This is a genomic window from Bradyrhizobium sp. CCBAU 051011, assembly GCF_009930815.1.
In the GTDB taxonomy this organism is placed as follows: Bacteria; Pseudomonadota; Alphaproteobacteria; order Rhizobiales; family Xanthobacteraceae; genus Bradyrhizobium.
Map to the genome: position 1 here is coordinate 3928571 of NZ_CP022222.1, position 55756 is coordinate 3984326.

Genomic DNA, 55756 nt, shown 5'->3' on the forward strand with positions numbered 1-55756 from the left:
AATTGACGACGTCGGCGGCCGCGGGGCTGTCCAGCCAGCCCAGCCATTTGTTCTCGTCGTCACCGGTCCAGACCGATTTGTCCTTCTGCCACAGCCTTCGGATTTTCGCCGATGCGCGCCAGTCCTCCGTGCTCTTCTCGACAGCCTTCTTGATGCCGTCGCCGAGCGCGAGTTGCTGGTGGTCGATGCCGCCACCGAGTGAAGCGGCGCGCTTGTTCGCGACCGCGCCATAGAGCTTGTCGGCGGCATCCGCGAACAGCTTGACGCCGTCCCTGACCAGCTCGGCGGTGATATCGTCGAGCGAGATGCCGGATTTTTCGAGCTCTTCCAGCACGCGCTGGGCATCTTCGATATTTTCTTCCAGGCTGTCGCGCAGCTTGCCATGGTCGCGGAAGGCATCGAGCGTGGCCGGCGGCACGGTGTTGACGGTGTTGGGACCGATCAACTCCTCGACATACAGCACGTCGCTGTAGTCCTTGTTCTTGGTGCCCGTGGAGGCCCACAACAGCCGCTGCGGCTTGGCGCCCTTGGCGGCAAGCTTCTCCCAGCGCGGACCGGCGAACAGCCGCTTGTAGTCCTGATAGGCGAGCTTGGCGTTGGCGATGGCGACCTTGCCTTTCAGTGCGCTCAGCCGCTCCTTCTCACTGGGATCATTGGCCCTGGCGATCTTGTCGTCGAGCTGTTTGTCGACGGCGGAATCGATGCGGCTGACGAAGAAAGACGCGACACTGGCGACGTGAGAGGGATCGCCACCTTTGGCGACGTAGTTTTCAAGACCCGCGATATAGGCTTCCGCCACCTCGCGATAGACGTCTTGCGAGAACAACAGCGTGATGTTGATGCTGATGCCTTCGCCGATCAGATGCTTGATCGCGGGCAGGCCCTCCGGCGTCGCCGGCACCTTGACCATCAAATTCTGCCGCTTGACGTCCTTCCAGAGCCGCTCGGCCTCGGCAATCGTTCCCCTGGTATCCATCGCCAGATAGGGCGAGACCTCGAGGCTGACAAAACCGTCACCGCCGTTCAAACTGTCATAAACCGGTCGCAGCACGTCGGCGGCGTTCTGGATGTCCTCGATCGCCACCGCCTCGAACAGCTCGGCGACCGGGCGGTCGCCCGCCTTGAGGGCGTGGCCGATCGCGCCGTCATATTCGTCCGAACTGCCGATCGCCTTCTCGAAGATCGAGGGGTTCGACGTCACGCCCTTGACGCCGTCGGTATCGATCAGCGCCTTGAGGTCGCCCTTGGCGACGAAGCCGCGGGCGAGGAAGTCCAGCCAGACCGCCTGGCCATGGTTTTCGAGTGCTTTGACGGGATTCATGGTGCCTGTTCTGTTCGATCGGTCGATTTCTGGGTTTCCGGCAGCTTTCGGGGGCAGGACCGGAAAGTCAATATTTGGTTGGGCTTGCGGCCGGATAGGAGAGGCTTCCCCGCGATATTAACGCCATTGGCACCGGTTCGATCCCGCAAAATGGCCGCTCTTGATACTGGCTGGCCGGTCGAACCTGTTTTCAGAATGGCGACACCAACGGGCACAAGCACGAAGTTGTGAAGGAGCCTGTCATGAGCCGTAGTTTTTCGTTTCCGGCCTGCCTCGTGCTTTTGTCTGGCCTGCTCGCCCTCGGCCCGGGCGCGGCGGAAGCCGCCGGCGTCGGCGTGAATTTGAGGGTTCATGCGCAAAACATTCCGCGGGCGGTTGCAGGGGGACACAGCCCGCATGTCGGCGTGGGAGCGGGCGCGCAGGCGCCATCGCGAGTGTATCCGAACACACGAGGCACTCAGCTCGATGGAGCGGGCGAAAGTGCGGCGACCAGACCGCTCAAATGAGCGGTCGATGTGAAACATTCACGTCAATCGGCAACGCCTCACGGTCGCAGATAAAGATAGCCTAGCGACTGCAACTCGGCGATCCGCACCGGCAAGATGATTCTAGATGTTGCCCAGCACGAAGCTCACCTTGTCGAGATCGTTGAGGTGATAAACCACCTTCAATTTTGTCGAAGACGCTTCGGCAGCGGCGTTTGCGCGAGAGGCGGCAAAGACTGCAGTGAGCGCCGAAACCGCGCCCCACAGCATATTGCGTCGATGCATAACGTCCTTCCAGCCCAACATGACGTCGTTCCAGCCTAAGCGGTGTGGTTCACAAACCTAAGTAGGTGGTTCACCAACTTATGTAGAGTGGCTCACTTGTGCCTGAGTGCCGCAAGTTCTTTCCGATCGGTCACCAAGTCGGAGCATTCGTGCAGATCGGCGCGATCAACGCGGAAAATCTTGTCGTCGGAGCCGGCAACCAGATCGTCGCTGGCGTCTTCGTCGGCCTTGTTGCGCTCCCAGATCCTGATCCGCTCCAGCCGGATCAGCGCGGATCGCGCGTCTTTCATCGCCACCTCGATGCCGCCGCCTTCGCAATCGACGCCGCAGCCGAGACGAACTTCGCCGCCGCTGCTTTCGGCGACAATGTGACTGCAAGAGCCGCTGGAATCGAAATTGCCGGCGCGGTGGCGATACTTGAAGCCGAGGCGGAAGGAATAGTTGACGATCTTGTCCTCCGGCGCCTCTTCGGCTGTCACCAGCAGCTTCATCGCGCTGACTTTCTGCTTGGGGTGCTGCGCCAGATGGCTGGCGTCATAACGACGCACGAAGCAGGCATAGCTCTTGTGGCTGAGCGGTCCGCTGAACATCTTGATGTCGAAGGTGGCGGCTTTCGCCTTGTCGACCGCCTCCTGGGCGTGACAGACATTGGCTCCGACGAGAGAGGCAACGACGGCGACGAACCAGACGAATTTCATGGCAGACTCGGATTAAACGCGCGGCACCGTACTTTAGTTGCAGGTGGCACGGGGCGCGTTCAGCGCCTGACCCGCGAAATGAACGGGTGTTAATCTTGCCCCTTTGGCGACCGGTCGGCCTGCCGAAGGTGGCAAAAGGCCACCGTTCTCGCACCTTTGGGCCGCCCGGAATCCGGATTTTCTCCGCTTTGCTGCTTCAGACTGCCAAAGCCGTCGCCGAATCGAGCAGTGCAGTGGGCAGAATCGTTAAAAAACCCTTACCGCCCGCTCGGTATTAGCCCGGTGCAAAATGTTGCCGCGCGGATACAACGGGAGCGAAATGGCACCGTATCTTTACGAGGCTAAGCCGCTTAGCACGACTATTGCATTGCATTGTGATCTGGCTCGCGTGTCCAATCAGTGCAGGTGCTTATTGTGATTCGCGACGGAAGCTACGACGCTCCGGCACTGGAACCCGACGGTGCGTCCGGCATTTACAGGTGACCATGGAGAGACGGATCATGTACAACGATTCTCTGTTCAATGCTTTCGCCCGGTCCTTCGAAGCTAGAAGCCAGACCGATATGTCGATGGCGGAATATCTGGAGTCGTGTCGAAACGATCCGATGCGATATGCCAACGCTGCAGAGCGACTACTAGCTGCGATCGGCGAGCCTCAGATGATTGACACGGCCAAGGACCCTCGCCTTGGCCGTATCTTTTTGAATCGCACGATGCGGCTCTATCCGGCCTTCGCGGGCTTCTACGGCATGGAAGACACGATCGAGCGCATCGTCGGATTCTTCCGCCACGCAGCTCAAGGTCTCGAAGAGCGCAAGCAGATCCTCTATCTGCTCGGTCCCGTCGGCGGCGGAAAGTCGTCGCTCGCCGAGCGCCTCAAGTCGTTGATGGAAGTACATCCCATCTACGTGTTGAAGGCCGGCGATGAACTGAGCCCCGTGTTCGAAAGTCCGCTCGGCTTGTTCGATCCGGAATCGCTCGGGCCGATGCTCGAGGAGAAGTACGGCATTCCACGCCGTCGCCTCACCGGTCTGATGAGCCCGTGGTGCTACAAGCGCCTCGAAGCGTTCGGCGGTGACATCTCGCAATTCCGCGTCGCCAAGATCCAGCCGTCGCGGCTGCGCCAGATCGCGATCGCAAAGACCGAGCCCGGCGACGAAAACAACCAGGATATCTCGTCACTGGTCGGCAAGGTCGACATCCGCAAGCTGGAGACTTACGCCCAGAACGATCCCGACGCCTACAGCTATTCGGGCGGCCTCAATCGCGCCAACCAGGGCATTCTCGAATTCGTCGAAATGTTCAAGGCGCCGATCAAGATGCTGCATCCGCTGCTGACGGCGACGCAGGAAGGTAACTATATCGGCACCGAGAATATCGGCGCGATCCCGTTCACCGGCGTCATTCTCGCCCACTCCAATGAGGCCGAGTGGCAAAGCTTCAAGACCAACAAGAACAACGAAGCTTTCATCGACCGCATCTGCGTCATCAAGGTGCCGTACGTCCTGCGTGTCACCGAGGAGCAGAAGATCTACGAGAAACTGATCCAGGGCTCCGAACTGGCCAACGCACCGTGCGCTCCGGCCACGCTGGAAACGATGGCGCGCTTCTCGGTGATGTCGCGGTTGCGCAGGCACGAGAATTCGACCGTGTTCGCCAAGATGCGGATCTACGACGGTGAGAGCCTGAAGGAATCCGATCCGAAGGCGCGCAGCGTTCAGGAATACAGGGATGCCGCCGGCGTCGATGAAGGCATGGACGGCGTTTCGACCCGCTTCGCGTTCAAGGTCCTCGCCGCGACCTTCAACCACGACACCAACGAGGTCGGCGCCGACGCGGTCCATCTGATGTACACGCTGGAGCAGGCGATCCGGCGCGAGCAGCTTCCCGACGAGGTCGAGAAGCGCTACCTCGAGTTCATCAAGGCCGAACTGGCGCCGCGCTACGCCGAGTTCATCGGGCACGAGATCCAGAAGGCGTATCTCGAATCCTATTCGGACTACGGACAGAACCTGTTCGATCGCTATGTCGACTATGCCGACGCCTGGATCGAGGATCAGGATTTCAAGGATCCCGACACTGGACAACTGCTCGATCGCGAACTGCTCAATCAGGAGCTGACCAAGATTGAGAAGCCGGCGGGTATCGCCAATCCGAAGGACTTCCGCAACGAGGTGGTCAAGTTCTCGCTGCGCTCGCGCGCCCAGAACAGCGGCAAGAACCCGACCTGGACCAGCTACGAGAAGATTCGCGAAGTGATCGAAAAGCGGATATTCTCCCAGGTCGAGGACCTGCTTCCCGTGATCTCGTTCGGCTCGAAGAAGGACGGCGAGACCGAAAAGAAGCATGGCGAGTTCGTCGCGCGCATGGTCGAGCGAGGCTATACCGAGCGGCAAGTCCGCAGGTTGGTCGAGTGGTACATGCGCGTAAAACAGGCAGGCTGAGGCGGATGAGACCGTGGCCATTCACATCGTCGACCGGCGCCTGAATCCGGGTAGCAAGAGTCTGGAGAATCGCCAGCGCTTTCTGCGTCGAGCGAAGGCGCTGGTTCAAGGGGCGGTGAAGAAGTCGTCGCAGGAACGGGACATCAAGGATGTCCTGGAAGGCGGCGAGGTCAGCGTCCCGATCGATGGCATGGACGAGCCGCGCTTCCGCCGCGAGGGCGGCACGCGCGACATGGTGCTGCCTGGAAACAAGAAGTTCGTCGAAGGCGACATGCTGCCGCGGCCGAACCAGAGCGGCGGCAAGGGCAGGGGTGCGGGCGAGGGCGACAGCGAGGATACGTTCCGCTTCGTTCTCAGCCGCGACGAGTTTGTCGACCTGTTCCTCGATGACCTCGAATTGCCCGATCTCGCCAAGCGAAAGCTGGCCGAGGTCGAGTGCGAGGGCATTCGCCGGGCGGGTTACTCCACATCCGGGTCGCCCGCCAATATTTCGGTCAGCCGAACGGTAAGCCGTGCTTTGGCGCGTCGCGTCGCCCTGCGGCGGCCGCGGCCGGAGGAGCTGGCGGCCCTTGAAGCGGAGCTTGAGGATTGCAGCGAGGCGCGCCGCGCCGAGCTTTTGGCTGAGATCGAGGCCCTGAAGGCAAAGATCAAACGCATCCCGTTCATCGATCCGATCGACATCCGCTACCGCCGTTTCGAGACGGTGCCGAAACCGGTGGCCCAGGCCGTGATGTTCTGCCTGATGGACGTCTCCGGTTCGATGACCGAGCACATGAAGGATCTCGCCAAGCGCTTCTACATGCTGCTCTATGTGTTCCTGAAGCGGCGTTATCGCCATGTCGAGATCGTTTTCATCCGGCACACCGACCGGGCCGAAGAGGTCGACGAGCAGACGTTCTTTTACGGGCCGGCCTCCGGCGGCACGCTGGTGTCGAGCGCATTGCAGGCGATGCACGACATCGTGCGGACGCGCTTCCGGCCGGAAGACTGGAACATTTATGCCGCGCAGGCTTCCGACGGCGACAATTCCTACGCGGACGGCGAGGTTGCGAGCCGGCTTCTGACGGACAAGATTCTGCCGGTCAGCCAGTTCTTTGCCTATCTGGAGGTCGGCCAGGAAAACGGCCTGAGCTACGAAATGCCCAATTCGGCGCTCTGGACCCTTTACGAGGGCCTGCGCGCGAATGGCGCACCGCTGTCGATGCGCAAGGTCAACGAGCGCAGCGAGATCTTCCCGGTGTTTCACGATCTCTTCCAGCGCCGTAGCCAGCAGGAAAGGAACGCGTCATGACCGCGGCCGACCAGTTGCTGTTTCAGGGCGCCGACTGGGATTTCCGGACGCTGCAGAAGATCTGCGACGCCTGCGAGCAGGTTGCGTGCAATGAATTGGGGCTCGATGTCTACCCCAACCAGATCGAGGTCATTACCGCCGAGCAGATGCTGGATGCATATTCATCGGTCGGCATGCCGCTGTTCTACAAGCATTGGTCGTTCGGCAAGCATTTTGCCTTTCAGGAAGCATCCTATCGCAAGGGGCTGATGGGGCTGGCCTACGAGATCGTCATCAACTCGTCGCCGTGCATTTCCTACCTGATGGAGGAAAACACCGCGACGATGCAGACGCTCGTCATCGCGCATGCCGCCTTTGGCCACAATCATTTCTTCAAGAACAACTATCTGTTCAAGCAATGGACGGATGCCGACGGCATTCTCGATTATCTCGAATTCGCCAAGCGCTACGTAGCGCATTGCGAGGAACGCCACGGCCGGCAGGCGGTCGAGCACACGCTCGATGCCGCGCACGCCTTGATGTCGCACGGCATCGATCGCTATCCCGGCAAGAAGAGTCTCGATCTACGCGCCGAGGAAAAACGGGCGGGCAGGCGCCGTGCCCATGAGGAGGCCGCATTCAACGATTTGTGGCGCACCGTTCCGGGCGGCAAGGTGAAGAGCGACGCCGTACTGGATGTCGAGCGCCGCCGCCAGATGCTCGGCCTACCGCAGGAAAACCTGCTGTATTTTCTTGAGAAGACCGCGCCACGCCTGCGCCCCTGGCAACGCGAATTGCTGCGGATCGTGCGGCACATCGCGCAATATTTCTATCCGCAGAGCCAGACCAAGGTAATGAACGAGGGCACGGCGACCTACGTTCACTATCGCATCATGAGCCGGCTGCATCAGCAGGGACGGCTGACGGACGGCAATTTCCTCGAATTCCTGCAGTCGCACACCAACGTGGTGTTCCAGCCCGAATTCGACGATCCGCGCTATTCCGGCTTCAACCCGTATGCGCTGGGATTTGCGATGATGCAGGACATCGAACGCATCGTCACCGATCCGGATGCCGAGGATCGCGAGTGGTTCCCGGATATCGCCGGCAAGGGCGATGCCATGGGCGTGCTGCGCGACATCTGGGCCAATTATCGCGATGAAAGCTTCATCAGCCAGTTCATGAGCCCGCGGCTGATGCGGCACTTCCGCCTGTTCCACCTGCATGACGATCCGGAGGAGCGCGCCGGCATCCTGGTCGACGCCATCCACAACGAGCGCGGCTACCGCCGGCTGCGGCGCGAGCTGGCACGGCAGTACGACGTCGGCTTCATCGATCCGAATATCGAAGTCGTCGATGTCGACCTTGCCGGCGATCGTCGGCTGATGTTGCGCCACACCGTGGTGAAGGGCGCCCAGCTCACCGAGACCGATACCAAGCGTGTGCTGCAGCACCTCGCCGATCTCTGGAGCTACGACGTGTCGCTCGTCGAGAGCGACGCGTCCGGCACGGTCCTGAAGGAGTACGTCGCGCACCCGCGGAACATCGCGGCGGCCGCGTAGCTATCCGCGGCAACATAGAGCCCGGTTCTGATCAGAGCCGGGCTCTAGATTTTTGTTTTGACGCGTTTTCTTGACGCGAACCGGGGTCCATGTCGCTCGAAAACGCTAGGACTACCGCAGGCTGGCGTTGATCTTTTCCAGCGCCGTCGTGCCGGGGCACAGGTCTTTGGCTTCCAGCGTATTGAGCGGCGTCTCGACGGTGTCGAGATGGGTGTGCAGGTCTTCCGCATCCGGATCGACATAGAGCAACCCGGTGACCACCTGGCCCTTGGCGGCGTGCTTCTGCAGGAAGGTCATGGCCGCGAGCCGGTCGTTGGCGTCATAGTCGGCGTCGATCTTGCGTAGCGCCAGCCGCGTGCCGTCGTGCTGTTCGACCACCTGCACCGTGCCCGGCGCATATTCGACCGTAATCGGATCGCGGCCGGTAAGCACGTCGAGCCGGTTCACCGCGTCATTGTGCTCGCGGACATAGTCAAAACTCTTGGTCGAGCCGGCGTGGTTGTTGAACGCGATGCAGGGGCTGATGACGTCGATGAAGGCCGCGCCCTTGTGCCGGATCGCGGCTGCGATCAGCGGCACCAACTGGCTCTTGTCGCCAGAGAAGCTGCGCGCCACGAAGCTCGCGCCTAACTGCAGCGCGATCGCCACCAGGTCGATGGCGTTGTCGGTGTTTATCACACCCTTTTTGGACTTGGAGCCGCGGTCGGCGGTCGCCGAGAACTGGCCCTTGGTCAGGCCGTACACGCCGTTGTTCTCGACGATATAGGTCATGTTGACGGCGCGCCGGATCGAATGCGCGAACTGGCCGAAGCCGATCGAGGCACTGTCGCCGTCGCCGGAGACGCCGAGATAGATCAGGTCGCGGTTGGCGAGGTTGGCGCCGGTCAGCACCGACGGCATGCGGCCATGCACCGAGTTGAAGCCGTGCGAATTGCCGAGGAAATAGTCCGGCGTCTTCGACGAGCAGCCGATGCCGGAAATCTTGGCCACCCGGTGCGGTTCGATCGAAAGGTCGTAGCAGGCCTCGATGATCGAGGCGGTGATCGAGTCGTGGCCGCAGCCGGCGCACAGCGTCGAGATTTTGCCCTCGTAGTCGCGGTGCGTATAGCCGAGCGCGTTCTTGGGCAGGCCGGGATGATGAAACTTGGGCTTTGCGATGTAGGTCATGACACGGCCTTGCGGAGAGGGGTCACCTTCAGATGGTCCTGATGGTCGCCGATGGCGTTGGCGATGAAGCGCGCGGTGATCGGCGTGCCGTCATAGTGAAGGATCGGCACCAGCCGGACCGGATCGATGCCGTTCTCGTTGACGATCAACTGCCGCAACTGGGCGTCGCGGTTCTGCTCGACCACGTAAACGAAATCATGATCGGCGATGAAGCTCGCTACGCTGGAGTGGAACGGGAACGCACGGATGCGCATGCGGTCGAGCTGGTGCCCGCGCGCTTCCAATAGCCCGATTGCCTCGTCCATCGCCGGTGCGGTCGAGCCGAAATAGATCACGCCGTATTTGGTCGGCTTGGCGGCATTGGCCTGCAATGGCCGCGGCACCATGTCCTGCGCGGTCTCGAACTTGCGCACCAGCCGCTGCATGTTGTCGGCATAAACAGCGCCTTCCTCCGAATAGCGGGCATAGCGGTCGCGCGAGGTGCCGCGGGTGAAGAACGAGCCCTTGGTCGGATGCGTGCCCGGATAGGTGCGGTAGGGGATGCCGTCGCCGTCGACGTCGAGATAGCGGCCGAAATCGCGGCCCGGTTCGTCGAGCATTTCCGCCGTCATCACCTTGCCGCGATCATACTGCCGGGCGTCGTCCCACTTCAGCGGGCGGCACAGCCGATGGTTCATGCCGATGTCGAGATCAAGCATCAGGAAAATCATGGTCTGCAGCCGGTCAGCGAGATCGAACGACTGCGCCGCGAACTCGAACGCTTCAGCCGGATCTTCCGGAAACAGCAGGACATGCTTGGTATCGCCATGCGAAGCATAGGCGCAGGCGATGATGTCGCATTGCTGGGTGCGCGTCGGCATGCCCGTGGAGGGGCCGGCGCGCTGGATGTTCATGATCACGGCCGGAATTTCCGCAAAATACGACAGGCCGATGAACTCGGTCATCAGGGAAATGCCGGGACCCGAGGTCGCGGTAAAGGCACGTGCGCCGTTCCAGGAGGCGCCGATCACGATGCCGATGGAGGCGAGTTCATCCTCGCCCTGGACGATCGCGTACTTCGCCTTGCCGGTCTCGGAGTCGTGCCGCAGCTTCTTGCAGTGGCTCGTGAAGGCCTCCGCCACTGACGATGACGGCGTGATTGGATACCAGGCGCAGACAGTGGCGCCGCCATAGACGGCGCCGAGCGCGGCCGCGCTGTTGCCCTCGATGAAGATGCGGTCGCCGACTTTGTCTGATTTTTTCACCTGCAGTCCGATCGGGCATTTCAGGTTCTGCAGCGCCCAGTCGCGGCCGAGATGCAGCGCATGGACGTTCGACGACAACAGCTTCTCCTTGCCCTTGTACTGTTCGCCGATAAGTTGCTCGACCAGCTTCGGGTCCATGTCGAGCAGTGCGCAGAGCGCGCCGAGATAGATGATGTTCTTGAACAGCTGGCGCTGGCGCGGATCGGTGTAGGTCGAGTTGGTGATCGCGGTCAGCGGCACGCCGATCACGTTGATGTCGGCACGGAATTTCGACGATGGGATCGGCTTGGTCGAATCGTAGAACAGATAGCCGCCGGGCTCGATCGAGGCGACGTCCTTGTCCCAGGTCTGCGGGTTCATCGCCACCATCAGGTCGACGCCGCCGCGGGCGCCGAGATGGCCGGCTTCGGTGACGCGCACCTCGTACCAGGTCGGCAGGCCCTGGATGTTGGAAGGGAAGATATTGCGCGGAGAGACCGGCACGCCGTGGCGCAGGATCGCGCGCGCGAACAGTTCGTTGGCGCTCGCCGAACCCGAGCCGTTGACGTTGGCGAAGCGGACGACGAAGTCGTTTACGCTGCTGATCGGGCTTTGGTCTGGCATGTTGGTCCCGCGTGAGTCATATCGATGAGGTACTTTTGCATGTCCCAGGCGCCGGTCGGGCAGCGCTCGGCACACAGCCCACAATGCAGGCAGACGTCCTCGTCCTTCACCATGACGCGGCCGGTCTTGAGCCCTTCGGCGACGTAGAGCGCCTGGTCGTGACGCGGCGAGGGGGCTTTCAGCCGCTGCCGCAGGTCCTCTTCCTCGCCATTCTCTGTGAACGTGATGCAGTCCATCGGGCAGATGTCGACGCAGGCGTCGCATTCGATGCAGGCCGGCGCCGAGAATATGGTCTGCACATCGCAGTTCAGGCAGCGCTGCGCCTCGCCGAGCGCGAGCTTGACGTCATAGCCGAGCTCGACCTCGGTCTTGATGTCCTTCAGCGCGATCACCTTGTCGCGATGCGGCACCTTGTAGCGCTTGTCGCCGGAGATGTCGTTGTCGTAGCTCCACTCGTGGATGCCCATCTTCTGCGAAGAGATCTGCACCTCGGGCAGCGGACGCTCGTTGATGTCCTCGCCCGAGATCATCTTGTGGATCGACAGCGCGGCATCATGGCCGTGCGCCACTGCCCAAATGATGTTCTTCGGGCCGAACGCGGCGTCGCCGCCGAAGAACACCTTTGGATTGGTCGACGCAAACGTCTTGGGATCGACCTGCGGCATGTTCCACTTGTCGAACTCGATGCCGCAGTCGCGCTCGATCCAGGGGAAGGCGTTCTCCTGGCCGACCGCGACCAGCACGTCGTCGCAGGGAATGGTCTGGTTCGGTTCGCCCGAGGGCACCAGGTTGCGGCGGCCCTTGGCGTCGTATTCGGCTTTCACCTTCTGGAAGGTGACGCCGATCAGCTTGCCGTTCACATGCTTGAACGCGACCGGCACCATGTAGTTGAGGATCGGAATATCCTCATGAATGGCGTCTTCCTTCTCCCAGGGGCTCGCCTTCATTTCCTCGAAGCCGGAGCGGACGATCACTTTCACGTCCTCGCCGCCGAGCCGGCGCGCGGTGCGGCAGCAATCCATTGCGGTGTTGCCGCCGCCGAGCACGATCACGCGGCGGCCGATCTTCTCGACATGGCCGAACGAGACCGATGCCAGCCATTCGATGCCGATGTGGATGTTGCTAGCCGCTTCCTTGCGGCCGGGGATATCGAGTTCGCGGCCGCGCGGCGCGCCGGAGCCGATGAAGATCGCGTCGTAGTTTTCAGCGAGCAGCTTCTTCAGGCTGTCGACGCGGTGACCGCCCTTGAACTCGACGCCGAGGTTGAGGATGTAGCCGGTCTCTTCGTCGATCACCGTATCGGGCAGACGGAATTTCGGAATCTGGCTCCGCATCATGCCGCCCGCCTTCGGGTCGGAATCGAACACGGTGCAGTGATAGCCGAGCGGCGCCAGGTCGCGCGCCACCGTGAGCGAGGCGGGACCGCAGCCGACCAGCGCGATGCGCTTGCCGTTCTTCGCGACCGGCTTCGGCAAACGGTGCTTGATGTCGTCCTTGAAGTCGGCGGCGACGCGCTTCAGGCGGCAGATCGCGACCGGATTATCCTCGACGCGGCCGCGTCGGCACGCCGGTTCGCATGGACGATCGCAGGTGCGTCCCAGAATTCCAGGAAACACATTCGATTGCCAGTTGATCATATAGGCGTCGCTATAACGCCCCTCGGCAATCAAACGGATATATTCGGGAACCGGTGTGTGTGCGGGGCAGGCCCATTGGCAATCGACCACCTTGTGAAAGTAGTCTGGCGCCGAGATATCAGTCGGTTTCATTCCTACCTTGTCCGCGCCAACAACCGGAACGCGGCCTTATTTTGCTTATGGAACGCTTAGCGGACGTTCTTTCGGTTTTTGAATTGGATCATAGGCTTATCTTATTAGAGCCATTCCAGACGCGGCACAAAGGCAATTTTGCGCGATCTCCCGCCTGCGTTTGCATGGAGACGTGGACTTAGCGTCGCAGTGTTGATGCGGCACTGCAGCATGTGCAGTGCAGCTTTCTTGATTCAATGCCGAATGAACAGGCAGGCGTCAGATCAGCCGCAGCAAGGCACCAGCCACCGCAAGAATAACGACAACGATCCATGGCGGCAGCTTCCACACTGTCAGCAGCAGGAAGCCCGCAAGCGCCACCGCGAAATCGCGCGGGGTGAGCACGGCGCTGGTCCAGACCGGATTGTAGAGCGCGGCGCCGAGGATGCCGACGACGGCGGCATTGGTGCCGCGCATCGCGGCCTGTGCGGTGGGACGCTGGCGCAAGGCGTCCCAGAACGGCAGCATGCCGTAGACCAGCAGCAGCCCCGGTAGCGACAACGCGATCAACGCAATCACCGCGCCGGCGAGGCCATTGGGAGCGGGGCCCGTGACAGCGCCGAGATAGGCCGCAAAGGTGAAGAGTGGTCCGGGCACGGCTTGCGCCATGCCGTAGCCGGCGAGGAAGTCCGCGTTGCTCACCCAGCCCGGCGTCACCACTTCCGCCTGCAGCAGCGGCAGCACGACATGTCCGCCGCCGAACACCAGCGCACCGGAACGATAGAACGCGTCGAACAGGGCAAGACCCTGCGAGCCGGTTTTTGCCGTCACCAGCGGCGTGACCAGGAACAGGACCGCGAACAGCACGAGCGCGGCGACGCCAAGGCCGGGCGATACGGAAAATCCGAGATGGCCGGTTGGCGCGGGTCCTTCTCCACGGCACAGCCACAGTCCGGCCACCGCGCCAAGGGCGATGGCGCCGATCTGGCCAAATGATCCGCCGATGAAGACCACGATTGCGACGGCTGCGAGCGCGATGGCGGCGCGCTCACGGTCCGGCGTGAGACTCCTGGCCATGCCCCAGATCGCCTGCGCGACCACGGCGACCGCAACAAGCTTGAGCCCGTGCAGCACGCCCTCGGCGAACGGGCCGGTGAAGACCGTCGCGCCGAGCGCAAAGGCGAACATGATGACGGCGGAGGGCATGGTAAAGGCGAACCATGCCGCCAATCCGCCGAGCAGGCCGTTGCCGCGAAAGATGCCGAGCGTGAAGCCCACTTGGCTGGACGCGGGCCCCGGCAGGAACTGGCACAGCGCAACGATGTCGGCATAGCTGCTTTCGCTCAGCCATTTCCGCCGCTCGACGAATTCGGTTCTGAAATAACCGAGATGCGCGATCGGCCCGCCGAACGACGTGAGGCCGAGCTTGAGGAAGGCGGCGAAAATCTCGGCGATACTGCGCGCTGGCTTTTCCGCCATGCAATGCAACTCCAGTGTCAGCTGAGGATACCGGGAACCGACAACCTCACCAACCGGCTGGGGCGACCTTTATCAAGGCATTGGAGGACATCTTCATGGAGAACATTAGCGACACAATTGAGAGCGATGTTAGAGACTTCGATGGAAGCTCTTCTCAGGGCCTTCAATCATTAGGCGAGGAGGAATCGAAGCCGCCTGACGCAAGCGCTGGTCGTGTGGACCCGCTCTGAAACGAGCAAGTCTTGCGAGAAGGCTAGTCTCAGGTACTGCTTTACCCGACATCACGTTAACAGCACCTTCACGGTGGTTTGCGCGTTTGGCGGCCCTGTTCGGTTCCCGCTCCGGACGTCGAACAGCCGGTGCAGCGCTGGGTCAGGGCTGCGCCAGCCGGTTCGGATGGCGGCTGCGCGCGAGCGTCGGAAGCTGCGGGGGCGCCTAGCCGATATCGCTCTTCGCCAGATCCCACATCAGCCGGTAGATGCCGTTCGAGATCGTCGGCGGCTTCAATGCGATATTGCCACTGAAGCGCAGCATGGCCGCCGGCAGCGCGCCGACGTCCGTGGCATCGATCAGCACGAACCAGTCGCCGGCGCCGGGATTGGGCGTGGATGGATCATCGGTGATCGGCTTCGACAGCGCCGGATCGCTCTCGATCAAATGCAGCGAAATGATCCCGTCGAGCTGTGCGGGATCGAGCTGCTCGCTCAGCGCGGCGCGCAATTTTTCCTCGCCGCCCGACGGCCTGAGCCTGACGATGCCGAGCGCCGCGCCACGGCCGGTACCACGGCTGACCGTGATGCGCGCGACCGCGCGGATCATGTTCTGGAAACGGGCGATGTTGGCTTTCGACCACGCCGTCTGGTTGGCCAGCGCGGTGCGATAGGCCGGGCTGTCCAGCACCTCAAACGTTTCGGTGGAATAGAGGCTGAGATATTTCGGATTGCCGTCATGGGCGACATAACGGCGCGCTTCGAGAAAACCTTGGATCGCAACGCGCTCCTCGAGATGTTCGCGGTCGTACCAGCGATTGAATTCGGCTTCATCGGCAGCGTCGACGTTCATCGACGTCAGCAGCATGCCTTTCCCCGCCATCGGCATTTTTTGTTTCCTATTTGCTGGTTCGGGACGCCATGTCGGCGATCGCCTTCATCACGGCGTCGCGGACGCCGGGATCGTACAGCGTGTGGCCGGCGCCCTCGACAAAGCGGATTTCGGCCTCGCGCCAGACGGCCGCGAGGGCGTGCGAAGTCGCGGGCGGACACAGCAGGTCGTAGCGGCCCTGCACGATGATGCCGGGGATTCCGGCGAGCCTTTCCACCTCGCGCAACAACTGGTTCGGCTGCATGAAGCAGTCGTTGGCGAAGTAATGCGCTTCCATGAATGGCGTGGCCGGCATGCCCTTTGACGAATTGAGCGCCGTGAAATCGAGGCGGGTGCGGTTTGGCGTGTGTTCGGAAAGGATACGTTCGGTTTCGCCCCAGGCTCGCGCTGCTGGAATATGCACGTCGGGACCGGGATCGAGGATCCTGCGGAAATAGGCCTGCAGCGGTTGTGCGCGTTAGCTTTCCGGCAGCACGCTCAGGAAGTCCTCGTAGAGTCCCGGATGGAACCGCGGCAGCACCTTGAGAAATCCGTTCTCGATTTCCTCTGTTGTGCCGAGGAAGGTGGCGCGCAGTACGATGCCGGTGACGCGGCCGGGATGGGCCTCTGCATAAGCCAGCGCCAGTGTCGCGCCCCAGGAGCCGCCGACGATCATCCAGCGCTCGAAGCCGAATTTTTCGCGGATCGCCTCCATATCCGCAATCAGATGCGGCAACGTATTGGCTTCGCGGCTTCCCTTGGGACGGCTGCGGCCGGCGCCGCGCTGATCGAACAGCACCGCATGAAAGCGTTCGGGATCGAACAGCCGGCGATGATCCGGCTGGCAGCCGCTGCCGGGCCCGCCATGCAGATAGACCGCGGGAATGCCGCTCGCGCAGCCGATGCTTTCGACATAGATGTCGTGACCGTCGCTGACCGCAAGCTGCTCCGACGTCAGCGGTGCAAACGGATCGGCGCGCTTGATGGATTTTCCGGCGTCGGCGTCAGGCGCCATGCTCGCCTTCCGTCTCCAGCGTGCCGCCGGCGAAATTGCGATAGAGGAAGCGGTCCTGATGCGCGGCGGCCTCGCGTTCGGCCTGCTTGAAGATCTGCTCGTGCATCGGCGACAGCGTGCAAGCGGGGTCGGTATTGCCGGCGTCGCCCGTCAGCGCAAACGCCTGGCAGCGGCAGCCGCCGAAATCGATCTCGCGGAATTCGCAGCTCTTGCACGGCTCGGGCATCCAGCCGGTGCCGCGATAGCGATTGAAGGCTTCGGAGTTCTGCCAGATCCAGGCGATCGAATGGTTCGAGCGGACGGATTCGAATTCCAGCCCGGTGATGCTCTCTGCGGCGTGGCAGGGCAGGACCTTGCCCGCCGGCGAAATGTTGAAGAATTGCCGGCCCCAGCCGCCCATGCATTTCTTCGGCCGCAGCGCGTAATAATCCGGCACCACATAGTCGATGGCGAGAATGCCCTTCAGCCGTGTCGCGGCTTCCTCGACGATTCGGCTGGTTTCCTCAATCTGTTCGAGCGTCGGCATCAGCGCAGCGCGGTTCTTCAGGGCCCAGCCGTAATACTGGACGTTGGCGACTTCGAGCCGGTCAGCGTCGAGATCGACCGCCATCTGGATGATGTCGGAGAGCTGGTGCAGGTTCTGGCGGTGCATAACGGCGTTCACTGTCAGCGGCAACTCAAGCTCGCGCGTCCACTTCGCCGCTTCGATCTTCTTCTCATGCGAATTCTTCAATCCGGCGACGCGGTCGGCCACGACGGGCTCGTTGCCCTGGAAGCTGATCTGCACATGGCAGAGCCCGGCATCGGCGAGCGCCGACAGCTTTTCCTTGGTCAGCAGCACCGCCGAGGTGATGAGGTTGCTGTACAGCCCGACATCAGTCGCGTGCTGCACCAGTTCGACGAGGTCCTTGCGCGCGGTCGGCTCGCCGCCGGAGAAATGGATCTGCAGCACGCCGATCTCGGCGAGTTCGCTCAAGACCTTCTTCCATTCCTGGGTGGTCAGTTCGCTATTGCCGCGATCGAGTTCGATCGGATTGGAGCAATAGGGACATTGCAGCGGGCAGCGGTGCGTCAGCTCGGCGAGCACGGCAAGCGGAATGCCGAACGTCTCTGCGGTCGACCGCCTCTGCTCGAGTACCGCGAGCCCGTCACTGGGCGCGGCGCCGGCTGTCTTGCCATCTGCGAGAATGTCGCTCATGACGTCTTCTCACGCGCTTCGGTCAAAAAACCCTTGTCGGCGAGGTCCTGCAGCATCGCGATGACATCGGTCAAAATCGCCTCGCGCGGCGCGGCGTATTTGGCGGCGAGCTGGTCAATCATCTCGGCGACGCTGCGCACGCCGTCGCAAAGCTGCAGCACCTCGACCGCGATCTCGTCCGGCGCCAGCACCCGCTCCGGCGCCAGGATCACCCATACCTGCCGCGTGTCATCGAATTTCAGCTTGGCGTGCCGCGGCAATTTTGGCCGGCTCGCCTCGCTGACACTGATGTTGCGGCTCAAAGCCATCGGTCGCTAGTCTCCCTTGGGCACGAACGCACCGGGCGGTATGTGGCCCTCGACATAGGCATGATACAGCGCATCGAGCTGAACCCATAGCACATTGGTCTTGAAGATCAGCGCGTTGCAGACCAACTCGCGCTCCGCCGGCGTCTTCGCGTGCGCCTTGACATATTCCAGCGCAAAACCGGCATCGCGTGGCGCCTGCGCCAGCCGGCGGCTGAAATAGCTCATGATGTCAGGATTGACGAAATCATAGTGCTGCAGCATTCCGGAGATGCGCTCTTCATGCAGGTTCGGCGCGAACAGTTCCGTCAGCGAGGAGGCGATCGCTTCCAGCGGCGTCTTGTCGCGACAGAAATGCACATAGGCTTCCACGGCAAACCGCGTTGCCGGCAGGATGCCCTCGGTCGATTCCACGTAGGCACTGTCGAGCCCGAGACCCTCCGTCAGCTTCAGCCAGCGCTCGATGCCGCCTTCGCTGCCCACGTCGCCATCGTGATCCTCGATGCGATGGCGCCACTCGACCCGGGTCGCTCGGTCGCGGAACCGGGAGATTACCATCGCATCCTTCAGCGGGATCGTGCTCTGGTAATAATAGCGGTTCAGCGCCCAGGCCTGCACCTGGCCCTTGTTGAGCTTGCCGCCGTGCAACAGCCGATGGAACGGGTGCAGGCTGTGATAGCGCGTCGCGCCGATGTGGCGGAGCGTCGCCTCCAGTTCCTCGGCGCTATTGAGCGTAAGGCCCTTGCCGATCGAGAGCGCAGTCATTCCGCTGGTAGGCACGACATTCACAGCGTGATCTCCGTTCCGTCGGCGGGGATGTGCCAGCCCGCCTGTTCCAGGATTTTGCGTTCGTCCGAGCCGGCGAGCAGAGCAGGATTCGAGTTGTTGATATGCAAGAACACCTTGCGGCCGATGTCGAGGCCGGCGAGGCTCTCGATCGCGCCATGCTCGCCCGACATCGAAATATGGCCCATGCTCTGTCCCGTCTTGGTGCCGAGGCCCTGCACGATCAATTCATCGTCGCGCCACACCGTGCCATCAAAGAGCACCAGCGCGGCGCCCGAAAGGCGCGACTTGAGATCGTCGGTCACGTCAGCGCAGGCGGCCAGGAAATAGAAGTACTTGCCGCTGGCCTTGTCCAGAATCCGCAAGCCCAGCGTATCGCCCGCGCCATCGCCGCCCGCCGGATGCGCCTTGCCTTCGAGATACCACGCGCCCTTGCCGGGAACCGCGAAGGGAAGGATTTCCATGCCTGATGGCGAGCCGTCGGGCAGGGTGGGCTCGAATGGCTTGTCGACCTCAACCGGCCGCCGCTTCACGTTGTTTTCGCCCAGCACGTTAAAGATGCTGTTGGATCGCAAAATCGCAAGCACCCGCTCATGCGCATATAGCGTAAACGGCGAACCCTCGCGCATCGACAATAGCCCCGCTACCGCGTCGATTTCGCCATTGGTCAGGATCACGCCGGCGATCGGGCTGTGCCTCAGCTGTCCGGCCTTGGGATGAAGCTGCGGCGTCGCGATCAATTGCTGGCGCAGGTCGGGGGAAGCGTTGACGAGATACCAGTGCTCGCCGTCGGCGCTGACCGCGATCGAGGCCTGGGTGCTCTGCAATTCCTGATTTTCGTTCCGTGCCTTCGTGCACACCGCACAACCGCAGTTCCACTGCGGAACGCCGCCACCCGCCGCGGCGCCCAGGACGACGACGCGAAGCATGATCCGTCTCCTGGAGATTCAAACTCGAAGATGCGAACTAATACAAACACCACGAGGTGGACTCCGGGCTCAGACACAGCCCCGCGATCGGGGATGCGTCATGCCCGCAAATCCACCTGCGTGAGAAATGATACGCGCTACCGCTTACTTCCGGGTGGCGCACATATACATGTTGATTTCCATGCCGACCGGCACTTCGACGATTTTCGGCGCTTTCCAGGCCATTTAGCCTCTCCTTTTGCTACCGGACGAACACCGCCCATGCTCTTAAGGTAATGCGGACCAAAAAGTTCGCCAGTTAAATCTTTTTCCCGGAACCCCTAATTGTTATGCTGCGCTGCAAAGGGGTTTCACGGGGTTGTGCGGGGCGTTCCGGTCAAATCAACGTGGGATCAAGTGTTTCGCGGTTGTTCGCAGCGCCGCGAATGGCCAATTCTGGAAGAACGGAGCGCTGCCGGCTCCGGACAAGGAACTTGTGAGACAGTGACAGTGTGAGACAGTGGCGGCCTCCGGTGGCGGGGCCTTAACGGAATCAGGTTTCAGCCAATGCCGAGATATTATTTCAACACCCGTATCGGCGATGAGCTGATTTCCGATCCCGACGGCGAAGTGCTTGTCGATCCCGATCGCGCCTGGGAAATGGCGCGAGCCATGATCCGGGAACTGCTCAAGACGGATGGCGCCGAGGGAGCGCTTCTCAGCGCCACCATCGAAGTCACCGACGACGACGGCGAGATCGTGCTGGAGTTTCCGTTCGCGGAAGCGATCCTCGATGCACCCGGCGGCTCCATCACCCGGCACTGACGATCGCGCAACCGACGGGTGCCGGAGCTTGCGCAGCATTCGCTGTGGCGGTGCAACCTCCAAGCGCGAAGTTTTCCGATTGCACACTGGCGGAAAAATATCGGAGAGTGCCGGCCGGTAAAGCCTCCGGCGCCGGCATCAAACGACGCCCGCGCGAAGAGAAGGGCTTTCCGCCAGGGAGAACGCCCATGATGAACTATCTGTCGGTGCCGCGCAGCCTGCTGCTGTCTGGTGCCTTCTTGACTGCATTCACGCTCGGCGCCGCCGCCCAGCAGGCGGCCGACTCGCCCGCTGCTGCGCAGCAGCCCACCGCGCCGCCCGCAGCCGCCCAACAGCCTGCTGCGCCCCCGGCCGCTGCACCATCGACCGCCGCCGCGCCGGCTGCCGCTGCGCCACCTCCGCCCGGCTCGCCGTTGATTGGCCGTCCCGCCGGCAACGAGGCTGCCGCCAAGCTTGCGCCGAATGCGCCGCCGCCCATACCGGCGGCGCCGGACAAGTTGCCGACGGCCAAGCTTAAGGTCCCGGCCGGCTTCAACATCGAGGTTTATGCCGCCGGCATGGCGAACGCCCGCTCGCTCGCGCTCGGCGACAAGGGCACGGTGTTCGTCGGCAGCCGCCTGGTCGACAAGGTCTATGCCATCGTCAACAAGGACGGCAAACGCGAGGTCAAGGTGCTGGCGTCCGGCCTCTACCGTCCGAACGGCATCGCGTTCAAGGATGGCACGCTCTACATCGCCGAACTGTCGAAGGTCTCCAAGATCGAGAAGGTCGAGGACAACCTGGACAACCCGCCGAAGCCGACCGTGATCTTCGACAAGCTGCCCAAGGACGAAGCCCATGGCTGGAAGTTCATCGGCATCGGTCCCGACAACAAGCTCTACGTTCCCGTCGGCCAGCCCGGCAACAACGTGCTGAACAGCGACGAACACGCCCTCATCAGGCGGATGAACCTCGACGGCTCCGGCGCGGAAGTGATCGCCCGCGGCGTCCGCAACACGGTCGGTTTCGACTGGCATCCGGAGACCAAGCAGCTCTACTTCACCGACAATGGGCGCGACTGGATGTCGGAAGACGTGCCCGAGGACGAACTGAACCGTATCACCAAGGTCGGCGAACATTTCGGCACGCCGTACTGCCTGCAGGGCAACATCCTCGACCCCGAATTCGGCTGGGGTAAATCCTGCAGCGACTACACTGCCCCGGTCGGCCTGCTGGGGCCGCATTCCGCAGCGCTCGGCATGCGGTTCTACACCGGCAGCATGTTCCCGAAGACCTACAAGAACGTGGCCATCATCGCCCGGCACGGCTCCTGGAACCGCTCCAGGAAAGTCGGCGGTGATGTCGTCATTGCCAAGCTGAACAAGGACGGCACGATGAAGTCGATGGAGCCGTTCCTCACCGGCTTCCTGGAAGACAACAAATATATCGGCCGCCCGGTCGATGTGCTGCAGATGAAGGACGGCTCGCTGCTGGTCTCCGACGACTGGAACGGCGCCGTCTACCGCATCACCCACGGCAAGCAGAAGGTGGCCGGGAAGTCGTAGTAGATCAGCAACAACCGTCATTGCGAGCGAAGCGAAGCAATCCATTCCGCCACTTGCGGAGACATGGATTGCTTCGTGCTATCGCTCCTCGCAATGACAGGAGTATCCGGAGTCGGCTGATGCAAAAAACAATAACAGCACTTGTGTTTGCGGTGATAGCAACATCTGTGTCCGCCGAAACCATCGAACAGCGCATCGCGCCGTGCCTCGCCTGTCACGGCGAAAAGGGCCAGTCCGAAACCGAAAACACGCCCTCGCTCGGCGGCCAGCAGGCGCCTTACACGCTGATCCAGCTCTTCATGTTTCGCGAGAAGCTGCGCGTCTTCGAGCCGATGAACGAGATGGCAAAGGCGCTGACCGACGACGATCTTCGCCTGTTCTCCGACTTCATCGCCAGGATGCCGAAGCCTGAGCCGCCAGGCGAAAATGGCGATCTGGCGCGGATGCAGCGCGGCCAGGCGCTGGTGCAGCAGCACCGCTGCGACACCTGCCACAACCCTGATCTGTCGGGGAAGGAAAACGTCCCGCGCATCGCCAACCAGCGCGAAGATTATCTCGCCAAGACGGTTGCCGAGTACAAGGACAACAGCCGCCGCGGCTATGATGCGAGCATGGCTGACGTGATGGCGCCGATCGCGGCAGCGCAGATCGCCGATCTCGCCTATTACATCGCCCATATGCGCTAGCTCTGGCACCGCCTTTGCCCTCCCTCGCCCGACCCTTCGCGGGGAGAGGAAGTGCGCGCCCTGCCATTACCTCCCGCTGGCATTGCCCTGCGCTGGGCGGTGATTTTTGATTTGACGCGTTTTCTTGACGCGAACCGGTTTCCACTTCGCTTGAAAACGCTCTAAAAGGGCGGCTATCAAACGGAGTTTTGCATGCAGGATCTATGGCGTCTGTCGGCTGCGGAAATGGCCTCGCTGATCAGGTCGAAGAAAGTGTCGGCCAGGGAAGCGGCGACCGCGGCGCTGTCGCGGCTCGACGCCGTCAATCCCAAAATCAATGCCGTGGTCGACCATAGGCCCGAGGACGTTCTTGCTCAGGCGTCCGCCATCGATGCCGCCATCGACCGCGGCGAAGACACAGGTCCCCTCGGCGGCGTGCCTGTCACGGTAAAGGTCAATATCGATCAGCAGGGCTTTGCCACTACCAACGGGCTGAAACTGCAGCGGGATACCATTGCGAAGAGCAATAGCCCGGTGATCGACAATCTGCGCAAAGCCGGCGCCGTCATTCTGGGACGTACCAATTGCCCGGCATTTTCCTATCGCTGGTTCACCACCAACCTCATCCATGGCGACACCAAGAACCCGCGCGATCCCTCGATCACGCCGGGCGGTTCGTCCGGCGGCGCGGGGGCGGCGGTCGCGGCCGGCATCGGACATATCGCTCACGGCACCGACATCGCGGGCTCGATCCGCTATCCGGCTTACGCCTGCGGCGTGCATGGCCTGCGCCCGACCATGGGGCGCATCGCCGCGTTCAACGCGGCGCTGCCCGACCGTCCCATCGGGCCGCAGATCAGCGCGGTCTCCGGCCCGCTGGCCCGCACCATCGACGATATCAGGATCGCGCTGGCGGCGATGTCGGCGAAGGATTATCGCGATCCCTGGTGGGTGCCGGCGCCGCTGGAGGGGCCGGCGATGCCTAAGCGCGTCGCGATGTGTCTCAATCCGGATGGGCTCGATCCCGTGCCCGAAGTGAAGGCCGCGGTCGCCGACGCCGGCAAGCGGCTCGAGCGCGCGGGCTGGATTGTCGAGGAGATCGCGAACACGCCGCCGCTGCGCGAGCCGGCCGATCTGCAGACAAAGCTCTGGCTCGGCGATGGTTATGAGGCGCAACTGGAAGCGGCCGAACGCGAGGGCGATCCCGGTGCGCTGGCCTGCCTGCGCGGCAACAGGGCGAAAGTGCATCCGTTCGATCTGTCGAAGGCGCTGACACGGCGCGCGACGCTGACGCGGGAATGGCTGGCGTTCTTCGAAAACTATGCCGTGCTGCTGATGCCGGTATCCGGCGAATTGCCGTTCCCCGATCAGCTCGACCGCAAGGACGATGCGTCGTTCGCGCGCGTCTGGCATGCGCAATTGCCGCAGATCGCCATTCCCTTCATGGGGCTTCCCGGGCTAACGGTCTCCACCGGGCTGGTCGGACGCATTCCGGTCGGCGTGCAACTGGTTTCCGGGCGGTATCGCGAAGATCTGTGTCTCGCCGCGGGCGAGGCGGTGGAAGCTGGCGGAACGCCCTCGGCGGCGATCGATCCCGCCGGCTGATAGAGAGGACCATGCCAGGCATTTATGATTTTACGGCGCAGTCGCTCGCCGGCGAAGAGGTTCCGCTGAAGCGGTTTGAGGGGCAGGCGCTCCTGATCGTCAACACCGCGAGCGCCTGCGGATTCACGCCGCAATATAGAGGGCTGGAGCAGCTGCATCGTGAATTCGCGCCGCGTGGCTTTGCGGTGCTCGGCTTTCCCTGCAACCAGTTCGGCGGCCAGGAGCCGGGCGACGCCAAACAGATCGAGGAGTTCTGCACAAGCAAGTATGACGTGACGTTTCCGATGTTCGCCAAGATCGACGTCAACGGCAGCCAGGCGCATCCGTTGTTCAACCATCTGAAGAACGCGAAATCGGGATTGCTGGGTTCGTCGATCAAATGGAATTTCACCAAATTCCTGGTCGACCGGTCGGGTGGGGTGGTCGGGCGTTACGCGCCAACCGCCATCCCCGAGGGATTAAAAAAAGATATCGAGGCACTGCTGTGAGCGAGACCAACAAAGCGATGAACGACCAATTCCCCGACCGTCTCTCGGTCGATCCGAACAGCCCGTATTACAATGCCGAGATCCTCGCGCGCGATGTCGGCATTCGCTTCAAGGGCGTCGAGAAGACCAATGTCGAGGAATACTGCATCAGCGAAGGCTGGGTACGCGTCACCGCCGGCAACGCCAAGGATCGTTACGGCAACCCGCTGACCATCAAGGTGCACGGCCCGGTCGAGCCGTATTTCCGCGACAAGCCGAAGTCCTGATTGGGACGCACTTTTCGCACCACATGTGTCATGCCCCCGGACAATCAAGGAAATCCCGGGCATGACGAATAGATAGACCATTAAACGAAAGCGCCGCGATCTTGGCCAACACGCTTCCCCAACTCTCGCTTGCGAAGGACAAGATCCGGGTCTTGCTCCTTGAAGGTGTCAACGACAGCGCCGTGCAGATGATCGAGGCTGCCGGCTATTCCAACATGACGCGCCTGCCCAAGGCGCTCGAGGGCGATGCGCTGAAGGAGGCCATCAAGGGCGTGCATCTGCTTGGCATCCGCTCGCGCACGCAAATCACCACGGATGTTCTTGACGCCGCGGACCGGCTGATCGCGGTCGGATGTTTCAGTGTCGGCACCAACCAGGTGGACCTCGATGCCGCGCGCCGGAGCGGGATTCCGGTATTCAACGCGCCGTTCTCCAACACGCGGAGCGTGGCAGAACTCGTGATCGGCGAGATCGTCATCCTGCTGCGCCGGATCGTCGCGCGCTCCAACGCCGCCCATGAAGGACGTTGGGACAAGTCGGCCAACGACAGCTACGAGGTGAGGGGCAAGACGCTCGGCATCATCGGTTACGGCAATATCGGCTCGCAGCTCTCCAACCTCGCGGAAGCGATGGGCATGCGGGTGATCTTCTATGATCACACCGACAGGCTTCGTCACGGCAACACTGAGCCGACCGCGAGCCTGCATGAGCTCCTGGCACAAAGCGACGTCGTGAGCCTGCATGTGCCGGAAACTCCCGCCACGCACGGGATGATCGGGCGCGACGAGATTCGCGCGATCAAGCAGGGAGCTTATTTCATCAACAACAGCCGCGGCACCGTCGTGGACCTCGAAGCGCTTGCCGAGGCGCTACGCGAAAACAGGCTTCGCGGCGCCGCAGTCGACGTCTTTCCGGTCGAGCCGCGCTCGAACGTCGAGCGTTTCGTCTCGCCGCTGCAGGGACTGGAGAACGTCATACTGACGCCGCACATCGGCGGCTCGACCGAGGAGGCGCAGGAGCGCATCGGCGCCGAAGTCGCGCGCAAGCTGGTCGAATACAGCGATTCCGGCTCAACCATGGGCGCCGTCAACTTCCCGCAGGTTCAATTGCCGCCGCGGCCGTTAGGCACGCGTTTCATTCAGGTGCAGCGTAACCTGCCGGGTATGCTCGGGCGTTTAAACGAAGTGCTGGCGCGTCATGCCGTCAACATCGCCGCGCAATACTACGAGACCGCCCACGACGTCGGCTACGTGGTGCTTGATGTCGACGCGTCGGCCGCCGACGGCCAGCGCGTGCTCGCGGATATCCGGGCGCTGGAAGGCACCATTCGGGCCCGGTTGCTCTATGAGTACAAGACCTGACACGAATTCCCCTGCCGGCAGCCTGTTACGATCAGTTCTCGGACACCAGCCCCTTGTCGATCGCCGCTTGCCGGTTCCTGAAAATCGCCATTGCGGTCTTCATCCGCAGGAAACCGAATTTTGCGTAGAGCGGCTCGCGGCCGACCACCGAGTAAAGGATGATCTTCGTGTGCCCTTGCGATTTGGCGAGCAGGCGCTCGATGATCTGTTTGCCGAGACCAGTTCCCTGATGGCTCGGCAGGACCGCTACGTCGCAGAGATAGGCGCAGTCGCGTCCGTCAGCCAGGACGCGGCCGGCGCCGACCAGCCGGCCATTGTCGCGGGCAAAGCAGCAGAACATGCTGTTGCCGAACACCACTTCGAGATCGTCCGCATTCTTGTTGCCGAGCGGCGCGGCCCGATAGAGGGCCTCCAGCTCCTGCCAGTCCACGCCCGCCCGGTCGTCGGTCCAGTCTATCGTCATCGCACCGCCTCAATTGGTGAATGCAGCATCGGCTGTCGTACACCATACATCAACGTACGCCACAGCCATTCGACAGGGCCGTACCGATAGCGGCGCAGCCACCACGCGCTGAACAACACCTGTCCGACGTAGACGGCGATGCCGATGGCCAGCGCGCTGGCGGCGCCGAGGCGGCCGAATAGACCGAGGCCGTACCCGTAAAAAATCCAGCCGAAGATTAGGGATTGCGCGAGGTAGCTGGTGAAGGCCATGCGCCCCAGGGGCGCAGCCCAGCCGAGCAACATCTTTCCGCTCTTGAGATTGGCGATGCCGATGATGGCGGCGGCATAACCCAGCGCCAGCAGGATGGTGCCGGAGGCATCACTGAACAAGAGGCCCCTGACATGGCTGAGGATGGTCAGGGTCGCGCCGAGGACAATTCCTACGGCCGCGATCGAGAACATGAGGCCTTGACGCGGAGTTCGCAGGAGGCCTGTGCGCCAGACGTAAGCTCCAAGAAGAAACAGCCCGATCGTGCGCGGAAAAATATAGACATGTAGGGGCAGGATCAGAGGAAGCTCGCGGAGCCGCAAGGCCAGCGCGTCCGCGAATCCGCCGGTTGCATAGACGCGATTTTCCTCGGCGACCGCGCTTGCGATCGTCGCCGTGGCGGGGAACAGTCCCGCCGGCGGGTAGGCCTGCATCAAAAGATACAGCGCCAGGAACGAGAGCGCGCCGCACGCCAGCAGCCAGCGCGGTCCCCACAGAAACGGCAGCACGATTAATCCGGCCAGCGCATATTCTGTCAGGATGTCGCCATACCAGATCAGGCACAGATGAAGCAGGCCGATCGCGAGCAGCACCGCCAGCCGGCGTATGAGAAGGCGCGCGCGTCGCGGACTCGCAGAAAGCCGCTCGAACTGAATGGCAAGGCCCGCGCCGAACAGCATCGAGAACAGCGCGAACGCCTTCATGTCGATGCCAAGAATCAGGATCGTTTCGACGACGCGGTCGACCGGTGATGCAGCGGACTTGGCGGACAGAAACTGCTCAAAGATGGAAACGCGGAATCCCATCACGAGATTGATGGCGAGAACGCCGAACAGGGCAATACCGCGCAAGGCATCGATGGCGTCGATGCGCCGCGCAGGATCGGTCGGCTTCGGCTGCTGTCCCGTGACGCCTTGATCGCTGGCCGGCGTGAGGCCGTCGGAAGCCATGCGTGATGAATTCCAGTTGAGACCGGCGCAGGAAGCGCGCCGGCTACGACAGCCGCATATCCAGCAGCCGCCGCCCCTCGCTCTTGAGCAGTTTCTTCACCGCGCTGGAGGCGGCGATTTCGCCCTGGTTGGCGTAAGCCTCGTGGTTCTTCTCGATGTCCTCGAGCCGGTAGAGGTAGTTGACCATGATGCTGGCGGATTCGCGCAGGCCCTTCGCCGAGAGGTCGCCAAGCCAGTCGATCTTTTCCAGCCGCGCGCCGTTGCCGATGTGGAAGCGGGCGACCGAATCGACCAGCCGGCCTTTTGAGGTGCGGGCTTTGAGGAAATAATGCGCCGCCAAGGGCTCCAGCACGGCGCGCAATTGCGCCGTCAGTTCCGCATCCTCGAACCAGTCCGGCTTGTCGAGGGCCTCCAGCAGCGTCCGCTCCTCGTCGGTGAGCGGAACGTCGTCGCCCTTTTTCAGCCATTGCATGAAGCCCGGCACCGGCGACAGCGTGATGAACGTATCGAGCTTGGGCAATTCGCGCCGCAATTCCTCGGCCACCTGCTTGATCAGGAAGCTGCCGAAGGAAATGCCGCCAAGCCCTTTCTGCGTGTTCGAGATCGAATAGAACACGGCCGTGCGGGCGCGATCGATCGGCACCGGCTGACGCTCGGCTGCGAGTAGCGGCGCAATCGCGGTTGGAATTGTCTCGGTCAGCGCGACCTCGACGAAGATCAGCGGTTCGTCGTTGAGTTGGGGATGGAAGAAGGCGTAGCAGCGGCGGTCGACCGGGTCGATGCGGCGGCGCAGGTCGGCCCAGTCGCGGATTTCGTGCACGGCCTCATAGCGAATGATCTGTTCCAGAATATTGGCCGGCGTCGACCAATCAATCCTGCGCAGCACGAGAAATCCCCTGTTGAACCAAGAAGACAGCAGATGCACCACGTCACGGTCGAGCGCGGCCAGATCCTTGTTGCCCTTCATCAGGGCAAGCAGGTCGGCGCGCATCGCCACCAGGTCGCTGGTGCCGCCGGGCGCACGGTTGAGCCGGCGGATCAATTCCTGCCGCCGCGGCTCGGAAGCAAAGTGAAGGTCGCTGGCATCGCTGTCGTTCGGCTGGCTGCGCCAACTTTCGATCGCCTGCGACAGTTTTTCGCGGTCGGGTCCGAAGTCGCGGGCCAGCGTTTCGAAGAAGGTCAGCCGGCCGGCGGCGTCGAGATCGTGGTAGCGATCGAGCACGTCGCGCGCGAGCGCGGTGGCTGACGCTTCGCCGCGGCCCGACAGCAGCGCCTCGCAGAGTTCAAGCAGTTCGGACGAGTCCTGGCGGGCGACCGACGGCTCGCCCCTGCGCAGCAGCGTTCGGCCACGTTCTGAGATCGTCGCGAGAAGGTCGGAGAAAAAGGCGTTGGCCATGCGGTTAAGTCGAATCCAGTGAGGGTGCCGGAATCTTATACAGAATTTAGGGCGGTGCCGATCACAATCAAGCGCATGGACCGTACGGAAATATGTCATGCCTCCGCAAAGGGATTACTCACTCCTTGCCGGCAAATTCCGTCGGGGTTTTGCCGGTAACCTGCCGGAAGGCATGGGAAAACGCAGGCACGCTGGCGTAGCCCAGATCCGAGGCGAGCTGCTTGACCGAGACCCCGGCCTCCGTCGACAGCCTCTCGATGGCGGCTGCAATCCGGGCACGCTGGCACCAGCTCTTGAAGCTCAATTGGGTTTCTGCTGAGAACAGCCGCGACAGCGTCCGCGCCGAGGTGCCGACCTGGCGCGCCAGCGTTTCGATTTCATGGTCGCCGGTCACGTCCGCGAGCACGATGTCGGCGGCGCGCCGGCAGCGCGGCTCATGTGGCAGCGGGATGAAGGTGGCCGAATCCTCCGCCTGGTCGAGCTCCATCATGACCAGCCGCAACAGAAGCTCGGTCCGTTCGCGGTCGCCGCGATCGTCGAACAAAGCGAGGATGGTCTGGTGCAGGAGCGGCGACACCCGCACCACGAATTCCGCATCGAGACTGTGGCTGCGCACTTCGCGCTGCAGCCAGTCGAGTTCGAAATAAAGTGTCCGCATCTCGATATCGGCCAGCACGTCGATCGCATGTTCCGATAGCGCCGGAACCCACACAGCGCGGTCCGGCGGCACCAGCCAGCGGCCTTTCGGCGTCGTCACCTGCATCGTCCCCTTGGCCGCATAGACGAGCTGCGCCTCGCGGTGCATGTGGGTGTGGATCCGGAAGCCCTTCTTGTAGCTGTTGGCGATCATGTGGATGCCGTCGCCGGTCGAGGTGAGGCGCCCGATAATGGCGGCAATTGGCTTTTCGGCGATATTCATTGGCGACATCCCGTCAGGACATCCCCGTATAACCTATTTCTAAACGTTACGGGATTCGGGAATCGACCATGAACAGCCCCAGCCGGGTCATCACTTTCGTCAATGCCGCCCATTTCATCGACCATTATTCGATGCTCATTTTTGCGGCCGCCGTCATCATCATGGGGCCGGCGCTCGGCATGGCCTATTCGGAGCTGTTGCCGTACGCCACCCCCGGTTTCGTCGCCTTCGGGGCGGGCTCGCTGATCACCGGCTGGCTCGGCGACCGCTGGAGCCGGCGCCACATGATGGTGATCTTCTTTTTGGGGATCGGCGCGTCGATGATCGCCGTCGGCTTCGTGCAAACGCCGCTGCAACTCGGGGCGGCGCTGCTGGCAATCGGCCTGTTCGCCTCGATCTATCATCCGGTCGGTACCGCGATGATCGTCTCCTATGCCGACCGGCTCGGCCGCGAGATGGGCCTGAACGGCGTCTGGGGCAATCTCGGCGTGGCGTCCTCGGCGCTGGTCACCGGCGTGATCGGGCAATATCTCGGCTGGCGCTGGGCCTTCATCGCGCCGGGCATCGTCACCATCCTGATCGGCGTCGTCTTTGCGCAGATGGTGGTGCACGAGAACCGCACCGGCACCAAGCAGGCGGCGGCGCAGGCGAGGGTGGCGAAGCAGGACATGTGGCGGGTGCTGCTGGCGCTGCTGATCGTGGTGATCGCGATATCCACGACCTTCAACGCCATCACGGTGGCGATGCCAAAGCTGTTCGCCGAGCGGCTGGCCGGCATGACCAACAGCCCGGCGCTGCTCGGTGTCATTGCGGCCGGCGTCTACGTGTTCGGCGCGATGACGCAATACACCATCGGCAAGCTGATCGATCATTATTCGCTGAAGACCGTGATGCTGCCGCTGTCGTTTCTGCTGGCGCCGTTCATGTATTTCGCGGCGACGCTGTCGAACCTGCCGCTGATCATCGCTTCCATCGGCATCGTGATGGGTGCCTTCGGACAGGTCACCGTAAACGACGCCATGGTCGGCAAATACACTACCGAGGAATGGCGCTCGCGCGCCTATTCGGTGCGCTATTTCGTCGGCTTCACCGCGGCCGGCGCCTCCGTCGGCCTGGTGGCATGGCTCTATGAAAAAGGCGGATTCTCCACCATGCTGCAGGCGTTCGGCGCGCTGTGCCTATTGGTGATCGTGGCTGCGATCATCCTGCCGCAGGAGATCAAGGTGCCTGCGGCGCAAGCCGCGCCGTAGAGCATGATCCGGACCCGCAGGGCCGCGTTAGCGCAAAAGCGGGAACATATTCATTCGATCGTCGGCAGCACCATCTGCAGGTGATGGTTCGAGACCTGCATCAGGCCCTGGAAGGGGTGGCTGAGATCGACGATCAAGAACAGCGCGCTCGATACCGAGAGAGCGAATACGAGCGTAGATACGACGACGATCAGGCCCGGCTCTGCGAACAGGCTGAAGCTGGAGAAGATCACCACCAGCCAGAACACCAGCACGATGAAGAACGGCAGCGGTATCGCATCGTCGGCTTGCGTGAACACCAGAAGCCGTGTCCGGCCCATATCGGTCGTAAGCTGAATAATACGCGCTTTCAGCGAGGTCTGTTCCGCGTTGGACGGTCTGAGCTCTTCGACCGCGCTAGAACCGCTCGGCGGTCTCGCTGACGACGAAGGTCGCTCCGCCAATGACCGCGCCGATCAGGATCGAGGCGAAGGAAGCCAGAAACGCGGCGGTCGAACTCATGGCGTCATGACCCTGTCATGGTGCAGGCGGCTGGTATAAGGGGATATTGCATATCCGGGCGTACGCGCCTCGGCCACCCGCGACGATTTGCTGCGGCGCAATAGCTCGAGGCAGCGAAGCTAAATCGAACAGAACACTTGACCATCGCCACCCTCCTTGTGTGAGGTGCGCGCATGACCCGAATCCGGCTTTTCCTTTGCATCATTGCGATATCGTTGCCTTCGCTGGCGGCAGCGCAGACCATGAATTTCGAAAAAGCGGGGGCCATGCTGGCCGCAAGCTGCGGCAAGGACATCGATGACAATTGCCGCGGCGTCAATCTCGATGCGACGCGCCTGCGGGAGTGCCTGGGCCGCAACCAGGACGTGGTGTCGGCGAAGTGCAAGGCCGATTATCCCCAGGCCCTCGGCGCCATCCAAGCGCGCATTACCGCGCGTACCTCCCTTGTAAAACTGTGCAATTGGGAGCTGAACCGTTTTTGCGGCGAGGTGCGGCAGGACCCCGTCAAGGGACTGCAATGCCTGTTGGAATCGACCAAGAAGGCGACCCCGAACTGTAACAAGGCGATCAGCGCGGCGGGGTATCACTGATGCAGTCGATAAGAGGAAGGCTGCGCGACATCGGCCTTTTGCTGGGCGTCCTGTCCCTGATGGCCTGGCCGACAGCCGCGGCGCGTGCGCAAACCGTGACGTCGACCGCTGATATCATCGAGAAGCTTGCCGTCGAAGCCGAGTTGGATCTCGATCTGGCTGCGTTGCGCCAGCAGGCTGCCGACCGCATCAAAGCGAGGGCGGATGCCCAGCCGCAGAAGCGGCCGCCGATCGCGCCGCAATTGACGAAACTGCCGCAGCTCCGTTTCGACGTCGTGTTCGACCAGGACTCTTCCCTGATCCGGCCGGCCTCCTATCAGACCATCGGCAGCATCGCCGACGCGCTCACGGACCCGAAGACGCGGCCCTACCGCTATCTGATCGTCGACCACGTCGAGTCGGCCGGAAGGCGCGACCATAATCTGATCCTGAGCCAGCGGCGCGCGGAATCGATCCGCGACGTGCTGGTGAACACCTTCAAGGTGGCGCCGAAGCGATTGCAGGCACTTGGTTTAGGCGAAGAACAGTTGCAGGATGTCAATCGTCCGGCGTCGCCTGCCAATGCGCGCGTGCAGATCATTGTTATCGGCAAGTTCGAAACGGCCGAGCCGGCCAAGCCGGCAAGCCCGGCTGCGGCGACACAAAAAGGCGCCGCCGGGGCAAAGAAAAAGAAACAGTGATCATCCGTGAAAGGATGGGCGGCGCCAGCCGCCAGGGGAGGAGCTCCCGATGTTCAATCAACGTTTGCCGGGAATGGCCGGTCTATTGCTGGGACTGACGGTGATGATGACGATGCCTGCCGCAGCGGATGCCTTGAAGAATGAGATCGCGCCGACGGGGAAGTTGCGAGTGGCGATCGCGATCAGTCCGGCCGGCGGCGCGTTCTGGTCGACCAAGACCGATACCGGTTACGCCGGCGTGCCGGTCGATCTCGGCAAGGCGATGGCGGAGCAACTCGGCGTTCCCGTCGAATATGTCGCGCACAACAATTCCGGGCAGATCGTCGATGCGGCATCGAAAGGCACCTGGGACATCACCTTCCTGCCGAAGGATCCCGAGAGGGAAGGGCGGATGTCGTTCGGCCCGATCTATGAGGTTGCTGACGCGACCTACATCGTCAAGCCGGGTTCGACGGTGACGAATTTTGCGACGCTGGATCAACCCGGCATCAAGGTCGCCGCGGTCAACAACACGACCACCATGCGCGGTGCGATCGCGCATCTGAAGAACGCCAAGGTCACGGGCTACCAGACCTATGACGAGATCTTCGGTCTGCTCAAGGCTGGCGAAATCGACGCGTTCGCGCTGTCGCGCGACCAGCTCAACGCCATGGCGAAGCAGATCCCGGGCACCCGCGTGCTGGAGGAAACCTTCAAGCAAACGGTCACGGCGGTCGCGGTGCCGCTCAATCATCCGCTGTCACTCGCGTTCGCGGTCAAGTTTTTGAACGAAGCGATCGCCAACGGCACGCTGCGCAAGGCCTATGACAATAACGGCCTGAAGGACCGGCCGGTGCGGACACAGACGAAGTAGGCCGTGTATCCATAAACTTGGTGACGTGACCCAACGAAGATCATGTCACGCTTTGCCCCGTGAGCGACCAAGCTCGCGGCGGCGCAATGGGCCGCGAAAGCGGACATGGGCAAACTTTTCGGAAATTGCTCAGTCAAGCCTTAATCACTTTCGACTAACAAGGTGGCTGTTACCATCTTAAAGCGAACCACAATGGACACGTTGACGCGTCCTGCAGCGACCACCGGCATCGTGTTCGGCGTTGTTGCCCTTCTCGCGGTGGGCCTCGGCATCTATTGGCTCTTCAATAAGCAAGCAAGGCTGAAACATTTGGCCGAGCTGCGGAAGAGGCTTGATGACCTCAGGCCTACCGATCCTGAATACGGCGCGGTTAGAGCACTTTACACGTCCATGGTTATAGATGCGCACCGCTGGGGCTTCTTTCATTCCGAGACTGGATCAGGCGACGGTAGCGGGAGCGCCCAGCACAGCGGCGACTATCAGGATAGTTCTGGCGGGGGCGGAGATCACTAATGAGTGTAACCGGACATGAGCACAGAATTACTCTGTCAAGCCATAGCAGCGCGGGAAATGGTGTCGTTCACGCATCGAGGCGAACGGTACAGCGTTGAGCCCTACTCGGTTGGATACGAGGAGCAGGATGAGCGCGGCCGGCCGCTCCTTCTCCGCGCATGGCATGAAGTCGGGTGGCGGGATTTCGAAGTCAAGTTCATGAGCCAAATCGAAATTGACGGACAACATTTTACTGCTGGCAGGCAGGGTCATGAGGGGATGACCATCGTCCTCTGCGATGTCCATGGACGTGGCCGGTACAACCGCCTTCCGTAGATTGACCTTCTGGTATGAAAAAGATCTACCAACTGATGCGGCCGAATGGTGTGACATGAAGATCGGGGATCTGGTTGAAGTAGTAGCGGTGCCGGCATCGCTGCCGTCCGGAATGGGCACTCAGGCGTTGTTCGAAGCTTGCGTAGGTCGCGTCTTTCCCATTGAGGGCATCGAAAACGGGCTTCTGGAGTTGCACGTGGGCGAAGTCGTCGGCGAGAAGAACTACATGCACTCCATCTGGATTGAACCGGAATGCGTTCGTCTGCGCCCCTGATGCGGACAATAAGCCGAGAGCGCACAATCATGACCCATGCACGATAGTCTTGTCGGCTGTGGTTTTTACGGCTTGCTGCCGTCCCGGAGATCATTGGCGCGTCTCATCTCCCGCGCAACGTCATCGAATACCTGTGCCAACGAACGACCGTCGTTGGCTGTCATGGCCTTCCGAACCTGTCGTCCGTGCCACGCGATAGTACCGATTATGATTAGGAACGGAAGCCAGGAGACAATCAAACTTACATACCAAGGCACGTCGTTAGTCATGCTCACAACTCCGCTGGCGACTTTCGTGAAAAACGAGGCGCCTTGTCACTTGTTTCGGATCACGGCAGACGGCGCCGGGTGAAGTTTCCATTCGCCTTGGTACTAGCATTCGCGGTCTACAAGAAAGTTAAGCTCGCGCATCAAGTTTTAAGGGGGCGCAATCACTCGTCCGCGTTGGGTCGTTCGGCCAGGACTATCGGCCTGGCTAATGTCCGCTTGGCCCCGTGAGCGACCAAGCTTGCGCGGTGGCGCAATAACTCGCGAAGGGCCACAGGAGAAAGGAGGTGATGCGCTATGCAGTCTTGCGTGGCGCCGCCGTTTTGGCATCGCCGGTATTTGGCGTTCCGGAAGGTTCGATGAGCAACAGGTGTACTTCCTCGCGGGCAACCGGGCGATGCTCGACGCCCTTTGGCACGATGTACATTTCGCCGGGGCCGATCGTGATTGTTCGGTCGCGCAGCTGGATGTCGAGAACGCCCTTCAGGACGAGAAAAAAATCGTCTGTGTCATCGTGTTTGTGCCAAACGAACTCGTCCTTCACCTTCACGACCATGACGTCATAGTTATTGAGTCGCGCAACGGTTCTTGGCGACCAATACTCATTGAACGTGGCCAGCTTGTCGGTCAGGTTGATCTTGTCTCTCATCGTTGAACCTTCCGATCCTTGAGGCAGGCTGACGGTCGAGGTCTGAGGATAGTCCTTACGTCATTCCGGGGCGATGCAAAGCATCGAACCCGAATCCATTGAGCCTCGAACGTACCGAATCGAATCCGGCCCACGCCGTGCGTGCCGCCTCGGAATGACTGATAAGGGCGGGCTGCGCGGCAGGCGCAACATCTGTGCAACTGCACAAATACAAGGCATCGGCCCCAATCGGGATATCCTGCGATAGGGCCATAACCACGTAAAAATGCGCGCTTTTTTAAGCCTTTGGCTCGATTTCGGGTTGGCACATCGATTGCTTAATCCCGTCTCAGTCAATGACGACTGCCGTCCGTTCGGATTGCCAAGGCCAGCGTTGGCCGAAGGCGTTGGGATCAAGCAGCCTCAAGTGAGGCGCTTCGAGCAGTCTTCGGGACCACCTCACGATAGCTCGCGCATCCCAAGTCCCTGATCGGCGTGACCTGCGTCGTTCCGTGCCGTTCAGAGGCGGCGCGGAATTCGTCGCGCATGAGGACGGTAAGATTTTTCACTCAATCGGTGCACGGCTGCGCAGCATCCGGCGCGCTTCAACGTTGTCTCGAAAAGGGGAACAGGAATGGCCTATCTCGCGCCTTCGGAATTCGTGACCAAGATGGTCGACGCCGGAGAATCCAAAATCTTCATGTCGACGCGCGATACGGTCATCCGCGCCTACATGGCCGGAGCGATCCTCGCGCTTGCCGCCGCGTTTGCGATCACCATCAACGTGCAGACAGGCGTGCCGATCGTCGGCGCCGCGCTGTTCCCGGTCGGCTTCTGCATGCTGTATCTGCTTGGCTTCGACCTGCTCACCGGCGTGTTCGTGCTGGCGCCGTTGGCGCTGATCGACAAGCGCCCGGGCGTGACGATCGGCGGCGTGCTGCGCAACTGGGGCCTCGTCTTCATCGGCAATTTCGCTGGCGCCTTCACGGTCGCCGTTATGATGGCGATCGTCTTTACCTTCGGCTGGTCGCAGCCACCGGACAAGGTCGGCCAGGTGATCGGCACGATCGGCGAGAGCCGCACCGTCGGCTATGCCAATCATGGCGCGGCTGGCATGCTGACGCTGTTCATCCGCGGCGTGCTCTGCAACTGGATGGTTTCCGCCGGCGTCGTCGGCGCGATGATCTCCACGCATGTCAGCGGCAAGGTGATCGCGATGTGGATGCCGATCATGCTGTTCTTCTTCATGACCTTCGAGCATTCCATCGTGAACATGTTCCTATTCCCGTCGGGTCTCCTGCTCGGCGGCAAGTTCACCTGGTGGGACTATCTGTTCTGGAACGAGATCCCGACCGTCGTCGGCAACCTCGTCGGCGGCCTCGCCTTCACCGGACTGACCCTGTACGCGACCCACGTCAGGACCGGCCCGTCACGCAGCGCGTCGGCTGCGGCATCTTCGCGGTCGTCTTCCCGCATTGCCGCTTGATCCCAGGATGAGGATGGGCCTCTCCTCGCAAGGGAGAGGCCCATTGTCGTGAAGGGTGGGAATGCCGCGCGAGCTGAAAATATCGGTCGGACAATTTTCCGATAAGGGAGCCAAGGAAACCAACCAGGATTTCCATGGCATCCTGATCCCGGACGAGCCGCTGCTCAGCCTCAAGGGCATAGCCGTCGTGCTGGCTGACGGCATCAGCACGAGCAAGGTCAGCCGGGTCGCCGCGGAATCGGCGGTCAAGGGGTTTTTGACCGACTATTACTGCACCTCGGAATCCTGGTCGGTGCGTACCTCGGCGCAGCGGGTGCTGGAGGCGACCAATTCCTGGCTGCATTCGCAGACGCGCAGCCAGTATGCCTATGACAAGGATCGCGGTTACGTCTGCACGCTCTCCGCCATGGTCATCAAGTCGACCACGGCGCATCTCTTTCACATCGGCGATTCCCGCATCTATCGTCTCTCCGGCAACACGCTGGAGCAACTGACCAACGATCACCGCATCGTCATCTCCTCGCAGCAGAGCTATCTCGGCCGGGCGCTCGGCGTAAATCCGCAAATCGAGATCGACTACCAGATGTTGCGGATCGAGCCGGGCGACGTCTTTGTGCTCGCAACCGACGGCATCTACGAGCATCTGAGCGCCCGTCGCATGGCAAAGGCGGTGAACGAGGGCGGCGGCGATCTCGACGCGGCCGCGAAGGGGATTGTCGACCAGGCCTTTGAAGCCGGCAGCACCGACAATCTCACCGTCCAGATCGTCCGCGTCGATCAAGTGCCCGACGGTGCCGCGGCCGAAGTGTTCGCGCAGCCGCATGAACTGCCGCTGCCGCCGCTTCTGGAGGCGAGGGCGGTCTTCGACGGCTACCGGATCGTCCGCGAGCTTCACGGCTCCAGCCGAAGCCACATCTATCTCGCCGTCGACATCGAGACCGACGCGGTCGTCACCATCAAGATTCCGTCGATCGATCTGCGCGACGATCCCGCTTACCTGAAGCGGTTCATGATGGAGGAGTGGGTGGCGCGGCGGATCGATAGCCCACATGTGCTGAAACCCTGCCTGCTGCAGCGCAAGCGCAACTTCCTCTATGTCGCGACCGAATACATCGACGGCCAGACGCTGACGCAGTGGATGATCGATAACCCGAAGCCGAGCCTTGAGACCGTGCGCGACATCGTCGAGCAGATCGCCAAGGGTCTGCGCGCCTTCCACCGCAAGGAAATGCTGCACCAGGACATCAGGCCCGACAACATCATGATCGACGCCACGGGAACGGTGAAGATCATCGATTTCGGCTCGACCAAGATCACGGGCGTCGTCGAGGCCGAGCCATCAGGCATGCGCAACGACATCCTCGGCACCCAGCAATATACCGCGCCGGAATATTTTCTCGGCGAGCCGGCGACAACGCGCTCGGACCTGTTTTCGCTCGGTGTCATCACCTACCAGATGATGACGGGAAAACTGCCCTACGGCGCGCAGATCGCGCAGGCGCGAACGCGGTCGCAATTCAACAAGCTGGTCTACCGTCCGGCATCGCATGGCGACCGCGACATACCGCAATGGATTGACGGCACGCTGGAAAAGGCCGTGCATCCCAATCCCCTCAAACGCTACGACAGTTTTTCGGAATTTTTGTTCGACCTGCGCCATCCCAATGCGAACTATCTCTCGACGTCGCGGACGCCGCTGATCGATCGCAATCCGCTGCTGTTCTGGAAAAGCACCACGATCGTGCTGGCGCTCGCCGTGATCGTGCTGCTCGCCATGCAGCACATGCATCGCTAGTTCCTGTCATGGCCCGCTTCAGGCGGGGCATCCAGCACTCCGCGTCGTCAGTTTTCCGCCACAACGCCGGCTGCGGCGTGCTGGATCGCCGATCAAGTCGGGCGATGACGGAAGGCTAATTCGTAGCCCCCGCCGCAATCGGGTCGAGCCCGCTCTTGACGATTTCGCCGCGCGCGGCGGGCGAGGCGAGGAACTTGATCAGCGCCTTGCCGGCGTCGGGCTCCTTGGAGACGCTGGCGATGCCGGCGGAAAACACCGTGATCTTCTGCAATTCGTCCGGCAGCGGGCCGACGATGTCGATGCCTTCCACCGGCTTCAATTCGCTCATCTGCTGGAAGCCGATCTCGGCCTCGCCGCGCGCGACGATCTCGCCGACGGGCGTGGCCGGAATCTTTCTGGCCTTGTCCTTCATTTCGTCGGCAATGCCGAGCTTGCCGAACATCTCGGTCGAGACATAGACGCCGCTGGCGCTGTCGGAATAAGCGACGGTCTTTACCGCCAGCAGCGCGCGCTTGAGTGCGTCGGGCGTGCTGATGTCCGGCTTCGGCGTGCCTGATTTCACGGCGACGCCGATTGGTGATTTGACGAGATCGACGCTGGTCCCGGCGGTCACCTTGCCCTTCTTGGCGAGATCCTCGAGCGCATAGCCGACCATAATGAGGACATCGGCCGGTTCGCCGCGCTCCAGCCGCACCGGAATGGCATTGGTCGTCGTGCCCATCGATGGCCCATAGGCGGTCAGCACCTTGTGGCCCGTGCTGCGTTCGAATTCCGGAACCAGCGCCTTGTAGGCGGCCGACAATCCGCCGGAGATCATCACCCGCACCTCGGCGGCGCCGGCCGTGACGGTCAGCAGGAATACGCTGAGTGTGGCGAGCGCGAATGCGCGAAGATTGGTTGAAAGACGCATGATGGTTTCTCCCCAAGACGACTCTTGAGCGGTCGGCCATGGAGGATGTTAGCGCGCGAAGGCAGAGGCGGCTAGAGCCACCACCTCGTCATTGCGAGGAGCGTAGCGACGAAGCAATCCATGCATCCGCGCGTGCGGAGGGATGGATTGCTTCGCTTCGCTCGCAATGACGGGGAGAGAGCAGCGCAAGAAGCCTTCACGCATTCACATGCACGAAATCGCGCAGCAGCGGATAGATCTCGTTGTTCCAGCGCTTGCCGGAGAACACGCCGTAATGGCCGACGCCGGCCTGCATGTGGTGCACCTTGCGATAGGCGCGCACGCCGGTGCAGAGGTCCTGCGCCGCCAGTGTCTGCCCGATGGAGCAGATGTCGTCCTTTTCGCCCTCGACCGTCATCAGGCCCATGCGCCGGATCGAGGCCGGGTTCACCGGCCGGCCGCGATGCATCAGTTTGCCTTGCGGCAACAGATGCTCCTGAAATACGTCGCGCACGGTTTCGATATAGAATTCGGCGGGCAGATCCATCACGGCGAAATATTCGTCGTAGAAGGTCTTGATGACTGCCGCCTTCTCCTTCTCGCCCTTCGCCAGATGATTGGCGAGGTCGATGTGCTGCTTGATGTGCCGCTCCAGGTTCATCGTGACGAAGGCGGTGAGCTGCACGAAGCCGGGATAGACTTTTCGGAACGCGCCCTTGCACTGCACCGGCACGTAATTGATCAGGTTCTTCTCGAACCAGTTGATCGGCTTGCTCTTGGCGAATTCGTTGACCTTGGTCGGCTGGATCCGCGTATCGATCGGACCGGCCATCAGGGTCAGCGTCGCCGGCCGGGCCGGGTGGTTGTCCTCCGACATCACGGCAGCCGCAGCCAGCGCCGAGACCGACGGCTGGCAGATCGCCACCATGTGCGCGCGCGGGCCGATCTTGTCGAGGAAGGTGATGAGGTGATCGGTGTAATCCTCCAGCCCGAACCGGCCGTGGCCAAGCGGAATGTCGCGCGGATTATGCCAGTCGGTGATGTAGACGTCGTGGTCCTGCAGCAGCGTCTTCACCGTGCTGCGCAGCAGGGTGGCGAAATGGCCGGACATCGGCGCCACCAGCAACAGCCGCGGCTGCTCCGGCGCGTTCTCCTTCTTGAAGTGCAGCAGCGACCCGAACGGCGTGGCATAGGTGACCTCCTCGGTCACCTCCAGTTCCTGGTTGCCGACCAGCACCCGGTCGATACCATAGGCCGGCCGGTGATAGGTGAGGGAGGAGCGCGAGATCAGCTCGAGCGAGGCGGCGAGCCGTCCGAACAATTTGTCCGAGACGCCCTGCGGTACCAGATTGAGGTATTTCAGCGCCGCCGACGCCCCGGTCCGCCATGGCGACGTCAGGTCCATGTGGTTCTGATAGGCTTGGTACATCATTGACATCATTCACGTCAGCCCCTGTCCTGTGGGGCCATGCAATATCGACGCCAGAGCCGGGCCGATCGCCTGCAAAACTGGCACGTGGCTTGCTGCTAATTTGCTCGGCGCACAGGCATTGGGCGGCGGCGCGGCCGGCTGCCGATGCCTGTGCGGGGGTGTTTGAGGGAAAAGGCCAAATGGCGAAGACGACACTGACCATCTCCAGCAAGAACTACTCGTCCTGGTCGCTGCGGGGCTGGCTGCTGGCGAAATTCTCAGGACTTGAGTTCGAGGAGGTGGTCACCGCCCCGGACGATGCCTCGGCGCGGGCCGAAATCCTGCTGCTGTCGTCGTCGATCCTGGTGCCGTGCCTGCGCCATGACGGCGCCACCATCTGGGATACGCTGGCGATCGCGGAATACCTCAACGAGGTCAGGCCGGACGCCGGCCTGCTGCCGGCCGACCGGATCCGGCGGGCGCATTGCCGCTCGATCTGCGGCGAAATCCATTCCGGCTTCACCACGCTGCGCGCCTCGCTGCCGGTCAACCTCAAGGGCCATTTCCCCGGCTTCAAGATCTGGTCGCGCGCGCAGGCCGATATCGACCGGGTTTGCGCCATCTGGCGCGATTGCCTTGCCGAATCCGGCGGGCCGTTCCTGTTCGGCGAGCGCACCATGGCGGACGCCATGTACGCCCCCGTCGTCACCCGCTTCATGACCTATGACGTGAAGCTCGAACCCGCGCTCGCAGCCTACGCCAGCACCATCATGGCAATGCCCGAAATGCAGGAATGGATCGATGCTGCCAAGGCCGAGCCCGCCGATATCGAAGAGCTCGAGGTTGAATATTAGGCAAGGCCGCGAGGCCTTGCCTGTTTGAACGGCTCAGGCAACGCGCAGGCCTTGCCCAAGCCGGTGCCAGCCGCGAACGGCCTGCGCAATAGTCTCCGGCGTTTTGTGCCGGCCGCGGAAACCGAATTCCGTCCTCCACCCAATCGGTTCGCTGCACCGCCGCCATCCTCTCGCCGCAGTGCAGCGCGGCTGGCGCGGATTTCGCATAGCAACATGCAGCCGTGAACGCGACGATGCGAGGCTGCCGAAAATTTGGACGCTCTCCGACTTCGCGCGATCCCGCCAACGCGAACCGTGGAGGCTTCCATGAACCAGCAGGCTGTCGTCAGCAAATTCTCCCACGTCAAACCCGGCGATACCGAATTCAAGGGCGGAGGTCTGCGCGACTTCTTCCTGTATCGCGATCTCGGCATCGCCGATGCCACCGGCGGGCAGGTGATCTGCCATCTGGTCAAGGCCAATCCCGACTTGCCGCCCGAGGAGGGCACCGGCTGGCACAAGCACGAATGCGAATTCCAGATCGTGATCATGACCAAGGGCTGGGCGCGCTTCATGTATGAGGACAAGTCGACGCTGGTGCAGGCCGGCGACGTCGTGCACCAGCGGCCCGGCATCCCGCATTACCTCTACGACTACTCGGAGGACATGGAGTACCTTGAGATTGTCAGCCCCGCCGACTTCAAGACGATCGACGTGCCGCCTGCCGTCGACAAGGTGCCGCCGCCCACCCCGTGGAGCTGATCGCCATGTCGTCCCCGGAGGAATTAACGCTTGTCGTCGGCCGCTGGCTGCGTGCCGGTTGTGATGGTGCTCTATGTTGTACGCTGGCTCGAATGGCGGCCGACATCTAGCCGTGAACAACGGAGTACGACGGCAAATCAGTGATTCGGGCGCGGTTCGTTCCGTCCGCGTTCCCTACGTTAACGCCGCGCGTGTTCCCGTCGCATTCTGGCACAATGCGCCGCTCGTCAGCCTCTGTCCGCGATGTTTTCAGGGCGGGCGCGCGGCAGCCGCCAGCCGACCACCGTGGCCTCGACCATGCCGCCGGTCCTGTCGTTGCGCCATTGACCATCGATCCAGCGGCAGGCGAAGGGCAGTTGATAGGTTCCGCTGTGATCCTCGCAAAGAACTTCTACCGGCTGGTTCGGCGGCGGGTCCCCGTTGCCGTCGAACTGCGCCAGCCGCTTTTCACGCGTTGCCATACACTCAATCTCCACTGCCGCGCCGGTGAACACCGGTTTGACGTTCGCGGCTAAATCCATCCATCGTTAAGGGGATGAAGCACAGCGCCTGAATGAGGTATCAGTATGGTATCTCTGAGGTCGGGGACCTGCTTCGCGCAAATTGCCGTGATAGATGTTCCCTGCGCCAGATGCATTTGGAACGAGGATTTGATGATTGCTCCGAGGATCGCTTTCGCCGCTGTCGCGCTGCTGATGGCCTCAATGCCGGCGACCGTCCGCGCGCAGGACGTTCCCGGTATCGAGATCTGCACCGTCGAAAAAACCATGGAGCGTCGCACCTCCTGCCTGCAGAGCAATGTCGACTTCCTGCAGAAGACGATCACCAAGCTGACGACCGATCATCAGCAGAAATCGGATGCCGCCAACCGGCAGATCGAGGCGCTGAAGGGCGCGGTCGTTAACCTGCAGAAGGTCGTCAGCGATTTGCAGGCGGCACAGAACAAGGCCGCGGAGGATGCGAAGAAGACTGCTGCCCCCGCGGCGAAGGACGCGACGCCTGCTGCAAAGGATGCAGCGCCAGCAAAAGACGGCGCGAAGTAGCGGCTGTCCCGCGGGTCACGCCACGCGGTATTGCTCCATGACGGCCTTGTCGGGTTCATAACCGAGCCCCGACCCTTGCGGCACCTCGACATTGCCATCGGCGTCGACATCGATGCGGCCGCGCCACAAGCATGCGGCGCGTTTCATGGAGAATACTTCGACGAAACTTGTATCGTCGCGTAACGACATCAGGTGCAGCGTCGCCAGGAAGCCCGGCCCGAAATACGGCGAGTGCGGCGCAAGCCTGACGCCGAGTTCGTCGGCCAACGCGACGACATCAAGATATTCGGTGATCCCGCCGACCTTGATGACGGAGGGTTGCGCATGGCTCACCGCGCCCGCCTTCATCATCTGCCTGAACTGGTGCACCGTGCAGGCATTCTCGCCCGCCGCCACATTGAGCCCGCCTTTGCTCCGCACTTCGGCCAACGTGGCAAAATCTTCCGGCGGCCAGACCGGCTCCTCCAGGAACATCGGCGCGGCGTCGCGGCAGGAATGCGCGAACGCGATCGCATCCTCACCATTGAGCGGACAATTCATGTCGACCATCAGCGGAATGCTGGGACCGATCGTTTTGCGCGCGGCATACACGGCTTGTGTCGTGGTCTCATGGAGCTTGATCGCCTTGTAGCTCTGCCGCAGGGCAGTCTCGCATTCGCGTGCAATGAGTTCGGGCTTGCCGATCCGCAGCAGGCTCGCATAGGCGGGAATGTGCGTGCGCCTGGCCTCGCCGATCAGGCGGTGCAGCGGCACGCCCTCGACCTTGGCGGCAAGGTCCCACAGCGCGATATCCAGCGCCGAGATCGCAAACATGGTGATGCCATAGCGGCCGAACAGATGCAGGTTGCGCTGGATCTGTTCCATGAAGGCTGGAATGCCTGCCGCGTCGGGGACTTCCTGTCCATGCGCCTGCGGTGCGATCATTTCCTCGATAGCAGCAAAGCTTGTTCGCGGGCAGACATAGGCAAAGGCATCGCCCCAGCCGGTGATGCCGACGTCGGTGGAAATTTCCACCATGACGATTTCCAGAGCCGATATCGAGGAAGCGCCCTGCTTGAAACTGGCCACCCCCGCGTCATAGGGAATGCGGATATGATGCGCCCGAACCTTCGTGATGAGCATGGAACCGCTCCCAAAGTTTCGCCTACAGTGTCAGTGGAGAGATTGGAGAGCAAGGACTGTCAAACGACGCGCGGCGCCATCGATCATACTGCGGTCGCTTCGCATGAAAGCTGTCAGTCATGAATCCGGCCCAGAAAGCGCTCTGGTACATTGAAAGCCATCTCGCCGAGCCACTGACGCTCGACGACATCGCTCGCGTTGCCGGCGTCTCGCGCTTTCACGTGGTGCGGGCGTTCGCCGCAGCCACCGGATTTTCGGTCATGCGCTATGTGCGTGCCCGCCGACTCAGCAAGGCGGCGCAGGCGCTCGCGGCAGGCGCGCCTGACATTCTGAGCCTCGCGCTGGAGGCGGATTACAGCTCTCACGAAGCTTTCACCCGCGCGTTCCGCGACCATTTCGGCGTCACGCCCGAAGCGGTCCGCGCCGCAACGTGCCTCGATCGTCTCAAGCTTCAGGAGCCCATCGTCATGGATTCAACCCTGCTCGAAAATCTCAAGCCGCCACGTTTCGAAACCTCCAAGCCGCTGCTCATAGCCGGCATCGGCGAACGCTGCACGCATGAAAACGGCGGCGCCGGTATTCCCAACCAGTGGGAGCAGTTTCACCACAAGGTCGACGCCATTCCCGCGCGCATCGGCAAGGTCGCCTATGGCGTCTGCTGCAACGGCGACGACGCTGGTTTCGACTACATCGCCGGCGTCGAGGTCGCCGACTTCTCCGACTTACCGCGCGAGTTCGCGCGCGTGCGGATTCCCGAACAGAAATACGCGGTGTTCACCCACGCAGAGCACATCTCGACCATCCGCCGCACCGTCAACACGATCTGGAATCACTGGCTGCCGGCCTCCGGCATGAAGGCCGCCGACGCGCCGAATTTCGAGCGCTACGACGAAAACTTCGATCCTGCCACGGGCAATGGCGGGCTGGAGATCTGGATCCCGATCCGCGAGTGATTGCCACCGCAATGCTGCCCTGCGCAACGCGAACGGCCGCGGTTGCTTGGCAAGCGATATCGACTTTGCCATAACGAACCCGACACAAAACGTTGCGCGTGGGGGATCGAGCCTGAAAATCCGCCTGCAGCCAAGCAAGCCGGGAGGGTTTCATGGCCGATATCCGCGTTCTCGCCACCGATCTGGAGTTTCCGGAAGGGCCGGTGGTGATGCCCGACGGCTCGGTGGTACTGGTCGAGATTCGCGGCAAGCGGCTGACGCGGGTTTATCCCGACGGGCGGAAAGAGGTGGTCGCGCAGATTCCCGGCGGTCCCAATGGCGCGGCGCTGGGGCCCGACGGCAAAATGTACATCTGCAACAATGGCGGCTTTAGCTGGATTCCGACCGGCAAGATGATCATGCCGGGCCCGCAGGCCGATGATTATCTCGGCGGCTCGATCCAGCGGGTGGACCTGCAGAGCGGCAAGGTCGAAACCGTCGTCGACAAATGCGGCGAGCACGCCCTGCGCGGGCCCAACGACCTGGTGTTCGACAGGCACGGCGGGCTCTGGTTCTCTGATCTCGGCAAGCGCCGCGCCCGCGAGATGGATGTCGGCGCGTTCTACTATCTCAAGCCGGGCATGAAAGAGATTGTCGAGGCCGTGCACGGCGTGCTGCCGGCCAACGGCATCGGCCTGTCGCCGGACGAGAAGACGGTCTACATCGCGGAGACGCCGACGGCGCGGCTGTGGGCCTATGAAATCGCCGAGCCCGGCACCATCAAGCCGCGCGACGTGATTTATCGCGGCGAGCGCGGCAAGCCGATCGCGGGGCTCGGCGGCTACCAGATGTTCGATTCGATGGCGGTGGAGGCTAACGGCAATGTCTGCGTGGCGACGCTGGTCTCGGGATGCATCTCGGTGATCGCGCCCGATGGCACGCTGGTCGAGCAGGTGCCGACCGGCGACCGCGTGACTACCAATATTGCGTTTGGCGGGCCGGAACTGAAGACGGCCTATATCACGCTGTCGGGCAAGGGCGAACTGATCGCGATGGACTGGGCGCGGCCGGGCTTGGCGCTGAATTTCTTGAACAAGTGACGATTGCGCCAAAGCGCAAGCTTCATTCCGGGATGGTCCGAAGGACCAGACCCGGAATCTCGAGATTCCGGGTTCGATGCTTTGCATCGCCCCGGAATGACGGAGGATGGATCGCGGCCGCTTCGCAATGACGCGGCTGGCAGTGGAGAAACTAAATGGCCTTTCTTGAACCGGTTACCCTTCAGGGCGCGCATGCGCGGCTGGAGCCGTTGTCGCATGATCACGTTGACGGGCTGATGGAGGCGGTCAGCGACGGCGAGCTGTGGAAGCTCTGGTACACCTTCATTCCGAGCGCCGAAAACATGAAGCAGGAAATCGACCGCCGACTCGGCCTGTTTGCGGCCGGCACGATGCTGCCGTTCACGGTGTTCGATGCCGATGGGAAGATCGCGGGCATGACGACCTACATGAACGTCGATGCCGCCAACCGCCGCGTCGAGATCGGCTCGACCTGGTACGCCAAGCGCGTGCAGCGCAGCGCGCTTAATACGCAGTGCAAACTGCTGCTGCTGACGCACGCGTTCGAGAAGCTGAACTGCATTGCGGTAGAATTCCGCACGCATTTCTTCAACCATCAGAGCCGGCGCGGCATCGAGCGTCTGGGCGCCAAGCAGGACGGTATCCTGAGAAGCCACCAGATCGCGCCGAACGGCACGTTGCGCGACACCGTGGTTTACAGCATCATCGCCAGCGAATGGCCGACGGTGAAGGCCCATCTCACCTATCAACTCAACGACAAGCCGCGGTAGTTAAGCCGCGCCAGAAAAGAGACGATGGAAACGTTCGATTACGTGATTATCGGTGCGGGCTCCGCAGGCAGCGTGCTCGCCAACCGTCTGGGTGAAGACCCCGCGAGCCGCGTCTGCGTGCTCGAAGCAGGGCCGAGTGACTGGCACCCCTATATCCATTTGCCGGCCGGCTTCATCAAGACGTTCCACATGAAGAGTATCAACTGGGCCTACCAGCAGGAGCCCGGCCCGTGGACCGGCGGGCGCAGCATTTACGCGCCGCGCGGCAAGACGCTCGGCGGCTCATCCTCGATCAACGGCCATATCTACAACCGCGGCCAGCGCCAGGATTTCGATACCTGGGCGCAACTCGGCAATCGCGGCTGGGGCTATCCGGACATCCTGCCCTATTTCAAGCGGATGGAGCGCCGCGTCGGCGAATGCGACGATACCTATCGCGGCCGCGAAGGCAGTCTCACCGTCACCACCATGGACTGGCAGGATCCGCTCTGCGAGGCCTTCATGGAAGGTGCCGTCAGCCTCGGCATTCCGCGCAATCCGGACTACAACGGCGAGATCCAGGAAGGCGTGTCCTACTGTCAGCGCACCATCGAGAAGGGCCTGCGCGTCAGCGCCGCGACGGCATTCCTGCACCCGGCGCGGAGGCGGGGCAATGTCGATGTGCGGACGCATGCGCATGTCACCAACCTCATCTTCGAGGGCAAGCGCGTCGTCGGCGTGCGTTATCTCAAAGGCGGCAAGGGCGGTACGCCCCTCGAGGTGCGCGCCGGCAAGGAAGTCATCCTTTCCGGCGGCGCCTACAACTCGCCGCAGGTATTGCAATTGTCCGGTGTCGGCTCGCCGGAGCTGCTGCAATCGCACGGCATCGAGGTTCGCCACGCGCTGCCCGGCGTCGGCGAGGGCCTGCAGGACCATTACGCACCGCGCTCGGTCGCGCGCGTCAAGAACATCAGGACCATCAACGAACTGCGGCGCGGCGTCAGCCTCTGGGTCGAGGCGCTGAAGTGGGCGACGACGCGGCGCGGCCTGCTCTCGCTGTCGCCGACCATGGTCTATTGCTTTTGGCACTCCGGCGAGACCACCGAAAGCTCCGACCTGCAGCTCACCTTCACGCCCGCAAGCTACAAGGAAGGCGTGCAGGGCCAGCTCGAGGACGAGCCCGGCATGACGGTCGCCTCGTGGCAGCAGCGCCCCGAGAGCCGGGGCTACGTCCGCATCCGCTCTGCGGACCCGTTCGCGCCGCCGATCATCCAGACCAATTATCTGGTGGAAGAGATCGACCGCCGCGTCGTCGTCGCCGGCATGAAGCTGGCGCGCCGGCTGCTCGCATCGAAGCCGCTCGCGCCCTATTACGCCTACGAGGATTTCCCGGGCCCGAAGGTGCAGAGCGACGACGAGTTTCTGGCTGCCGCCACCGAGCGCGGCACCACCACCTTCCATCCCGGCTGCACCTGCCGCATGGGGCCGGCGGATGCCAAATGGGCCGTGGTCGACGACGAGTTGCGCGTGCACGGGCTGCAGGGCCTGCGTGTCGTCGATGCCTCGATCATGCCGCGGATGATCTCGGCCAACCTCAACGCCTCGACCTTGATGATCGCCGACAAGGCCTCCGACATGATCCGCGGCAAGACCGCGCTGGAGGCGGTGAGATTCCCCGTGCCTGCTGCGGTGTGATCACTCTAAATCGAAGTGAGGCGCTCGCAATGACGGAGCTGGATCGATGCACGACGATCGGGCTGACGTTACGTTGATCCGGCCCGTTACGCGATTTTCCAAGCGGCCTCCGGCCGGTACAGCGTATCGATCGTCACCACGCCGATCGCGCGCGACACGCACGGACAGATCTTGCGGTTCTCGCGCTTCTGCTGATCGCTGAAGAACACGTCGCGATGGTCGATCTCGCCATCGACGGCGACGACATCGACGGCGCAGACGCCGCACTCGCCGCGCTGGCAGTCCGATATCACCTCAAAACCGGCGCCATTCAGAGCGTCGAGCATCGAGCTGTTTTGCGGCACGACCAGTTCGGTGCCCGTATCCTTCAACCGCACGCGGAATTCCGCTGTCGGCATCAGGCCGCTGGAGCCGAATGTCTCAAAGCGCAGATCGGCCGGCGCGCGTCCGGCTTCGTTCCAGACGCGCCGCGCGGCCTCCAGCATCCGCATCGGCCCGCAGATGATGGCGATGGCATCATCGGGGAGCGCGTGGAAGGTGGCGTCCAGATTGAGCCGGGCGCCCTGGTCGGAGGCATGCACGGTCAGTCGGTCGCTGAGAAGCGCCGTCAACTCATCGAGGAACGCCGCATCGCTGCGCGACTTCACGGCATAATGCAGCGGCGCGTCGATGTTCCGGCGGCGCAGCGCGGCTGCGATACCTGTGATCGGCGTGATGCCGATGCCGCCGGCGATCAGGCAATAATTCTTCCTGGTCCAGTCGATCTCCAGCAGCGATGCCGGGTTCGAAGTCTCGATCCGCGCGCCAACTCGCAAATTCCACATGCTGCGCGAGCCGCCGCGGCTGTCCGGGGCCAGCCGCACTGCGATCCGGTAGGTGCCGGCATCGCTGTTCTCGACCAGAGAATAGGAACGCCGCGCGGGCTGTCCGTCGATCAGCACGGTGACGCCGATGTGGCTACCGGCCGGGTAGGGCACAACGTGGCCGCTCTCGGGGCGCAGGCGGAATTCGCGGATCGTCGGCGTCACGTCGCAGATGGCGTCGACCGTGCACCAGCTCCATTGTTCGGCAAAACGCATGGGCGATCCTATTCGGCTGACGATTTGAGCAGAGCGAGCGCAGGCATCAGTTCGAGATGCGTGCGGTTGCGGACCGCGAGCCGCAAATTGCGCGCGGCAAGTCGCGAATGCTCGCGCATCACGGCCTCGGCCCGAGCGCCCTCGCGGTTCTCGATGGCGTCGACCACGATGCGGTGATGATCCTGCGCGAGCAGCAGGATCTGATGCGCTTCCGGCAACGCCGACTGCGCCATCACGAAAGCATTTGGGGAGGCGAACGGCAGCGCGGAGACGCGGTCGATTTCGCGGATCAGCGGCGCGCTGGCGGATAGTTCATTGAGCATCGCGTGGAAGCGCGCGTTCATCGTCACGTAGGCGGAAAAGGCTTCGACCGAAATCGGGTCCTGGCGAACCAGTTGGTCGAGATCGGCAAGGCATTCCTTGAGCGGCTCGAGGCTGCGCGCGCTGACGCCGCGCTCGGCGGCGAAGCGGGCGGCGAGGCCCTCGAGCGTGCCGCGCAGCTCGATCGAATCCAGGATGTCGCGCTCGGTGAAGGCTTTCACCATGAAGCCGCCGGAGGGGATCGCCTGCAGCAGGCCTTCATCCTCCAGCCGGACCAGCGCCAGCCGCACCGGCGTCCGCGACACGCCGGTGATATCGACCGCCTGCAATTCGCTGATGCGCTCGCCCGGGCGCAGCCGCCCGGACAGGATCATGTCGCGCAGCGCGAGTTGCGCCCGGACCGTCTGCGAGACGGAACGTTCGGTTTCGCGTTCGCTCACGGCTCACTCCGCGGCTTGCATGGTCTGCGGGCCGGTCTCGCGCGCGACCATGCGGTCGATCACGCGCCGCGCCCACATCGCGCCCGCATCGATGTTGAGGTTGTAGAAAGTGCGGTCCGGATTCTCGTCCATCGCGCGCTGCTGCGCTTCGAGGATGATTTCGTCCTCATGGAAGATGCCGGCAACGCCCTCGCGGATTTCCGTGGTCAGCTTCTGCTCCGTTGTCCGGTAATTGCGGACGAAGGCCCAGAAATAGTGACAGGTGGTGGCGGTCTCCGGCGTCATGGTGTTGAGCACAAAGCCGTTGACGCCCTGCGAGCGGTCGCCCTCGGGGGCGCCGGTGCCGGCGGGCGCCACGCCGACGTCGATATTGACGGTGCCGGGCGCCTGGAAATGGATGATCTGCCAGCGGTCGACCGCACCCGGCTTCTGCAACTGCGCGGCCCAGAACGGCGGCGCGTCGATGCCCTTCATCCAGCGCGTCACGGTCACGGTCTTGTCGCCATGGGTGACATCGAACGGGGCCTCGGCGACGTGGTCGTTGCCGATGCTGGAGCCGTGCACGAAGGTCTCGTGGGTCAGGTCCATCAGATTGTCGACTACGAGACGGTAGTCGCACTTCACATGGATGATCTTGCCGTCGCCGGCCCACGCCGGATCGTCGTTCCAGTGCATGTCCGGAACCAGCGCAGGATCAGCCAGCGCCGGGTCGCCCATCCACAGCCAGATAAAGCGGTGACGCTCGACGACGGGGTAGGAGCGCACGCAGGCGGAGGGGTTGATGGTGTCCTGCGAGGGCATGTAGGTGCAGCGGCCCTGCGCGTTGAACTTCAACCCGTGATAGCCGCAGACGACGGTGTCGCCGTCGAGCCGTCCCTTCGAGAGCGGCACCAGGCGGTGCCAGCAGGCGTCCTCCAGCGCGGAAACCCGTCCGTTGGATTGGCGGTACATCACGACATGCTTGCCGCAGATCGTGCGGGGAAACAGCGCGTGCTTGATATCGACGTCCCAGGCGGCGGCGTACCAGGCATTGAGCGGGAATGAGGACGGCATGGCTGCACTCCTTCTGCTTGAGTGCAATCTGTATACACAAAATGCTGTGGTGTGGCAACGGAGGCAAAGAAATGGTGTTTAAATACCAATTATGTATACATTAGTTTTGTGAGCTATCTCATTTCGTCAGCTCCTTTTTGCCGTCACCCTGATCCCAGGCCGTGCGGGTGCTTCTGCACGCGTCACCAAAGCAAGGGACAGTCGCAAAGAAATGCGGTGATCGGAGGCGCGATGGCATCGCAAGTATCGGCCCTCAGGCTTTTCGATCTCATACAGTCGCACCGCGTGACCGCAGTGATCTACGTGGCCGCCAGACTCGGGCTCGCCGAGCTGTTGAGCTACGGTCCGCAGACGCCTGGCAAGCTCGCAAAGGCAACCGGCGCGGATGAACGGGCGCTTGGACGTCTTCTCACCGCGCTCTCTACAATCGGCATATGCGAAAGGTCCGGCGAAGATAGCTATGCGTTGACTGAAGTGGGTGCTTGCCTCGATAGCTCTGCAAAGCATTCGGTCAAGAGCTGGGCAATCCTTGAGAGTGAACTGCTTTCAAAATCCTGGAGTGGGATGCTTGAATCCGTGATGACCGGCAAGACCTTGGCGGAATTGCAGGGCATTGCCGATAGCTTCGAACTGATGGGACGATCGCCTGATATCGTCGGCAAGTTCAATTTGGCGATGACGGAGCTAACGCGGCTTGTGACACCGGATATCCTTCGCTCCTACGACTTCAGCGGGATATCTCATCTGATGGATGTGGGTGGCGGGTCAGGCGAACTGCTCGGCGCCATCGCGCAGCAAAACCCAAAACTGCGCGGAACCGTTTTCGACCTTCCGCGGTGCGCCGAGGCTGCAGGCAGGCATCTCCAGCAAATCGGCGTCAGCGATCGCGTCAAATTCGTCGCCGGTGATTTCTTCAAGTCCGTTCCGGCTATTGCAGACGCGATTATCCTCAAGAGCATAATCCATGACTGGAATGATACGCGCAGTATCTCAATATTGCGAAATTGTCGCGAGGCGCTCCCGAGCAACGGTAGGCTGCTGCTCGTCGAACGGCTGATGCCGGAAAAACCAACCGCCACAGACGAGGACAAGGCGCACGCGATGAGCGACCTGAACATGATGCGCGGGCCCGGCGGCTGCGAGCGAACCAAGGGACAATACCGCGAACTGCTCGAGCAAAGCGGCTTCGCACTGGCTGCGGTTCATCCGGCCGGTCGCTTCAACGTGATCGAAGCACGTGCCGCTTGATGAATGCCGGGTGAGGGGATGCAACGCTCACCCGGCGTCAGATCTCAGCCGTAAACGAACGCCTTATCCTTCAGGTCGATCGCCGGGAATTCGTCCTTCTCCGCCCAGTAATCCTGGTTGTGCTGCCATTCCGGCTTGTCGCCCCGCTTGGGCAACAGGTGCATGCCGCGCATCATGTAGCCGGGATTGAAGTTCTCCGGATCGATCCAGGGCAGCAGCGGCATGTTGTGGTCTTCGGGGCGGAGCTCCGCCGTCACCTTTTTCGCGCCCGTCTGCTTCATATGATTCAGCAGCCGGCAGACGAAGTCGGCGACGAGATCGACGCGCAGCGTCCAGCTCGCGCGGAAATAGCCGAACACCCAGACGAGGTTCGGCACGCCGGTGAACATCATGCCGCGATAGGTCACGGTATCGGCGAAGTCGAGCGGCTTGCCATCGATAGCAAACTCGATGTCGCCATTGGCGCAGAGGTTGAAGCCCGTCGCGGTCACGATGATATCGGCTTCCAGCTCCTTGCCGGATTTCAGCAGAATCCCTTTTTCCGTGAAGCGGTCGATCTCGTCGGTAACGACGGAGGCCTTGCCGGACTTGATGCCCTGGAACAGATCGCCGTCGGGAATGAAGGCGATGCGCTGCCGCCACGGCCGGTACTTTGGCGTGAAGTGGGTCGCGATGTCGTAGTCCTTGCCGAGATAGGCTTCGACGGCCGACAGCAGGTCCTTCTTGGCCGCTTCCGGCTCTGCAAAGGTCTTGCGGGTGAAGGCGTCCTGGTCGAACAGGATTTTTCGCCGCGTGATCTCGTGGATCCAGTGCTCGTCGACCTGCAGTTTCCGCAGCTCTTCGGCGATCTCGATCGCATTGCGCCCGGTGCGGAAATAAGTCGGCGAACGCTGCAGCATGGTGACATGCGCGCAGTCGTCAGCCATCGCCGGGATCAGCGTCGCGGCCGTCGCACCCGAGCCGATCACGATGACGCGCTTGTTCCTGTAGTCGAGGTCTTCTGGCCATTTCTGCGGATGGACGACCGGGCCCTTGAATTTGGCCATGTCCTTCCACTCCGGCGTATAGCCCTCGGTGTGGCGGTAATAGCCCTGGCACATCCAGAAGAAATTGGTGGTGAAGCGCCGTCTCTCGCCGGTGTCTGTACGCGTGGCCTCGATGGTCCAGAGATTTTCCTCGCTCGACCATTTCGCCGAGGTGATGGTGTGCTGATAGCGGATGTGAGGCGCGAGATCGTTCTCCTCGATCACCTCGCCCATGTATTTCAGGATTTCCTTAGCACTCGCGATCGGTGCCGTGGTCCACGGCTTGAAGCGATAGCCAAAGGTGTGCAGGTCGCTGTCGGAGCGGATGCCGGGATAGCGGTGGGTGGTCCAGGTGCCGCCGAACGTCTTCTGCGCCTCCAGCGCCACGAACGTCGTACCCGGGCACTGCGTGGTGAGGTGATAGGCGGCGCCAACGCCGGAAATGCCGGCGCCGGCGATCAGGACGTCGAAATGCTCTGTGGTGCGCGGCGAAGCCTTGTCGATCTGGGTCTGGACGTTCATCTTCCCTGTTCTTTTTCGTTTGTTGCGTTCTGAAAAGCGAAACGCCAGAACCGTGAGGTTCTGGCGCCGTAGT

At 62.2% G+C, this 55756-nt stretch carries 55 protein-coding genes and 1 pseudogene (1 of these 56 only partly in view); 26 read left to right on the top strand and 30 right to left on the bottom strand.

Annotated elements, in window-relative coordinates:
• The 4 genes from ACH79_RS18475 to ACH79_RS18485 all read right to left on the bottom strand — a co-directional run.
• Positions 1-1321: the 5' end (the start) of a bifunctional transaldolase/phosoglucose isomerase gene (locus tag ACH79_RS18475; protein ID WP_161852270.1), read on the bottom strand. 1526 nt of this gene lie to the left of the window's left edge; the window shows 1321 of its 2847 coding nt (coding positions 1-1321); the start codon lies at positions 1319-1321; its stop codon lies off the left edge, out of view.
• Positions 1318-1674 carry a hypothetical protein gene (locus ACH79_RS18480; RefSeq protein WP_161852271.1) on the bottom strand — a complete coding sequence of 119 codons (357 nt, stop codon included), beginning with the start codon at positions 1672-1674 and terminating at the stop codon, positions 1318-1320. Before ACH79_RS18480 ends, ACH79_RS18475 begins: the two co-directional genes overlap by 4 nt.
• Before the next feature lie 255 nt (positions 1675-1929).
• On the bottom strand, positions 1930-2091 hold the full coding sequence (locus ACH79_RS43005; RefSeq protein ID WP_202639265.1) for a hypothetical protein: 162 nt from the start codon (positions 2089-2091) through the stop codon (positions 1930-1932).
• A 92-nt stretch (positions 2092-2183) separates the two neighbouring features.
• Positions 2184-2789, bottom strand: a complete 606-nt coding sequence (locus ACH79_RS18485; protein ID WP_161852272.1) for a hypothetical protein — start codon at positions 2787-2789, stop codon at positions 2184-2186.
• A gap of 500 nt (positions 2790-3289) precedes the next feature.
• Between ACH79_RS18485 and ACH79_RS18490 the strand changes: the two genes are divergently transcribed.
• Genes ACH79_RS18490 through ACH79_RS18500 form a run of 3 tightly spaced genes read left to right on the top strand, consistent with a single transcriptional unit; the run spans position 3290 to position 8065 of the window.
• Positions 3290-5233 (top strand): PrkA family serine protein kinase, encoded by a 1944-nt coding sequence (locus ACH79_RS18490; protein WP_161852273.1) that lies wholly within the window; start codon positions 3290-3292, stop codon positions 5231-5233.
• A 19-nt stretch (positions 5234-5252) separates the two neighbouring features.
• Positions 5253-6524: a YeaH/YhbH family protein gene (locus ACH79_RS18495; protein ID WP_202639313.1), complete on the top strand. Its 1272-nt coding sequence runs from the start codon at positions 5253-5255 to the stop codon at positions 6522-6524.
• On the top strand, positions 6521-8065 hold the full coding sequence (locus ACH79_RS18500) for a SpoVR family protein (protein WP_161852275.1): 1545 nt from the start codon (positions 6521-6523) through the stop codon (positions 8063-8065). The genes ACH79_RS18495 and ACH79_RS18500 overlap by 4 nt, the downstream gene beginning before the upstream one ends.
• Positions 8066-8176: 111 nt before the next feature.
• Here ACH79_RS18500 and ACH79_RS18505 read toward each other — a convergent pair whose 3' ends face one another.
• The 11 genes and pseudogenes from ACH79_RS18505 to pqqA form a co-directional block, all read right to left on the bottom strand.
• On the bottom strand, positions 8177-9232 hold the full coding sequence (locus tag ACH79_RS18505) for a 2-oxoacid:ferredoxin oxidoreductase subunit beta (protein WP_161852276.1): 1056 nt from the start codon (positions 9230-9232) through the stop codon (positions 8177-8179).
• Positions 9229-11079, bottom strand: coding sequence for a 2-oxoacid:acceptor oxidoreductase subunit alpha (locus ACH79_RS18510; protein WP_161852277.1), 1851 nt, complete (start codon positions 11077-11079; stop codon positions 9229-9231). Before ACH79_RS18510 ends, ACH79_RS18505 begins: the two co-directional genes overlap by 4 nt.
• Positions 11049-12848: an FAD-dependent oxidoreductase gene (locus ACH79_RS18515; RefSeq protein WP_161852278.1), complete on the bottom strand. Its 1800-nt coding sequence runs from the start codon at positions 12846-12848 to the stop codon at positions 11049-11051. Before ACH79_RS18515 ends, ACH79_RS18510 begins: the two co-directional genes overlap by 31 nt.
• Positions 12849-13106: 258 nt before the next feature.
• A complete protein-coding gene (gene chrA, locus ACH79_RS18520; RefSeq protein ID WP_161852279.1) occupies positions 13107-14306 on the bottom strand; it encodes a chromate efflux transporter in 1200 nt (399 codons plus the stop codon).
• Positions 14307-14741: 435 nt separating this feature from the next.
• Complete coding sequence (locus ACH79_RS18525) at positions 14742-15404, bottom strand: DUF4286 family protein (protein WP_161852280.1); 663 nt, start codon at positions 15402-15404, stop codon at positions 14742-14744.
• A gap of 10 nt (positions 15405-15414) precedes the next feature.
• Positions 15415-16401 (bottom strand): annotated as a pseudogene (pip, locus tag ACH79_RS18530) (prolyl aminopeptidase).
• Complete coding sequence (pqqE, locus tag ACH79_RS18535) at positions 16391-17599, bottom strand: pyrroloquinoline quinone biosynthesis protein PqqE (RefSeq protein WP_161852281.1); 1209 nt, start codon at positions 17597-17599, stop codon at positions 16391-16393. The pseudogene pip and the gene pqqE overlap by 11 nt, the downstream one beginning before the upstream one ends.
• On the bottom strand, positions 17596-17907 hold the full coding sequence (pqqD, locus tag ACH79_RS18540) for a pyrroloquinoline quinone biosynthesis peptide chaperone PqqD (protein WP_161852282.1): 312 nt from the start codon (positions 17905-17907) through the stop codon (positions 17596-17598). The genes pqqE and pqqD overlap by 4 nt, the downstream gene beginning before the upstream one ends.
• A 6-nt stretch (positions 17908-17913) precedes the next feature.
• A complete protein-coding gene (gene pqqC / locus ACH79_RS18545; RefSeq protein ID WP_161856434.1) occupies positions 17914-18669 on the bottom strand; it encodes a pyrroloquinoline-quinone synthase PqqC in 756 nt (251 codons plus the stop codon).
• 20 nt (positions 18670-18689) lie between these two features.
• Complete coding sequence (gene pqqB, locus ACH79_RS18550; protein WP_161852283.1) at positions 18690-19619, bottom strand: pyrroloquinoline quinone biosynthesis protein PqqB; 930 nt, start codon at positions 19617-19619, stop codon at positions 18690-18692.
• 144 nt (positions 19620-19763) lie between these two features.
• Complete coding sequence (gene pqqA, locus ACH79_RS18555; RefSeq protein ID WP_057835625.1) at positions 19764-19844, bottom strand: pyrroloquinoline quinone precursor peptide PqqA; 81 nt, start codon at positions 19842-19844, stop codon at positions 19764-19766.
• A 321-nt stretch (positions 19845-20165) separates the two neighbouring features.
• On the opposite strand from pqqA, the gene ACH79_RS18560 reads away from it, so the two are divergent.
• The 7 genes from ACH79_RS18560 to serA all read left to right on the top strand — a co-directional run bounded on the left by ACH79_RS18560 (position 20166) and on the right by serA (position 26352).
• Positions 20166-20423: a hypothetical protein gene (locus ACH79_RS18560; protein WP_065752821.1), complete on the top strand. Its 258-nt coding sequence runs from the start codon at positions 20166-20168 to the stop codon at positions 20421-20423.
• Positions 20424-20611: 188 nt separating this feature from the next.
• Positions 20612-21967 (top strand): sorbosone dehydrogenase family protein, encoded by a 1356-nt coding sequence (locus tag ACH79_RS18565; RefSeq protein ID WP_246738592.1) that lies wholly within the window; start codon positions 20612-20614, stop codon positions 21965-21967.
• A 119-nt stretch (positions 21968-22086) separates the two neighbouring features.
• On the top strand, positions 22087-22653 hold the full coding sequence (locus tag ACH79_RS18570; RefSeq protein WP_161852284.1) for a c-type cytochrome: 567 nt from the start codon (positions 22087-22089) through the stop codon (positions 22651-22653).
• Positions 22654-22845: 192 nt separating this feature from the next.
• Positions 22846-24237, top strand: a complete 1392-nt coding sequence (locus ACH79_RS18575; RefSeq protein ID WP_161852285.1) for an amidase family protein — start codon at positions 22846-22848, stop codon at positions 24235-24237.
• An 11-nt stretch (positions 24238-24248) separates the two neighbouring features.
• Positions 24249-24725 (top strand): glutathione peroxidase, encoded by a 477-nt coding sequence (locus ACH79_RS18580; protein WP_161852286.1) that lies wholly within the window; start codon positions 24249-24251, stop codon positions 24723-24725.
• On the top strand, positions 24722-24991 hold the full coding sequence (locus ACH79_RS18585; RefSeq protein WP_246738593.1) for a DUF3297 family protein: 270 nt from the start codon (positions 24722-24724) through the stop codon (positions 24989-24991). Before ACH79_RS18580 ends, ACH79_RS18585 begins: the two co-directional genes overlap by 4 nt.
• A gap of 101 nt (positions 24992-25092) precedes the next feature.
• Positions 25093-26352 carry a phosphoglycerate dehydrogenase gene (serA, locus tag ACH79_RS18590; protein ID WP_161852287.1) on the top strand — a complete coding sequence of 420 codons (1260 nt, stop codon included), beginning with the start codon at positions 25093-25095 and terminating at the stop codon, positions 26350-26352.
• A 31-nt stretch (positions 26353-26383) separates the two neighbouring features.
• Here serA and ACH79_RS18595 read toward each other — a convergent pair whose 3' ends face one another.
• From ACH79_RS18595 to ACH79_RS18610, 4 genes are all read right to left on the bottom strand, one after another.
• The gene (locus ACH79_RS18595; RefSeq protein WP_161852288.1) at positions 26384-26815 is read right to left on the bottom strand and encodes a GNAT family N-acetyltransferase; all 432 of its coding nucleotides are present in this window, start codon (positions 26813-26815) and stop codon (positions 26384-26386) included.
• A complete protein-coding gene (locus ACH79_RS18600; RefSeq protein ID WP_161852289.1) occupies positions 26812-28014 on the bottom strand; it encodes a DUF418 domain-containing protein in 1203 nt (400 codons plus the stop codon). The genes ACH79_RS18595 and ACH79_RS18600 overlap by 4 nt, the downstream gene beginning before the upstream one ends.
• Before the next feature lie 43 nt (positions 28015-28057).
• Positions 28058-29410 carry a malonyl-CoA decarboxylase gene (locus ACH79_RS18605; protein WP_161852290.1) on the bottom strand — a complete coding sequence of 451 codons (1353 nt, stop codon included), beginning with the start codon at positions 29408-29410 and terminating at the stop codon, positions 28058-28060.
• Positions 29411-29528: 118 nt separating this feature from the next.
• Complete coding sequence (locus ACH79_RS18610) at positions 29529-30329, bottom strand: helix-turn-helix transcriptional regulator (RefSeq protein WP_161852291.1); 801 nt, start codon at positions 30327-30329, stop codon at positions 29529-29531.
• A gap of 68 nt (positions 30330-30397) precedes the next feature.
• Here ACH79_RS18610 and ACH79_RS18615 point away from each other — a divergent pair, with 68 nt between their 5' ends.
• Positions 30398-31579 carry an MFS transporter gene (locus tag ACH79_RS18615; RefSeq protein WP_161852292.1) on the top strand — a complete coding sequence of 394 codons (1182 nt, stop codon included), beginning with the start codon at positions 30398-30400 and terminating at the stop codon, positions 31577-31579.
• 50 nt (positions 31580-31629) lie between these two features.
• Here ACH79_RS18615 and ACH79_RS45135 read toward each other — a convergent pair whose 3' ends face one another.
• Positions 31630-31878, bottom strand: coding sequence for a hypothetical protein (locus ACH79_RS45135; RefSeq protein WP_371419426.1), 249 nt, complete (start codon positions 31876-31878; stop codon positions 31630-31632).
• A gap of 375 nt (positions 31879-32253) precedes the next feature.
• Here ACH79_RS45135 and ACH79_RS18625 point away from each other — a divergent pair, with 375 nt between their 5' ends.
• The 4 genes from ACH79_RS18625 to ACH79_RS18640 all read left to right on the top strand — a co-directional run bounded on the left by ACH79_RS18625 (position 32254) and on the right by ACH79_RS18640 (position 34716).
• Positions 32254-32670: a hypothetical protein gene (locus ACH79_RS18625; protein WP_246738594.1), complete on the top strand. Its 417-nt coding sequence runs from the start codon at positions 32254-32256 to the stop codon at positions 32668-32670.
• On the top strand, positions 32670-33350 hold the full coding sequence (locus ACH79_RS18630; protein ID WP_161852294.1) for an OmpA family protein: 681 nt from the start codon (positions 32670-32672) through the stop codon (positions 33348-33350). The genes ACH79_RS18625 and ACH79_RS18630 overlap by 1 nt, the downstream gene beginning before the upstream one ends.
• A gap of 106 nt (positions 33351-33456) precedes the next feature.
• Complete coding sequence (locus tag ACH79_RS18635) at positions 33457-34203, top strand: transporter substrate-binding domain-containing protein (protein ID WP_371419462.1); 747 nt, start codon at positions 33457-33459, stop codon at positions 34201-34203.
• 192 nt (positions 34204-34395) lie between these two features.
• Positions 34396-34716, top strand: coding sequence for a hypothetical protein (locus ACH79_RS18640; RefSeq protein ID WP_161852296.1), 321 nt, complete (start codon positions 34396-34398; stop codon positions 34714-34716).
• Positions 34717-34743: 27 nt separating this feature from the next.
• Here ACH79_RS18640 and ACH79_RS18645 read toward each other — a convergent pair whose 3' ends face one another.
• Positions 34744-35001, bottom strand: a complete 258-nt coding sequence (locus tag ACH79_RS18645) for a hypothetical protein (protein WP_161852297.1) — start codon at positions 34999-35001, stop codon at positions 34744-34746.
• On the opposite strand from ACH79_RS18645, the gene ACH79_RS18650 reads away from it, so the two are divergent.
• Entirely contained in the window at positions 35000-35305 is a 306-nt protein-coding gene (locus tag ACH79_RS18650) for a hypothetical protein (RefSeq protein WP_246738595.1), read from the top strand. The two genes, ACH79_RS18645 and ACH79_RS18650, sit on opposite strands and share 2 nt — an antisense overlap.
• 561 nt (positions 35306-35866) lie before the next feature.
• On the opposite strand, the gene ACH79_RS18655 is transcribed toward ACH79_RS18650, so the two are convergent.
• Positions 35867-36220 (bottom strand): cupin domain-containing protein, encoded by a 354-nt coding sequence (locus ACH79_RS18655; protein WP_161852298.1) that lies wholly within the window; start codon positions 36218-36220, stop codon positions 35867-35869.
• 613 nt (positions 36221-36833) lie between these two features.
• Between ACH79_RS18655 and ACH79_RS18660 the strand changes: the two genes are divergently transcribed.
• Positions 36834-37685, top strand: a complete 852-nt coding sequence (locus ACH79_RS18660) for a formate/nitrite transporter family protein (protein ID WP_161852299.1) — start codon at positions 36834-36836, stop codon at positions 37683-37685.
• Between the two features lie 61 nt (positions 37686-37746).
• Positions 37747-39480: a bifunctional protein-serine/threonine kinase/phosphatase gene (locus tag ACH79_RS18665; RefSeq protein WP_161852300.1), complete on the top strand. Its 1734-nt coding sequence runs from the start codon at positions 37747-37749 to the stop codon at positions 39478-39480.
• A 115-nt stretch (positions 39481-39595) separates the two neighbouring features.
• Here ACH79_RS18665 and ACH79_RS18670 read toward each other — a convergent pair whose 3' ends face one another.
• The gene (locus tag ACH79_RS18670; protein ID WP_161852301.1) at positions 39596-40390 is read right to left on the bottom strand and encodes an extracellular solute-binding protein; all 795 of its coding nucleotides are present in this window, start codon (positions 40388-40390) and stop codon (positions 39596-39598) included.
• 196 nt (positions 40391-40586) lie between these two features.
• Positions 40587-41810: a polyhydroxyalkanoate depolymerase gene (locus ACH79_RS18675; RefSeq protein ID WP_202639267.1), complete on the bottom strand. Its 1224-nt coding sequence runs from the start codon at positions 41808-41810 to the stop codon at positions 40587-40589.
• Positions 41811-41980: 170 nt separating this feature from the next.
• Here ACH79_RS18675 and ACH79_RS18680 point away from each other — a divergent pair, with 170 nt between their 5' ends.
• Together ACH79_RS18680 and ACH79_RS18685 are read left to right on the top strand one after the other, a co-directional pair.
• On the top strand, positions 41981-42634 hold the full coding sequence (locus ACH79_RS18680) for a glutathione S-transferase family protein (protein WP_161852302.1): 654 nt from the start codon (positions 41981-41983) through the stop codon (positions 42632-42634).
• 306 nt (positions 42635-42940) lie between these two features.
• On the top strand, positions 42941-43375 hold the full coding sequence (locus ACH79_RS18685; protein WP_161852303.1) for a cupin domain-containing protein: 435 nt from the start codon (positions 42941-42943) through the stop codon (positions 43373-43375).
• A gap of 227 nt (positions 43376-43602) precedes the next feature.
• On the opposite strand, the gene ACH79_RS18690 is transcribed toward ACH79_RS18685, so the two are convergent.
• On the bottom strand, positions 43603-43836 hold the full coding sequence (locus tag ACH79_RS18690) for a hypothetical protein (RefSeq protein ID WP_161856439.1): 234 nt from the start codon (positions 43834-43836) through the stop codon (positions 43603-43605).
• A 192-nt stretch (positions 43837-44028) separates the two neighbouring features.
• Between ACH79_RS18690 and ACH79_RS18695 the strand changes: the two genes are divergently transcribed.
• Positions 44029-44418 (top strand): hypothetical protein, encoded by a 390-nt coding sequence (locus ACH79_RS18695; protein WP_161852304.1) that lies wholly within the window; start codon positions 44029-44031, stop codon positions 44416-44418.
• A 15-nt stretch (positions 44419-44433) separates the two neighbouring features.
• On the opposite strand, the gene ACH79_RS18700 is transcribed toward ACH79_RS18695, so the two are convergent.
• A complete protein-coding gene (locus ACH79_RS18700; protein ID WP_161852305.1) occupies positions 44434-45540 on the bottom strand; it encodes a mandelate racemase/muconate lactonizing enzyme family protein in 1107 nt (368 codons plus the stop codon).
• Positions 45541-45659: 119 nt separating this feature from the next.
• Here ACH79_RS18700 and ACH79_RS18705 point away from each other — a divergent pair, with 119 nt between their 5' ends.
• From ACH79_RS18705 to ACH79_RS18720, 4 genes are all read left to right on the top strand, one after another.
• Positions 45660-46493, top strand: a complete 834-nt coding sequence (locus tag ACH79_RS18705) for an AraC family transcriptional regulator (RefSeq protein WP_161852306.1) — start codon at positions 45660-45662, stop codon at positions 46491-46493.
• Positions 46494-46645: 152 nt separating this feature from the next.
• On the top strand, positions 46646-47572 hold the full coding sequence (locus tag ACH79_RS18710; protein WP_161852307.1) for an SMP-30/gluconolactonase/LRE family protein: 927 nt from the start codon (positions 46646-46648) through the stop codon (positions 47570-47572).
• A 155-nt stretch (positions 47573-47727) separates the two neighbouring features.
• Complete coding sequence (locus ACH79_RS18715) at positions 47728-48321, top strand: GNAT family N-acetyltransferase (RefSeq protein ID WP_161852308.1); 594 nt, start codon at positions 47728-47730, stop codon at positions 48319-48321.
• A gap of 24 nt (positions 48322-48345) precedes the next feature.
• Positions 48346-49995, top strand: coding sequence for a GMC family oxidoreductase (locus tag ACH79_RS18720; protein ID WP_161852309.1), 1650 nt, complete (start codon positions 48346-48348; stop codon positions 49993-49995).
• 86 nt (positions 49996-50081) lie between these two features.
• Here ACH79_RS18720 and ACH79_RS18725 read toward each other — a convergent pair whose 3' ends face one another.
• The 3 genes from ACH79_RS18725 to ACH79_RS18735 are packed head-to-tail and all read right to left on the bottom strand — an operon-like array spanning position 50082 to position 52888.
• The gene (locus ACH79_RS18725; protein ID WP_161852310.1) at positions 50082-51074 is read right to left on the bottom strand and encodes a PDR/VanB family oxidoreductase; all 993 of its coding nucleotides are present in this window, start codon (positions 51072-51074) and stop codon (positions 50082-50084) included.
• 8 nt (positions 51075-51082) lie between these two features.
• Positions 51083-51835 carry a GntR family transcriptional regulator gene (locus ACH79_RS18730; protein WP_161852311.1) on the bottom strand — a complete coding sequence of 251 codons (753 nt, stop codon included), beginning with the start codon at positions 51833-51835 and terminating at the stop codon, positions 51083-51085.
• 3 nt (positions 51836-51838) lie between these two features.
• Entirely contained in the window at positions 51839-52888 is a 1050-nt protein-coding gene (locus ACH79_RS18735; RefSeq protein WP_161852312.1) for an aromatic ring-hydroxylating dioxygenase subunit alpha, read from the bottom strand.
• A 51-nt stretch (positions 52889-52939) separates the two neighbouring features.
• Between ACH79_RS18735 and ACH79_RS18740 the strand changes: the two genes are divergently transcribed.
• Positions 52940-54136, top strand: coding sequence for a methyltransferase (locus tag ACH79_RS18740; protein WP_161852313.1), 1197 nt, complete (start codon positions 52940-52942; stop codon positions 54134-54136).
• A gap of 44 nt (positions 54137-54180) precedes the next feature.
• Here the strand turns inward: ACH79_RS18740 and ACH79_RS18745 are convergent, their stop codons facing one another.
• Positions 54181-55683: an NAD(P)/FAD-dependent oxidoreductase gene (locus tag ACH79_RS18745; protein ID WP_161852314.1), complete on the bottom strand. Its 1503-nt coding sequence runs from the start codon at positions 55681-55683 to the stop codon at positions 54181-54183.
• Between the last annotated feature and the right edge of the window lie 73 nt (positions 55684-55756).

Excerpts from the sequence above, each read along its gene's own strand:
- ACH79_RS18700 (WP_161852305.1), bottom strand. The coding sequence starts at position 45,540 with ATGCTCATCACGAAGGTTCGGGCGCATCATATCCGCATTCCCTATGAC.
- ACH79_RS18645 (WP_161852297.1), bottom strand. The coding sequence starts at position 35,001 with ATGGACATCGCAGAGGACGATGGTCATCCCCTCATGACCCTGCCTGCC.
- ACH79_RS18725 (WP_161852310.1), bottom strand. The coding sequence starts at position 51,074 with ATGCGTTTTGCCGAACAATGGAGCTGGTGCACGGTCGACGCCATCTGC.
- ACH79_RS18705 (WP_161852306.1), top strand. The coding sequence starts at position 45,660 with ATGAATCCGGCCCAGAAAGCGCTCTGGTACATTGAAAGCCATCTCGCC.
- ACH79_RS43005 (WP_202639265.1), bottom strand. The coding sequence starts at position 2,091 with ATGCATCGACGCAATATGCTGTGGGGCGCGGTTTCGGCGCTCACTGCA.
- ACH79_RS18745 (WP_161852314.1), bottom strand. The coding sequence starts at position 55,683 with ATGAACGTCCAGACCCAGATCGACAAGGCTTCGCCGCGCACCACAGAG.
- ACH79_RS18580 (WP_161852286.1), top strand. The coding sequence starts at position 24,249 with ATGCCAGGCATTTATGATTTTACGGCGCAGTCGCTCGCCGGCGAAGAG.
- ACH79_RS18515 (WP_161852278.1), bottom strand. The coding sequence starts at position 12,848 with ATGAAACCGACTGATATCTCGGCGCCAGACTACTTTCACAAGGTGGTC.
- pqqB (WP_161852283.1), bottom strand. The coding sequence starts at position 19,619 with ATGCTTCGCGTCGTCGTCCTGGGCGCCGCGGCGGGTGGCGGCGTTCCG.
- ACH79_RS18595 (WP_161852288.1), bottom strand. The coding sequence starts at position 26,815 with ATGACGATAGACTGGACCGACGACCGGGCGGGCGTGGACTGGCAGGAG.
- ACH79_RS18505 (WP_161852276.1), bottom strand. The coding sequence starts at position 9,232 with ATGACCTACATCGCAAAGCCCAAGTTTCATCATCCCGGCCTGCCCAAG.
- pqqC (WP_161856434.1), bottom strand. The coding sequence starts at position 18,669 with ATGACTGCGCTCTCGATCGGCAAGGGCCTTACGCTCAATAGCGCCGAG.
- pqqD (WP_161852282.1), bottom strand. The coding sequence starts at position 17,907 with ATGGCTTTGAGCCGCAACATCAGTGTCAGCGAGGCGAGCCGGCCAAAA.
- ACH79_RS18675 (WP_202639267.1), bottom strand. The coding sequence starts at position 41,810 with ATGATGTCAATGATGTACCAAGCCTATCAGAACCACATGGACCTGACG.
- ACH79_RS18560 (WP_065752821.1), top strand. The coding sequence starts at position 20,166 with ATGCCGAGATATTATTTCAACACCCGTATCGGCGATGAGCTGATTTCC.
- ACH79_RS18680 (WP_161852302.1), top strand. The coding sequence starts at position 41,981 with ATGGCGAAGACGACACTGACCATCTCCAGCAAGAACTACTCGTCCTGG.
- pqqA (WP_057835625.1), bottom strand. The coding sequence starts at position 19,844 with ATGGCCTGGAAAGCGCCGAAAATCGTCGAAGTGCCGGTCGGCATGGAA.
- ACH79_RS18565 (WP_246738592.1), top strand. The coding sequence starts at position 20,612 with ATGATGAACTATCTGTCGGTGCCGCGCAGCCTGCTGCTGTCTGGTGCC.
- ACH79_RS18685 (WP_161852303.1), top strand. The coding sequence starts at position 42,941 with ATGAACCAGCAGGCTGTCGTCAGCAAATTCTCCCACGTCAAACCCGGC.
- ACH79_RS18630 (WP_161852294.1), top strand. The coding sequence starts at position 32,670 with ATGCAGTCGATAAGAGGAAGGCTGCGCGACATCGGCCTTTTGCTGGGC.
- ACH79_RS18605 (WP_161852290.1), bottom strand. The coding sequence starts at position 29,410 with ATGGCCAACGCCTTTTTCTCCGACCTTCTCGCGACGATCTCAGAACGT.
- ACH79_RS18670 (WP_161852301.1), bottom strand. The coding sequence starts at position 40,390 with ATGCGTCTTTCAACCAATCTTCGCGCATTCGCGCTCGCCACACTCAGC.
- ACH79_RS18480 (WP_161852271.1), bottom strand. The coding sequence starts at position 1,674 with ATGAACCCTCAAATTCACGCCGACGCCGGCGGCTTCCGCCGCGCCCGG.
- ACH79_RS18570 (WP_161852284.1), top strand. The coding sequence starts at position 22,087 with ATGCAAAAAACAATAACAGCACTTGTGTTTGCGGTGATAGCAACATCT.
- ACH79_RS18625 (WP_246738594.1), top strand. The coding sequence starts at position 32,254 with ATGACCCGAATCCGGCTTTTCCTTTGCATCATTGCGATATCGTTGCCT.
- ACH79_RS18640 (WP_161852296.1), top strand. The coding sequence starts at position 34,396 with ATGGACACGTTGACGCGTCCTGCAGCGACCACCGGCATCGTGTTCGGC.
- ACH79_RS18610 (WP_161852291.1), bottom strand. The coding sequence starts at position 30,329 with ATGAATATCGCCGAAAAGCCAATTGCCGCCATTATCGGGCGCCTCACC.
- ACH79_RS18720 (WP_161852309.1), top strand. The coding sequence starts at position 48,346 with ATGGAAACGTTCGATTACGTGATTATCGGTGCGGGCTCCGCAGGCAGC.
- ACH79_RS18490 (WP_161852273.1), top strand. The coding sequence starts at position 3,290 with ATGTACAACGATTCTCTGTTCAATGCTTTCGCCCGGTCCTTCGAAGCT.
- ACH79_RS18660 (WP_161852299.1), top strand. The coding sequence starts at position 36,834 with ATGGCCTATCTCGCGCCTTCGGAATTCGTGACCAAGATGGTCGACGCC.
- ACH79_RS18695 (WP_161852304.1), top strand. The coding sequence starts at position 44,029 with ATGATTGCTCCGAGGATCGCTTTCGCCGCTGTCGCGCTGCTGATGGCC.
- ACH79_RS18510 (WP_161852277.1), bottom strand. The coding sequence starts at position 11,079 with ATGCCAGACCAAAGCCCGATCAGCAGCGTAAACGACTTCGTCGTCCGC.
- ACH79_RS18655 (WP_161852298.1), bottom strand. The coding sequence starts at position 36,220 with ATGAGAGACAAGATCAACCTGACCGACAAGCTGGCCACGTTCAATGAG.
- pqqE (WP_161852281.1), bottom strand. The coding sequence starts at position 17,599 with ATGAGCGACATTCTCGCAGATGGCAAGACAGCCGGCGCCGCGCCCAGT.
- ACH79_RS18715 (WP_161852308.1), top strand. The coding sequence starts at position 47,728 with ATGGCCTTTCTTGAACCGGTTACCCTTCAGGGCGCGCATGCGCGGCTG.
- ACH79_RS18575 (WP_161852285.1), top strand. The coding sequence starts at position 22,846 with ATGCAGGATCTATGGCGTCTGTCGGCTGCGGAAATGGCCTCGCTGATC.
- ACH79_RS18485 (WP_161852272.1), bottom strand. The coding sequence starts at position 2,789 with ATGAAATTCGTCTGGTTCGTCGCCGTCGTTGCCTCTCTCGTCGGAGCC.
- ACH79_RS18615 (WP_161852292.1), top strand. The coding sequence starts at position 30,398 with ATGAACAGCCCCAGCCGGGTCATCACTTTCGTCAATGCCGCCCATTTC.
- chrA (WP_161852279.1), bottom strand. The coding sequence starts at position 14,306 with ATGGCGGAAAAGCCAGCGCGCAGTATCGCCGAGATTTTCGCCGCCTTC.
- ACH79_RS18500 (WP_161852275.1), top strand. The coding sequence starts at position 6,521 with ATGACCGCGGCCGACCAGTTGCTGTTTCAGGGCGCCGACTGGGATTTC.
- ACH79_RS18635 (WP_371419462.1), top strand. The coding sequence starts at position 33,457 with ATGACGATGCCTGCCGCAGCGGATGCCTTGAAGAATGAGATCGCGCCG.
- ACH79_RS18710 (WP_161852307.1), top strand. The coding sequence starts at position 46,646 with ATGGCCGATATCCGCGTTCTCGCCACCGATCTGGAGTTTCCGGAAGGG.
- ACH79_RS18525 (WP_161852280.1), bottom strand. The coding sequence starts at position 15,404 with ATGCCGATGGCGGGGAAAGGCATGCTGCTGACGTCGATGAACGTCGAC.
- ACH79_RS18600 (WP_161852289.1), bottom strand. The coding sequence starts at position 28,014 with ATGGCTTCCGACGGCCTCACGCCGGCCAGCGATCAAGGCGTCACGGGA.
- ACH79_RS18665 (WP_161852300.1), top strand. The coding sequence starts at position 37,747 with ATGCCGCGCGAGCTGAAAATATCGGTCGGACAATTTTCCGATAAGGGA.
- ACH79_RS18690 (WP_161856439.1), bottom strand. The coding sequence starts at position 43,836 with ATGGCAACGCGTGAAAAGCGGCTGGCGCAGTTCGACGGCAACGGGGAC.
- ACH79_RS18650 (WP_246738595.1), top strand. The coding sequence starts at position 35,000 with ATGGACGTGGCCGGTACAACCGCCTTCCGTAGATTGACCTTCTGGTAT.
- ACH79_RS18735 (WP_161852312.1), bottom strand. The coding sequence starts at position 52,888 with ATGCCGTCCTCATTCCCGCTCAATGCCTGGTACGCCGCCGCCTGGGAC.